The following is a 51868-nucleotide window of genomic DNA, read 5'->3' on the forward strand; positions in this document are numbered from 1 at the left end:
GACGCCGCCCCCTGGGGCGGGCCCCCCGTACACGGGCGCCGGGGGGTGGGCCCGGGGGCGCGCGGGGGGGCGCCCCCGGGACCGCCGTGCGCACCCCCGACCCATCCAGGACCGAGACGAGGACGCGGACCTGCCATGACATCGACGACCGCCCCGACCGGGCAGCCGATCCTGCAACTGGACGGCATCAACAAGAGTTTCGGTGCCGTGCAGGTGCTGCACGACGTCGATCTCACCCTGCAACCGGGGCAGGTGACCGCGCTGGTCGGCGACAACGGCGCCGGCAAGTCGACCCTGGTCAAGTGCATCGCCGGGATCCACGGCATCGACAGCGGTGAGTACCGCTTCGAGGGCCGGGAGGTGACGGTGTCCAGCCCTCGCGACGCAGCTGCGCTGGGCATCGAGATCGTCTACCAGGACCTGGCGCTGTGCGACAACCTGGACATCGTCCAGAACATGTTCCTCGGCCGGGAGCCCAGGTCGGGCCTGGTGCTCGACGAGGGCACCATGGAGATCAAGGCCCGGGACACCCTGGCCTCCCTGTCGGTCCGCACGATCGCGTCGGTCCGGCAACTCGTCTCGAGTCTGTCCGGCGGGCAACGGCAGACCGTGGCCATCGCCAAGGCGGTGCTGTGGAACTCCAAGGTGGTGCTGCTCGACGAGCCCACCGCGGCGCTCGGCGTGGCCCAGACCCGTCAGGTCCTCGACCTGGTCCGGCGGCTGGCCGATGCCGGACTGGCCGTGCTGCTGATCAGTCACAACATGAACGACGTGCTCGAGGTCAGCGACCGCATCACGCCGCTGTACCTCGGCCGCGTCGCCGCCGACGTGGCGGCCAAGGACGTCACCGGCCGGGAGATCGTCGAACTCATCACCACGGGCCGCTCCGGCGACATCGGACTGGCCCCCGCGCTCGCCAGGGAGTCGTCATGAGCAGCGACACGTCGTCCAAGACGGTCGGCGGCAAGCCGCTGATCGGTGAACCGGTCGACGACCTCGAGGCCCGGGCCCGGTTCGCGGCCGACGCCGCGGGACCGGTGTCACTCGGCACCTACGTCAAGGGCTACCGCGACAAGGTCCGCGGGGGTGATGTGGGGTCACTGCCCGCGGTCCTGGGCTTGCTCGTCCTCGTCGTGATCTTCACGATCGCGCGGCCGTCGACGTTCCCCACGGCGTTGAACTTCGCCAACCTGATGACCCAGGCCGGCTCCATCTGCGTGCTGGCCATGGGCATCGGCTTCGTCCTGCTGCTGGGACACATCGACCTGTCCGCCGGCGTCGTCGGCGGGGTCGGCGCCGGCGTGATGGGCCAGCTGATGCTGCAGGCTCAGTGGCCGTGGTGGATCGCGGTCCTGGCCGCCCTGGCCGCCGGGGTGGTCATGGGACTGCTGACCGGCTGGCTGGTCTCGGTCGTCGGCATCCCCAGCTTCGTGGTGACCCTGGCCTTCTTCCTGGCCTGGCAGGGCGTCCTGCTGTTCCTCATCGGCACGGGCGGCACGGTCGCGGTGAGCGACCCGGTCATCGTGGGCATCGCGAACAACAACGTCCCGGTGGTGTGGGGCTGGATCCTGGTGGTGGTCTCGATCGCGGTGTACGCGGGCGTGAACCTCGTGGTGTACCAGCGCCGGCGTGCCCGCGCCCTGGTCACCGCGCCGCTGTCCGTGGTGCTGGCCCGGGTCGCGGTGATCGCGGTCCTCCTGCTGCTGGCCACGTACTTCTTGTCGCTGAACCGGGCCCGCGTGGCCACCGTCCAGCTCGAAGGCATCCCGTGGGTGGTGCCGCTGGTCGCCGTGCTGTTGATCGTCTGGACGCTGGTGCAGAACCGCACCGCCTTCGGCCGCTACGTCTACGCCGTCGGCGGCAACGCGGAGGCGGCCCGGCGGGCCGGCATCCGGGTGGGCCGGATCACGATCGCCTGCTTCGTGATCAGCTCGGCCATGGCGGTGGTGTCGGGCATCATCGCGGCCTCGCGGCTCAACTCGGTGACGCCGGACGCCGGCGCCGGGAACACCCTGCTGTACGCGGTCGCGGCGGCGGTCATCGGTGGCACGTCGCTGTTCGGTGGCAAGGGTCGGGCCCGCGACGCGATCATCGGCGGCCTGGTCATCGCGGTGATCAACAACGGACTCGGACTGCTCGGTCTCACGGCCGAGATCAATTTCCTGATCACAGGTTTCGTGCTGTTGCTGGCCGCCAGTGTCGACGCCGTGAGCCGGCGTCGACGCTCGGGGAGCGGCCGCTAAGCTGATGCGCGCGGCCGAGGCAGTGTGCCGCACCACCAGGACCGGACGGTCGTCCCGTCGCCCCGGCGACCCCGGAGGACCTCGGGAGCGCCGGCCGTTCCCGACCGGAGGGAGGCTGCGCGGTGTCGATCACGGCTGCGTCGGCTGCCGCCGGTGCCCCCGCCGACCAGGCGACGGTGCGGCGGCTCAATCTCGCCCTGCTCCTGCGCAGCCTGGCCGAGGGAGGCTCCCGGTCCCGGGCCAGGCTGGCCGCGGACACCGGGTTGACGAAGGCCACCGTCTCGACCCTGGTCAGCGATCTACAGGCACGACAGCTGGTCGTCGAAGGCGACGCGGAGCGCACCGGGCTCGGTCGGCCGGGCCGGGTCCTGCACCTGAACACCGAGTCGGTGCGCTGCCTCGGACTCGAGATCAACGTGGACTACATCTGCGGCGTGGCCATGGACCTGTCCGGGCAGGTCCGGGCACGCGCCCGCTGGGCGCTGCCGATGCAGTCGCTGGGGCCGGCCCGGGGGCTCGGCGTGGCGGCCGACCTGGCGCGGCAGTTGCTGCTCGACTGCGGCGCCGGCGCGCAGCAGGTCAGGTCGGTGCAGTTGTCCATGCCGGGCATGGTCGACGTCGATTCCGGGATCCTGGTCAACGCGCCGAACCTGCGGTGGCGAGACGTGGACGTGGTGCACAGTCTGCTCGGGCGACTGGACTGGCGATGGGCCTCGTTCACGGTCGACAACGACGCGAACCTGGGGGCGATGGCGCACTACGCCGCCGCGCCGGCCGGGCTCCGGCACCTGCTCTACCTCTCCGGTGAGATCGGTGTCGGCGGCGGCACCGTCATCGACGGGTCCATCGTCCGTGGCGCCAACGGGTGGGCCGGAGAGGTCGGCCACATGCCGCTCGGCCCGGGGGACCGGGTGTGCGGGTGCGGCCGGTCCGGGTGCTGGGAGACGGTGGTCGGACTGGGGGCGGTGCTCGACGCGATCGCGGATCCCGGAGATGCGCTGCACGACGAGACCATCGACATGGCCGAGCGTCTCGACCTGGTCTGCGCCCGGGCCGCAGCCGGGGACGAGCGGACCCTGGCCGGCCTGCGTCGGCAGGGACACTGGCTCGGGATGGGACTGTCCATCCTGCTGAACGTCCAGGACCCCGGCTTGATCGTGCTGGGTGGGTACTTCCCGGTGATCCAGGAATGGATCGCCGAGCCGATGATGGCCGAGATCCGTCGTCGCGCCATCGCGCTTCCGGACATCGAACCCCGGGTCGAGTTCTCGTCCCTCGGCATCGAGGCATCGTGCCTCGGTGCGGCGCACGCCGGGGTCGAGGCGCTCATCGCCGACCCAGCCTCGGCGCCGATCGCTGCCGGCTGACGACTGCTCCCGCGTCCGTCTCCCGGGCAGCTCCTCCAGCGTCGGCGGATCCGCTGGTGGTCGTCCGACATCACTGCATCTCGAACAGCTCTCGCATCGCGACGCTTGACGGGACCGATCGTTCCGGCTAGAAAGTTCAGTATCCGAACGAACTGGACGAAGGAGTCCCCGTGCCCGATCAGCTGCCTGTCCCGACACCCGCCGACCGCTTCTCCTTCGGACTCTGGACCGTGGGCTGGCGGGGGCAGGATCCGTTCGGCGACGCCACCCGGCCGCCGCTGGACCCGGTCGAGTCGGTGGAACGGCTCGCCGAGGTCGGGGCGTGGGGGATCACCTTCCACGACGACGATCTCATCCCGTTCGGCGCCGACGCGGCCACCCGCGACACGCTCGTCGCCCGGCTCACCGAGGCCACCGCCCGCACCGGGCTGGTCGTCGAGATGGTGACCACCAATCTGTTCACCCATCCCGCGTTCAAGGACGGGGGCCTGACCTCCAACGATCGTTCCGTCCGTCGCTTCGCGCTGCGGAAGGTGCTGGCGGCAACGGATCTCGCCGCCGAACTCGGAGCCACCACGTTCGTGATGTGGGGCGGCCGGGAGGGCAGCGAGTACGACGGGGCCAAGGACCTGGCCGCCGCCTTCGACCGGTACCGCGAGGGCGTCGACACGGTGGCCGGGTACATCAAGGACCGCGGGTACGACCTGCGGATCGCGCTGGAGCCCAAGCCCAACGAGCCGCGGGGCGACATCCTCCTGCCCACGGTCGGGCACGCGCTGGCCTTCATCGCCACGCTGGAGCACGGCGACATCGTGGGGGTGAACCCGGAGACCGGGCACGAACAGATGGCCGGCCTGAACTACACCCACGGTCTGGCGCAGGCGCTGTGGGCCGGCAAGCTGTTCCACATCGACCTGAACGGACAGCGGTCCATCAAGTACGACCAGGACCTGGCCTTCGGGCACGGCGACCTGACGTCCGCGTTCTTCACCGTGGACCTGCTGGAGAACGGGTTCCCCGGCGGCGGACCCCGCTACGACGGACCCCGCCACTTCGACTACAAGCCGTCCCGCACCGACGGCTCCGACGGCGTCTGGGCGTCCGCCCGGGCCAACATGGAGACCTACCTGCTGCTCAAGGAACGCGCGCTGGCCTTCCGGGCTGATCCGGCGGTGCAGGAGGCGATGGCTGTCTCCGGGATCGGGGAGCTGGCCGAGCCGACGCTGGCCGCGGGGGAGCGGGCGGCCGACCTGGTCGCCGACCCGTCCGCCGGCCCGGACTTCGACGCCGACGCGGCGGGCGAGCGGTCGTACGCGTTCGTGCACCTGAACCAGCTGGCGTTGCGCCACCTGATGGGGGCGCGCTGAGCGCAGACGCCGAACGGTTCCGAGTCGGCCGGGTCAGGCCTGACCGGGGAACGGCACCGTGGCCGGCGTGACGCCGGCGGCCAGCTTGCGCTGGGCCAACCGCACCGCGGCGTCCGACAGACCGGCCAGGGCGAACCCGCGCAGTTCGGTGTCGTCGGTCGACCCGATGACCGCGCGCCAGCCACCGGCGCAGTCGATCTCCAGGTCCTGGGCGAACAGCCCGGCGGTGGCGGGGTCGGTGACCGGCGTGGCCGGCTGGTACGCCGGCGCCGCCAGGTCGGGTGTGGCGCCCCCGGCGTCCAGGCGTTCGGCGGTGGCCTCGCGGCGCTGCAGGTGACTGCGGCTCAGCGCGATCGCCGCCGGTCGGGCGTCCTCCGCCAGCCAGGGGGCGAGCAGTTCATACCCCCAGACGGCCGCCGACTCCGCGGCCAGCGCCTGCTGCAGTGCGGTGATCTCCGCCTCGGCCAGCGGACCGGCGGTGTCGGTGGACGTCGCCGGCCCGGTCGTGGTCGCGGCGCCGGTCCCGTCCGTGGGCTGGGTGGCATCCGTGGTGGGCTGAGTGGTCGGATCGGTCGGCGTGCTCATGCCAGCACCGCCCGGTGGCTGGCCAGACAGGCGACGATCGACCCGAGCAGCGCGGCCCGGTACGGGCCGACCGCGGACATCGCGTCGGTGAACTGCACCTGGGCGGTGGCCGCGTCGCCGCGGACGGTGGAGATGATCGCGGCCGGGTCCTCGGGCAGGCGCAGGTCGGCCGGCGCCGGGTCGGCCGTCGGGCCGGTCGACGTCGGCGGGGTGACCCGGTCCCGCTCGGCGATCAGCGCGTCGAGGTGCGCCTGCCGATCGGCTCGCAACGGCGTCAACCGGGCGGCGTCCGCGGGATCGGCCGTGATGGCCGCGTCCAGTCGCAGCAGGTGCAGGCGGGTGGTGGCGATCAACCCGGTCAGCGGGTCGGGGGCGGCCGGTGCCGTCGAGGTGGCGGCCGGCTCGTCGCTCGAAGTGCAACCGCTCACCCCGCCCAGCAGCAGCGCCCCGACCGTGCCGCCGGCGCCGGCGAACAGGGCGCGGCGGCCGATCGACCGGGCGGCGCGATCGGCGGACGAGGGGACTGGCACGCCGGACATTCTGACAGCATCGCCCGCCCCGGACGGCCCAGGCCGGGCCGGACGCGCGGCCGGGCCGCCGGCGCGCCCCGCGCTGACCGGAGCCGACTAGGCTGCCCGGACGGCACGGTGTCCGCGCCCCGCCCGGCCGCCGGCCGGCGGGGCTGCTGTGTGTCCGGCCGGTGATCACCGGCGCGGACGGCAGGCCGGCGCTGGACGACAGCGCCCGGGCGCGGTGCGATCGGACGGTTGGACCAGCAGCCGGGTCGGACTGCTGGAGCACGTGGGCGAGAGGAACGAGTGATGTCGCAACGAGGGCCCGCGGGGAACTCGTCCGGCCGGGAGGGAGCCGGGACACCAGGCGGCACGTCCGGCCCTGGCCGCCGGGACGCCGAGCTGTGGTCGCTGGCCGAGCGGGTCGCGGCCGAGCGCGGGTTCGACCTGGAGGACGTCACCGTGGTGGCCGCCGGGCGCCGGCGGCTCGTGCGCCTGGTCATCGACCGGGACGGCGGCGTCGAGCTGGACGCAGCCGCCGAGGTGAGCCGGGCGCTGAGCGCGGCGCTGGACGAGGCCGAGCAGTCGGGTACGGACCCGATGGGCGGTGCGCCCTACACACTGGAGGTCACCAGCCCGGGGATCGGCCGGCCGCTCACGCTGCCGCGGCACTTCCGGCGGGCCCGCGGCCGGATGGTCGCCTTCCGCCGGGTGGACGGCACCACGCTGACCGCCCGTGTCGCCGGCGCGGACGACGAGCACGTCCAGGTGCTCACCGGGTGCGACGGCCTGCAGCCGGACACGGTCGCCCTGGCCGACATCGAACGCGCGGTCGTCGAGGTCGAGTTCTCGCCGGTCCCGGCCGCGGTGGCGCAGGCCCTGGGGCTGACCCCCGCGTCCGAGCCGGTGGACCTGGACGACACCGAGCTCGACGACACCGAGGTCGACGACACCGATCACGACTCCGCGGATCTCGGCGAGGACAGCGACGTGTCGGGTTCCGACCCGGCCGCGCCGACCGGCCCGGCCGATCGATCCGGCGGGTCCGCCACTGGGGGTACCCGATGAACGTGGACATCAGCGCCCTGCGCGCCGTGGAGCGGGAGAAGGGCATCGCCCTGGACTCCCTGTTGGAGACGCTGGAGAACGCGCTGCTGTCGGCCTACCGGCACACCGACGGTCACGCAGCCTTCGCCCGGGTGGACATCGACCGGCGCTCCGGTGAGATCCGGGTGATGGCCAGGGAGACCGCCGAGCCGATCGACCCGGCCGACCCCGCCCAGCGTGACCTGGAGTGGGACGACACTCCCAGCGACTTCGGCCGGATCGCCGCCACGACGGCGAGACAGGTCATCCTGCAACGCCTCCGTGACGTCGAGCACGAGCGCACCTTCGGCGACTTCGCCGGGCGCGAGCACGACCTGATCACCGGCACCGTCACCGCCGATGCCCGGGTCAACGCCCGTGGCGTCGTGGTGGTCAGCCTGGGCGACGTCGAGGGCGTCATCCCGGCCGCCGAGCAGGTGCCGGGCGAGCAGTACGTGCACGGGCAGCGGCTGCGCTGCTACGTGGTCGCGGTGACCCGCGGGCCGCGCGGGCCGCAGATCACCCTGTCCCGCACCCATCCCAACCTGGTGCGCAAGCTCTTCGCCCTCGAAGTGCCGGAGATCGCCGACGGCACGGTCGAGATCACCGCAGTGGCCCGCGAGGCGGGACACCGCAGCAAGATCGCCGTGCGGCCCACGGTGCCGGGCGTCAACGCCAAGGGCGCCTGCATCGGCCCGATGGGCCAGCGGGTCCGCGCCGTGATGAGCGAGCTGGGCGGCGAGAAGATCGACATCATCGACTGGGACGACGATCCGGCCACCTTCGTCGGCAACGCGCTGTCCCCGGCGCGGGCGATGTCGGTCACCGTGGTCGACCAGGCCACCAAGGCGGCCCGGGTGGTGGTGCCGGACTTCCAGCTCTCCCTGGCCATCGGCAAGGAGGGACAGAACGCTCGACTGGCCGCGCGGCTCACCGGCTGGCGCATCGACATCCGCAGCGACGCCGATCCGCGACCGACGGCCGAGCCGGCGGGGTGAGCGTGCTGGGCGCCGACCGACCCGCGGCCGGGACCGGATCGGGAACAGCCGCGTCCGCCGGCGACATGGTGGCGGCCAGGTCCGGCACGACACCCCGGGGTCGATCATCGGCGCGCGGCGTCGCCGGGTCCGGGAACGAGCTAGACTCGATGCTGTCTCGTTCCCGGGTTCCCCGCCCAGCTGTTCCCCCCGCTCCTGCCGGTGCCGCCCCCGCGGTCCCGTCCGGACCGGTGCGGACGTGCATCGGGTGCCGCGCCCGGGAGCAGGCAGACCGACTGCTCCGCGTCGTCGTCGCCTCGGGAACCCTGGTTCCCGATCCGCGGCGCCGCCTCCCCGGCCGGGGAGCGTGGCTGCACCCCGTCATCGGGTGCCTGGACGCCGCGGAGCGTCGTCGTGCGTTCGGCCGAGCGCTCCGGTCCGCCGGGACGCTCGACTCCGGTCGGGTCCGGGAGTTCGTCCAGTCGGGCGGCACTCCCGAGTCCGGGACGCCCCCGCAGCCCGCGGGCGGCGCCGAAGGATCCAGGAAGCAGGTCGGCCCATCGTGAGCACCCCGTGAAGTCTCAGCAATGAGCATCCGGTCCGTCTAACGAGGTCGCGCGGGTTCTGCCGCTCGGCCTCATCGTGAGGAGAGCAGTGGCAGGCAAGGCCCGAGTACATGAGCTCGCGAAGGAGCTCGGCAAGACCAGCAAGGAAGTCATGGCGAAGCTCGCCGATCTCGGCGAGTTCGTGAAGTCCCCGTCCTCGACCATCGAGGCACCCGTCGTCCGCAAGCTCAAGGACGCCTTCCCGCAGGGTGGCTCCGGCTCCGGCGGCGGCAACGGGACCCCGCGTCCGGGTGGACCGCGCACCGGTGCACCGACCCCCGGGCGGCCGTCGCCGCGTCCGGCCGCTCCGGCGGTCCCTGCTCCGGCGGCCCCGGGCCGTCCGGCGGCTCCCGCTCCGGCTCCGGCGACCGCCGGTTCCCCGGCGGCACCCCGTCCGGCCGCGCCGCGACCGGCCGCCCCGGTGCAGGCCCCGGCCGCGCAGGCGGCTCCGGCACCGGCGGCTCCGGCGGCGCCTGCGCAGTCCCGTCCGGCCGCGGGCTCGCCCACGCCGGGCGCGCCGCGGGTCCGTCCCGAGCAGCCAGCCGCGCAGGCTCCGGCCGCACCGGCGGCGTCCGCCACGCCGGTCGCGCCGAGCCGGGCTCCCGGTCAGGCGCCGCGTCCGTCCGCGGGCGCTCCCCGTCCGCAGGGCGGTGCGCCGCGTCCCGACGCCGGTGCGCGTCCGCCACGTCCGCAGGGTGGGGTGCCCGGTGCTCCCCGCCCGCCGCGGATGGGCAACAACCCGTTCAGCACGGCCGGTGGCCGTCCGGCCGCCCCGCGTCCCGGTGGCGTGCCCGGCGCCCCGCGCCCGCCGGCAGGTGCCGGTGGTCCCCGTCCGGGTGGCCCCGGTGGTCCGGGTGCCGGCGGACCCCGTCCCGGCGGCCCGGGTGCCCGTCCGGGTGCGCCCGGCGGTCGTCCGGGTGCGCCCGGCGGTGGACCGCGTCCGGGTGCGCCCGGTGGTCGTCCGGGCACGCCCGGCGCCGGCACGTACCGGCCGACCGGTCCCGGTGGTGGTGGCGGTGGCGGTGGCTACCGCGGCGGCCCCGGTGGTGGCGGCGGCGGTGGCCCCCGTCCCGGTGGCGGCGGCCGTGGTCGCGGCGGTGCCGCGGGTGCCTTCGGGCGTCAGGGCGGCCCGGCGCGCAAGGGCCGCAAATCCAAGAAGCAGCGCCGTCAGGAATTCGACAACATGCAGGCGCCGTCGATCGGCGGCGCGATCCTGCCCCGTGGCAACGGCTCGGTCGTGCGCCTGGCCCGCGGGTCGTCGTTGTCGGACTTCGCGGACAAGATCGATGCCAACCCGGCGTCGATGGTGCAGGCGCTGTTCCACTTGGGCGAGATGGTCACGGCGACCCAGTCGGTGTCGGACGACATCCTCGAGCTGCTCGGCTCGGAGATGGGTTACGACGTGCAGATCGTGTCCCCGGAGGACGAGGACCGCGAGCTGCTGTCGTCGTTCGACCTCTCCTTCGGTGAGAACGAGGGCGGCGAGGAGGACCTGGTGGCCCGGCCGCCGGTCGTCACCGTCATGGGTCACGTCGACCACGGCAAGACCCGGCTGCTCGACGCGATCCGCAGCACCAACGTGGTCGACCGTGAGGCCGGCGGCATCACCCAGCACATCGGCGCCTACCAGGTCACGACGCACCTGGGCGACGACGAGCGGCTGATCACCTTCATCGACACCCCGGGTCACGAGGCGTTCACCGCCATGCGTGCCCGTGGTTCGCAGTCCACGGACATCGTGGTGCTGGTGGTCGCGGCCGACGACGGTGTGATGCCGCAGACGGTCGAGGCGATCAACCACGCCAAGGCGGCGGACGTGCCGATCGTGGTGGCGGTCAACAAGATCGACAAGGAGGGTGCGAACCCTCAGAAGATCCGCCAGCAGCTCACCGAGTACGGGCTGGTCGCCGAGGAGTACGGCGGCGACACGATGTTCGTGGACATCTCGGCGCGCAACAACACCAACATCGACGGGCTGCTCGAGTCGATCCTGCTCACCGCGGACGCGGCGCTGGATCTGCGCGCCAACCCGGACATGGAGGCCGAGGGTGTGGCCATCGAGGCGCACCTGGACCGCGGTCGCGGTCCGGTCGCCACGGTGCTGGTCCAGCGCGGCACGCTGCGGGTCGGCGACTCGATCGTCGCCGGCAACGCCTACGGGCGCGTCCGGGCCATGCTCGGCGACAACGGCGAGAACGTCGCCGAGGCGCTGCCGTCGCGTCCGGTCCAGGTGCTCGGGTTCACCTCGGTGCCCGGCGCCGGCGACACGATCATGGTCGTCGAGGAGGACCGGGTCGCCCGTCAGGTCGCGCAGAGCCGGCAGGCCCGGTCCCGCAAGGCCCAGATCGGCAACCGTCGTCGCATCTCCCTGGAGACCCTGGGCGAGGCGCTGGCCGAGAACAAGGTCGAGCAGCTCACCCTGATCATCAAGGGTGACAACTCCGGCACCGTCGAGGCGCTGGAGGACTCGCTGTTGAAGCTGGACGTGGGCGAGGAGGTCAACCTGCGCGTGGTGCACCGCGGTGTCGGCGGCATCACCCAGGACGACCTGAACCTCGCGATGATCACCGAGGCGATCATCGTGGGCTTCAACGTCAAGCCGGTGCGTGGGGTGGCCGAACTGGCCGACCGCGAGGGCGTGGACATCCGGTACTACACGGTGATCTACCAGGCCATCGACGAGATCGAGGCCGCCCTCAAGGGACTCCTCAAGCCGGAGTACGAAGAGGTCGCCATGGGGTCGGCGGAGATCCGCGAGGTCTTCCGCAGCTCCAAGTTCGGCAACATCGCGGGCTGCATCGTCCGGTCCGGTGAGATCCGCCGGAACGCCAAGGCGCGGCTGTTGCGCAACGGCGTGGTCATCAACGACAACCTGGCGATCGATTCGCTGCGCCGGTTCAAGGACGATGCCGTTGAGGTCCGCGAGGGCTTCGAGTGCGGTATCGGCCTGGGGTCCTGGAACAACATCGAGGTCGAGGACGAGATCCAGACCTACGAGATCCGGGAGAAGCCCCGCAGCTGATCCGACCCGCGCGGCCGGATCCGATCACCCACCAGCGCGGCCGCGGCCCGGGACCTCCCGGGCCGCGGCTGTCGGTGCACGCTCGCGGGTTCCACTCGTCCGGGGAGGTGTGGGTCGTGTTCGTCGGGGTACTGGAATGTGACGTGCTGCTGGAACCGGCGAGTCCGGTGCAGTCGCTGAAGCACAAGCGGGCCGTGCTGCGGCCGGTCCTGGCCCGGCTGCGCCGGCTGGAGGTCGCGGTGGCCGAGGCCGACCAGGCCGGCGTGCACCGTCGCGCCACCATCGGCATCGCCACCGTCTCGGGTGACGCCGCGCTCGTGCACCGCGTGCTCGACCGCTGCGAGGAACAGGTGGCCGCCGAGCTGGAGGTGCACCTGCTGTCCACCCGTCGTCGGCTCATCGGTCAACACGACGAGGAGTGACCGCACGACGAGGGACCGCTGCCGGCCGGGCGGCCGGTGGCGCAGTCCATGATCGGGGTCGGCGGGCCCCGCGGCGACGGACCGCCGAGCGAGACCACAACGAGGCAGGAGTGCAGTCATGGCGGATCCCACGCGGGCCCGACGGCTGGCCAAGCGCATCACGGCAATCGTGGCCACCGAGCTGGAGCACCAGGTCAAGGACCCGCGGCTGGCCATGGTGACCATCACGGCCGCGACCGTCACCCCCGACCTGCGCGACGCGGTCGTCTACTACACGGTGTACGGCGACCAGGACCAGGTCGACGACTCGGCCAAGGCCCTGGCCAGCGCGAGCGGCGTGCTGCGCAGCGCGGTCGGCCGGCAGACCGGCATCAAGTTCACCCCGACGCTCACCTTCAAGCCGGACACCGTCCCGGAGAACGCCCATCGCATCGACGAGCTGCTCGAGCGGGCCCGGATGGCCGATGCCGCGGTGGCCGAGCAGGCCGCGTCGGCCCGGTACGCCGGCGAGGCGGATCCGTACCGGGCGCCGCGCGAGCGCGGCGAGGACGAGCTTGACGGGGACGAGCTCGAGGGCGGACCGGACGACGGACTCGACGGATCCGGGGCCACCGGATCCGCGGAGACGTCGCCCCGACCCTCCGCGGTGCAGCCGAACTGAGCCCTGATCGTGACCCGACCGTGGTGTTCGTCCGCGAGCCGTGAGAGGCTCGGAGCTCTCCGCGCCAGCGTGTGCACCCGCGTGGTCCCCGGTCCTCCGGCCGACCGCCCGGCGCCCGCGCGGCGCAGCCCTGGCGACGTGCGTGCTGGAGGACCGGTGACCCGAGCGAGGCGGTGGGGACCGTCGTGACCGACCTGCACTCCCCGGCCTCCCGACGGCGGGTCGGGACCGCTCGGCGGGCCACTGGTGCTGCGACCCGGTCCCCGGCCGCCGTTCCCGGCGGGCTCACCGCTGCTCACCGGCGCGCCCGGGACCTGTTGGCCCGGGGCCGGTCGGTCGTCGTGGTGGGCCACGTCCATCCGGACGCGGACGCCCTCGGCAGCGCACTTGCGCTCGGGATGGCGTTGCGGGCCCGCGGCGTCCGCGTCCAGGTCGCGTTCGCCGAACCGGCCACCGTGCCGGAATCACTGCGCGAACTGCCCGGTCTCGAGCTGGTCGTCCCGGTGACGGCCGTCGACCACCGCCCCGAGCTGCTGGTCACCGTGGACGTCGGCTCGGCCGAGCGGCTCGGCTCGCTGCGGACGCTGCTCGACACCGCCCGGCAGAGCCTGGTCATCGATCACCACGCGTCGAACACCCGGTTCGGTGACCACCACCTGGTCGACCCGGCGGCCGAGGCGACCGTGGTGCTCATCGCCCGGCTGATCGACGACCTCGACGTGCCGTTGGACGCCGCCATCGCGGCCAACCTGTACGCCGGTCTGGCCACCGATACCGTTGCGTTCCGCTACGCCGAGGCCCGGACCCACCAGCTCGCGGCGAGACTGGTGGCCGCCGGGGCTCGCCCGGCCGAGGTGCTGCGCCCGATCCTGGACACCCATCCGTTCGGCTGGTTGGACATGCTGTCCCGGGTGCTCGGCAACGCTGTGCTCGACCCGGGCGTCGGGCACGGCGTCGGGCTGGTCTACGCGACCATCGACCAGGTGACCAGCGCCGGCCTGCGTCAGGAGGAGCTCGACTCGGTGATCGACCTGCTGCGGACCGCGGCCGAGGCCCAGGTCGCCGCGGTGCTGAAGCAGACCGGACCACAGACCTGGCAGGTCTCGCTCCGCGCCCGGGAGGTCCGCGGGAACGGGGTGGACGTGGCCGCGGTGGCCGGCGCCCTCGGCGGCGGCGGGCACGTCCGCGCCGCCGGCTTCACCCACACCGGCAGTCCGGGCCGCGCGGTCGAGCTGATCGTGGCCGAGCTCGACCGGACCACCGCCTCAGGCTGAGCCGGTCGTCGGCACCGGTGCTCCAGATGTGAGATCGGTGACGGCGGCACCCGATCGAGCCCTCGTGGGCGTCTGCTGGAGGACGGCCCGCCCGCTGCCCCGAGCACGGGTGGCCCCGGCGAGCGTGGATGCCGCCGGCGTCGCCGCCGCAGTGCCCGCCCGACCAGCAGTCCGTGCCGCTCCGGCGGCGCCGAGAGGAACCCGTGACCCCGCCCGCCCAGCCGGCCGCCCCCCGTCCGTCCGAGCCGTCCCGCGACCCGGTCGCAGGCCCCGGCGACGCCGGGGGCACCCGCTGGTGGTCGCGACCGCCGGTCATCCTGTCCATCGCCGCCGGCGTCTACTTCTTCGCCGTCTTCCACCGGACCAGCCTGGGGGTGGCCGGACCGCAGGCCACCGAACGGCTGTCGCTGTCGGCGACCCAGCTGAGCTCGTTCATCGTCCTGCAGTTGGCGGTCTACGCGACCATGCAGATCCCGACCGGGCTGTTGGTGGACCGGTTCGGGCCGCGCCGCATGCTGCTGGCCGCCACGCTCGTCATGGGCACCGCCCAGGTCACCTTCTCGCTGGTCGACGACTACGCGCCCGCGCTGCTGGCTCGAGGTCTGCTCGGCGTGGGTGACGCCATGACCTACGTGTCCGTGCTGCGGCTGGCCGCGGCGTGGTTCTCGCCGCGGCGGTACCCGATCATCGCCAGCCTGGCCGGTGTGGTCGGCATGGCCGGCAACCTGATGGCGACCGTGCCGCTCACCGCGCTGCTGGCCGACGTGGGCTGGACGACCACCTTCGCCGTGGCCGGGGGCCTGTCCCTGGTCTACGCGCTGGTGCTGGTTCGCCCGGCCGGGCGGGCGCCGTTCGCCGAACCGCCCGCCCCACCGGGTCCGGCCGACCCTGCCCGTCCGTCGGTGGTCCGCCGGGTCCGGCAGGACGTCGCCGACGCCTGGCGAGTCCCCGGCGACCGGCTCGGGTTCTGGGTGCACCTGACCTGCATGACCGGCCCGGTGACCTTCAGCGTGCTGTGGGGCTTCCCGTACCTGACCCAGGGTCTGGGCCTGGCCGCGACCACGGCGTCGACGCTGCTGCTCGTGTTCGTGGTGGGCGGCGTGGTCGGCGGCCTGGTCATCGCGCCGGTGGTGGCCCGCCGCCCGGTGATCCGGGCGCCGTTGGCCATGGCCGTCTGCATCGGCGGGCTGCTGGGGTGGGTGGTGCTGCTCGGTTGGCCGGGTGGCACGCCGCCGATGGCCGTCCTGCTGCCGGTCATCGCGATCTGGTCGGTGGGCGGCCCGGCGTCGTCGGTGGCGTTCCTGCTGGCCCGCGACTACAACCCGCGGCGGCGCATCTCGACGGCCACCGGGATGGTCAACGTCGGTGGCTTCCTGGGCACCGTGGTGTCGATCCTGCTGGTCGGCTTCCTGCTCGACCTGGTCGACCCGGCGTCGGCGACGGCGTCCGGTGCGGCGGCCACGCACAGCCTGACCGCCTTCCGCATCGCCTTCCTGGCGCCGGTGCTGGTCACCGTGTTCGGGCTGGGGCGGATGACCGTCTGGTTCCGCCGCACCCGGGCGACCGTGCTGCTGGCCGACGCCCGGGGCGAGCAGGTGCCGGTCCATTTGGTCGTGCACCGCTGGGAACTCGTCGACACCGACGACCTGCGTCGGGAGGCCTCGCTGCGGCAGACCATCCCGCCGCCGCCGGGCGTGCGCGCCGCCCGCGCCTGGGTGCCCACCGCCCGGGCCGCCGTGGCTCTGGCGTCCGTCGGGTCCGCCGCCGGACCGGCGAGGTCCGGCGCCGAAGGGCCCGGCCGGTGACGGCGACCGGACGTCCCGCGCCGGCCGATCGACCGCGGACACCACGTCCGCCGGCGCCCGCCCGGCCGCCACAGGGCGGACTGCTGCTGGTCGACAAGCCCGCCGGCCGCACCTCGCACGACGTGGTCGGACGGGTCCGCTGGCTGCTCGGCACCCGGCGGGTCGGGCACGCCGGCACGCTGGACCCGATGGCCACCGGGCTACTGCTGGTCGCCGTGGACCGGGCCACCCGGCTGCTGGGTCACCTCGCCCTGACCGACAAGCAGTACCTGGCCACCGTGCGCCTCGGCCGGGCCACCGACACCGACGACGCGGACGGCACGGTGCTGCCGCCGGACGACCCGGCCGCCGTCGCGGCCGCGCTGCGGGTGGTGACCGACGCGCAGTTGACCGCCGGGACCGCCGCGCTGACCGGGGCCCTGCTGCAGGTGCCCAGCTCGGTGTCCGCGATCAAGGTCGCCGGCCGCCGTGCGTACGACCGGGTGCGCGCGGGGGAGACGGTCGAGCTGGCCGCCCGGCCGGTGACGGTGCACCGGTTCCAGATCGTCGCGCCGCCGCGCCGCCTGACGCTGCCCGCCGCCGGGGTCTCGGCGACCGGCGGGACCGAGCCGGTCGAGGTGATCGACCTGGACGTGGTCGTGGACTGCACCACCGGCACCTATGTGCGCGCCCTGGCCCGGGACCTGGGGAGGGCGCTCGGGGTCGGTGGACACCTGACCGCACTGCGGCGGACCCGGGTCGGGCCGTTCACTCTCGACGGCGCCGCGTCGGTGTTCGACCCGGCCGTTCCCGGTCCCGACGATCCGGACGTGGCCGACGGCAGTCTGGGTCGGGCCCTGGTGGCCTCGATGCTCACACCCGAGCAGGTCGCCCGGACGACCTTCCCGGTCCGCGTCCTCACCGCCCACGAGGCCGCCGGTCTGCGGCACGGGCGACCGGTCACTCCGACCGGACGCGCGGGGACCGTGGCGGCCCTGCTGCCCACCACGCCGGACGGGTCGTCGCCGACCCGGGGGAGCGGCACCGCACAGGCGGGCGAGCAGCTCATCGCGTTGCTCGCCGACTCCGATGGTGCGGCCCGGTCCGTGCTGGGCTGGGCGGCCGGCTGACCGCACCGGCCGACCGCACCGGCCGTTCCTGCCGACCGACGCCACGGGTGCGCCCCGACCTGGGTGCGGGCGAGCCGCGCTCAACGGCTCCCGGTGGACGTGGCAGGCTCGTCGCGGCACCGCCGGTCGGTCGTCGTCCCGGTTCCCCGGGGCGAGCGGTGCCCGGACGGGTGCCGCCGGGGCCTGCCCGCTGTGACGCCGATCAGACCCGACGAGGAGGACACGGGTGGAACGCTGGCGCGGCTTGGACGCCATCCCCGCGGACTGGGGACGGTGCGTCCTGACCATGGGCACCTTCGACGGCGTGCACCGCGGGCACCAGAAGCTCATCACGCGGGCCGTCGAGGCGGCCCGGGCGCTCGGGGTGCCGGCGGTGCTGATGACGTTCGACCCGCACCCGGCCGAGGTGATCCACCCGGGCAGCCATCCTGCCCTGCTGACCACGCTGCGCCGCCGGGCCGAGCTGGTCGCCGAGCTGGGCATCGACGCGTTCCTGGTGGTGCCGTTCACGGCTGCGCTGGCCGCGACGTCGCCCGAGGAGTTCGTGCACGACATCGTGGTCGACCGGTTGCATGCCGCCGAGGTGGTGGTGGGGGACAACTTCCGGTTCGGGGACGACAACACCGGCAGCGTGCAGTCGCTGAGCGAGCTGGGTCGCCGCTCCGGGTTCCGCACCACCGGGGTCAGCCTGCTGGCCGACACCGACAACACCGGTCTGCTCATCTCCTCGACGTCGGTGCGGGCCATGGTGGCGGCCGGATCGGTGTCCGACGCGGCGGTGGCCCTGGGCCGGCCGCACCGGCTGGAGGGCTTCGTGGTGCACGGCGAAGGTCGCGGCGGCAGCCAGCTCGGCTACCCGACGGCCAATCTCGACGTCGAGCCGCACTCGGCGGTCCCGGCCGACGGCATCTACGCGGGCTGGTTCCTGATGGGGTCGCGCCGGTCACCCACGGCCATCTCGATCGGCACCAATCCGACCTTCTCCGGGCAGGTCCGCACGGTCGAGGCGTTCGTGATGGACGAGGGCGGCAACTTCTACGGCCGGCGGGTGGCGCTGGACTTCGTCGAACGGCTGCGCAGCACCGAGCGGTTCGACTCGGTCGAGGCGCTCGTCGCCCAGATCGACCGGGACGTCGCCCGCACCCGCGAGGTGCTGCAGGTCTCCTGAATCATCCGGGCCGGCGACCCCGTGGTTGCCGCCCGGCCGGACAGGCCTGCGCTGGTAGCATGTGCGGTTGGGTTCGGCTGCAGTCCGTGGCGGCCGCGACCGTCATCCCCCCGGCACAGGTCCGGAGCGGGCAGCTCACGGCACAGCACATCGCAAGGAGCAGTCCACGTGGCGTTGACCGCCGACCAGAAGAAGACCATCCTCGCCGAGTACGGCCTGCACGACTCGGACACCGGCTCGGCCGAGGCCCAGGTCGCCATGCTGACGAAGCGGATCTCGGATCTCACCGAGCACCTCAAGCAGCACAAGCACGATCACCACTCGCGTCGCGGGCTGATGGCCCTGGTGGGCCGCCGTCGCCGGCTGCTGCGCTACCTGCAGACCGTCGACATCACCCGCTACCGATCGCTCATCGAGCGGCTCGGTCTGCGTCGGTGAGGTTTCCGTCAGGGGAGGACCGGGTGACCGGCCTCCCCTGACGGCTTCCCGGGCGGGTCGCCCGACGTGGCGTCTCCCGTGCGGTACAACCGAACGGACTCGCCCCGGGCCCCCTCACGGGCCGATCCCGGTCCGGGCCAACTGAACAGCGATCCACTCCCACCTGACGTCGCAGCACCGCCGGCACTCCTCGGCCGGTCCTCGGTAGTGGCCTCCGGACGCTCGTGCGCGAGCCCGCCGGGGGCTTCGATCGATGGCCGGCACCGTTCCCGGCCGGTGCGCTGCGCACCGCCGGTTCCCGGCGCGGCAGTCCAGCCTGCTCATCCGCAGGCACGCAGCGAGCGCTGCGTCCCGTCGCCGCCCGCCGGAAGCACCACGAGCACGCCTCGTGCCGTGTCGTCCGCTGCGCCGTCAGGACACCCTGAACAAGGAGACTCATGTCCGACCCCACCGCCGCGAGCGCGACCGTCGTCCTGGACAACGGCGCCTTCGGCACCCGCACCATCCGCTTCGAGTCCGGTCGGCTGGCCCAGCAGGCCGCCGGCAGCGTCGTCGCCTACCTCGACGAGGACACCATGCTGCTCTCGGCGACCACCGCGTCGAAGCACCCCAAGGAGCACTTCGACTTCTTCCCGCTCACCATCGACGTCGAGGAGCGGATGTACGCCGCAGGGCGCATCCCCGGCTCGTTCTTCCGACGCGAGGGCCGTCCCTCCGAGGACGCCATCCTGACCTGCCGGCTGATCGACCGACCGCTGCGCCCGACGTTCGTCGACGGGCTGCGCAACGAGGTCCAGGTCGTCGTCACCGTCATGGCCCTGAACCCCGACGTGCTGTACGACGTGCTGGCCATCAACGCCGCATCCGCCTCGACCCAGCTGTCCGGGTTGCCGTTCTCCGGCCCGGTGGCCGGCGTCCGCGTCGCCCTCATCGCCCCCGAGACCGGTGGCGATGCGCAGTGGGTCGCGTTCCCGCGGCACTCCGAGCTGCAGCGCGCCGTGTTCGACATGGTGGTGGCCGGCCGGGTCACCGAGACCGGTGACGTGGCCATCATGATGGTCGAGGCCGAGGCCACCGAGCAGACCATCGAGCTCATCACCGGCGGCGTCACCGCGCCGACCGAGGAGGTCGTCGCGGCCGGTCTGGAGGCGGCGAAGCCGTTCCTGGCCCAGCTCGTCGCCGCGCAGTCCGAGCTGGCTGACGCCGCAGCCAAGGAGACCGTCGAGTTCCGGACCTTCCCGGCGTACCAGGGCGACGCGTATGAAGAGGTGGCCGCGGTCGCTTCTGGGCCGCTGACCCAGGCCCTGACCATCGCCGGCAAGCAGGAGCGCGAGACGGCGACCGACGCGGTCAAGGCCACCGTGCTGACCGAGCTGAGCGAGCGGTTCGCCGGCCGGGAGGGTGAGCTGGGCGCGGCCTTCCGTTCGCTGACCAAGAAGCTGGTCCGTCAGCGAGTCCTCAAGGACAAGGTCCGCATCGACGGCCGCGGCCTGACCGACATCCGCACCCTGGGTGCCGAGGTCGGCTACGTCCCGCGCGTGCACGGTTCCGCGCTGTTCGAGCGCGGCGAGACCCAGATCCTGGGCGTCACCACGCTGAACATGCTGCGCATGGAGCAGCAGCTGGACACGCTCAGCCCCGAGACGCGCAAGCGCTACATGCACAACTACAACTTCCCGCCGTACTCCACCGGTGAGACCGGTCGGGTCGGTTCGCCCAAGCGCCGCGAGATCGGCCACGGTGCGCTGGCCGAGCGCGCGCTGGTGCCCGTGCTGCCGTCCAAGGAGGAGTTCCCCTACGCCATCCGGCAGGTCTCCGAGGCGCTGGGCTCCAACGGCTCCACCTCGATGGGCTCGGTCTGTGCGTCGACCATGTCGCTGCTGAACGCCGGTGTGCCGCTCAAGGCCCCCGTGGCCGGCATCGCCATGGGCCTGGTCAGCGACACCGTCGTCGGCGACGACGGCACCGAGCAGACGCACTACGTCGCGCTCACCGACATCCTGGGCGCCGAGGACGCGTTCGGCGACATGGATTTCAAGGTCGCCGGCACCAAGCAGTTCGTCACGGCGCTGCAGCTGGACACCAAGCTCGACGGCATCCCGTCCGATGTCCTGCGGGCTGCTCTGCTCCAGGCCCGCGACGCCCGGCTGACCATCCTCGAGGTGATCAACGAGGCGATCGACGCGCCGGACCCGATGAGCCAGTTCGCGCCGCGGATCACCACGGTCAAGGTGCCGGTCGACAAGATCGGTGAGGTGATCGGGCCCAAGGGCAAGATGATCAACTCGATCACCGAGGAGACCGGTGCGGAGATCGCGATCGAGGACGACGGCACCATCTACGTGTCCGCCGCCGACGGGGAGGCCGCCGAGGCGGCCATCGCCCGGATCAACGCGATCGCCAACCCGCAGCTGCCGAAGGTGGGCGAGCGGTTCCTGGGCACCGTGGTCAAGACGACCGCGTTCGGCGCGTTCGTCTCGCTGCTGCCCGGTCGTGACGGCCTGGTGCACATCTCCAAGCTGGGCCAGGGCAAGCGCGTGGCCAAGGTCGAGGACGTCGTGAACGTCGGCGACAAGCTGCAGGTGGAGATCACCGAGATCGACGCCCGCGGCAAGATCAGCCTGGTGCCGGTGGCGCAGGACGCCCCGGCCGCGCCTGCAGCCGAGACCGTCGACGCCTGAGGTGACGGCCCGTTCGATCCGTTCGACCCGCGTCCTGGAGCGCGGGTCGGACGGCTCCACGGTGCGGATGTCGGTGCTGTCCAACGGGCTGCGGGTCGCCACGGAGACCGTGCCGGGCGCCCGCAGCGTGTCGGTCGGCGTCTGGGTCGGGGTCGGTTCGGTCGACGAGACCCCGAACCTGGCCGGCGCGTCGCACTACCTGGAGCACGTGCTGTTCAAGGGCACCCGGTCGCGGACCGGGGCACAGATCTCCGAGGCGATCGACGCGGTCGGCGGGGAGCTGAACGCGTTCACCGCGCACGAGTACACCTGCTACTACGCGCGGGTGCTCGCGGCCGAGGCGGCGCTGGCTGTCGACATCGTCTGCGACGTGGTGCTCGACGCCGTCGTCGCCGCCCAGGACGTCGACCTGGAGCGCTCGGTGATCCTCGAGGAGATCGCCATGCGCGACGACGACCCCGAGGACACCCTCGGCGACGCGTTCGCCGCCGCCGTGTTCCCCGGCCATCCGGTCGGTGACCCGGTGATCGGCTCGGTGGCGTCCATCTCCGGCATGTCCCGGGGCCAGGTGGCCGGCTGGTACCGGCGGCGGTACCAGCCCGAGCGGATGGTCGTCGCGGTGGCCGGCGGGGTCGAGCACGGCGACGTGGTCCGCTGGGTGCGGGCCGCGTTCGCCGGCCGGGGTGACCTCGCCGACAGCGGCGTGGCCCGCTTCCCGGCGCTGGCCCGCACCGGTCCCGCCCGCACCCGGCGGCGGACGGGGACGGCCGGCGCGCCGGCCGGTGGGCTGTCGGTGGTGCACCGCGACATCGAGCAGGCGCATCTGTGTCTGGGCGTGCGGGCGCTGCCGCGCACCCATCCGGACCGGGCCGCGCTCGAGGTGCTGGCCACTGCGGTCGGCGGCGGGATGAGTTCCCGGCTGTTCCGCAGGGTGCGCGAAGAGCGCGGGCTCGCCTACTCGTGCTACGCCGGCACGTCCTCCTACGCCGACGTCGGATCCTTCTCGGTGTACGCCGGGTGCAGCCCGGACAACCTCGCCGAGGTGAGCACGGTGATCGGCGCCGAGCTCGCCGATGTCGTCGCCGGCGGCCTGACCGACGACGAGATCCGCCGTGCCAAGGGGCAACTCACCGGGTCCATCATCCTCGGTCTGGAGGACCCGGAGTCCCGGATGTCGCGGATCGGCCGGACCCTGCTGGTCCGCCCCGACTACCGGACGCTGGACACCCAGCTGGCCGACATCGACGCGGTGACGGCGCAGCAGGTGGCTGCGGTGGCGGGGACGCTGCTCGGCGGCCCGCTGGCCGCGACGGTGGTCGGCCCGTACCGCGACGCCCGGCGGCTGCCGGCCGGGCTGACCCGGCTGGTGGGTTGATCACCATCGGCACGTCCCACCAGACCCGGACCCCAGGAAGGCGAACGGTGTCATGACCACACCCGCAGTTGCTCCGCGGATCGACGGTGGCGCCCTGCGCGTCGGCGTCGTCGGCGCGGCCGGTCGGATGGGTGTGCAGACCTGCGCGGCCGTCGAGACCGCTGCCGACCTGGAGCTGGTGGCCCGGGTGGGCCGCGGCGACGACCTCGCCGCCCTCACCGCCGCCGGCGCGCAGGTGGTCGTCGACTTCACCCGCCCGGAGATCGTCGTCGACACGGTGCGCTGGTGCCTGCAGCACGGCATCGACGTGGTCACCGGGACCTCGGGCCTGGTCGGCGCGGCGCTGGACCCCATCCGGGCCGAGCTTGCCGCGAACCCGGACCGTGGGGTCGTGGTGGCCGCCAACTTCGCCATCGGCGCGGTGCTGACCGCACGCTTCGCCCGGCAGGCGGCCCGGTGGTTCGACTCGGTGGAGATCATCGAGCTGCACCACGCCGGCAAGATCGATGCGCCGTCGTTCACCGCCACGCTCACCGCGCAGGGTGTCGCCGCGGCGCGGGCCGAGGCCGGGCTCGGCGAGGTCCCGGACGCGACCACCGTCGACCCGGACGGCGCCCGCGGCGCCGTGGTCGACGGGGTGCACGTGCACGCGGTCCGGCTGCCCGGCCTGGTGGCGCACCAGGAGGTGCTGCTCGGCTCGACCGGGGAACGGCTGACCATCCGGCACGACTCGGTGGACCGCACGTCCTTCATGCCCGGAGTGCTCACCGCGGTCCGCGCGGTCCGATCCCGCCCGGGCCTGACCGTCGGGCTCGACGACCTGCTCGGGGAGTGGTGATCGCGATGTCCCGCGCGAAGATCGTGGTGATCGTCCTGGCGGCGGTCCTGTGCGTGTACTTCTGGCTGGTCGGACGGGCCGCCTGGACGATGATGACCTCGGGCGAGCCCGTCGCCATCGGTCTCGGGATCGGCATCTTCCTGCTCCCGCTGATCGGGGCGCTGCTGATGGTGCAGGAACTCCGGTTCGGGGCCCGCACCGAGACCCTCGGCCGTCGGCTGGACGCCGAGGGCGGGCTGCCGTCGCTGGACGAGTTGCCCCGCCGGGCGTCCGGCCGGGTGCAGCGGGACGCCGCGGACGCGTACTTCGAGACGGTCAAGCAGGAGGTCGAGGCCGCCCCGGAGGACTGGCGCGGCTGGTACCGGCTGAGCCGTGCCTACGAGCTGGCCGGTGACCGCAAGCGGGCCCGTGAAGCGATGCGACGGTCCATCGACCTGTCCCGCACCAGCGCCTGACCCGCCCCGGGCCGGGTCAGCGCCCGCCGGCCAGTTCGGCCAGCGCCTCGATGAGCCGCGCCACCGACCCGCCGAGGCCGTGGAGTTCGGCCAGCTCCTGCAGCGCGGCCGGGTCGGCCGGCCTGGCCGGCAGGGTGCCGTCGCCGTCCGGGGCCAGGGAGACCGGCGCATCGGTGCGGACGGCGACGACCTGCGGCGCCACGGCCAGGTAGTCCGCCGCCGCGCTCAGTTTCGACCGCGGCCCGGCGCCCAGCCCCGATCGCGGGTCATCGACCGCGGTCAGGATGCCGGCCATGTCGCCGTAGCTGCGCACCAGCGAGGCCGCGGTCTTGTCGCCGATGCCGGCCACACCGGGCAACCCGTCGGACGGGTCGCCGCGCAGCGCGGCGAAATCGGCGTAGTGACCGGCCGGGATGCCGTACCGCTCGGCGATCGACGCGGGGGTGTACACCTGCGCCTTGCTCATCCCGGCCCCCACGTACCGGACGACCACCGGGGTCGGGACGTCCCGCGCGCACTGGAACAGGTCCCGGTCGCCGGTGACGATCTCCACCGGGTCGCGGCGTTCGGCCCCGGCCAGGGTGCCGATCACGTCATCGGCCTCGCAGTCGGGGGCGCCGGCCACGGTGAGGCCGAACGCGGCCAGCACGTCCAGCAGCACCGGCACCTGGGGGGACAACTCGTCGGGGACCACCTCGACCACGGTGCCCGCATGCGCGGACCCCACCGTGAGCGACTGGATCTCGGTCGGCCGGGGGTCCTCCGCGACCCGGTGCGCCTTGTAGCTGGGCAGCAGGTCGACCCGCCACTGCGGCCGCCAGTCCAGGTCCAGGCAGGCCGCCATCCGGGTGGGCCGGGCGTCCAGCAGTACCCGTCGCACGATGTCCAGGCTGCCCCGGACGGCGTTGACCGGACGCCCGTCCGGCGCGGTGATCGACGTCGGCGTGGCGTGGAACGCGCGGAAGTAGATGCCGGCCAGGTCCAGCAGCTGCAGCATGACCGGGGACGCTACCGGCGCCGCCCGGCGCGTCACACTGCGCCCGGTGATCGGATCGACGGCGTCCCGCCGTGCCGATGCGTGATCCGACGGCCCGGCCGGGGCCGATACGCTCCGACGATGACCGAATCGGGTTCCGGAATGTCCTCCGCCCAGCCGACCGGATCCGCTCCCGCGGCGGACGACCTGGCCGGGGTGCTGGCCGACCGCCTGGCCCGGCTGGCCGCCGAGGCCGAGCTGGCCGGGGCGGACGTCGTCCTGGTCGGACCGGGAGCCGATCTGCACTACTTCCTGGGCCATTCGGTGGGTTCCCACGAGCGGCTGACCTGTCTGGTGCTGCCGGCCGGTGACGGCGGGGCGCAGCTGCTGGTGCCGGCGCTGGAGCGCCCGGGCTGGGCCGGGTCGCCGGTCGAGCAGCTCGGCCTGCCCGTCATCACCTGGGCGGACGGACAGGACCCCTATCGCGCGCTGGCCGACCTGCTGCCGCCGGCCGCGCGGGTGCTGGCCGTCGACGACCACCTGCCGGCCGTGCACGCTCTGGGGGCCGGGGGCGCGGTGCCCGGCTCGGAGCTGACCCTGGCCGGCGCGGCCATCGCCGAGCTGCGGATGCGCAAGACGGCGGTCGAGATCGACGCCTTGGCGGCGGCAGGGGCGGCCATCGACCGGGTGCAGCGGTCGATCGGTCGCTGGCTGCGGGCGGGCCGGACCGAACACGAGGTGGCGGCCGACATCGCCACGGCGATCGTGGCCGAGGGTCACACCCGCCCGGACTTCGTCATCGTCGGCTCCGGGCCGAACGGGGCCAGCCCGCACCACGAGGCCTCCGACCGGGTGATCCGGCCCGGCGACATGGTCGTCATCGACATCGGCGGGCCGATGCCGTCCGGCTACTTCTCCGACTGCACCCGGACCTACCAGGTCGCCGGGGACGGCACCGCGGAGCCGGATCCGCTCGCCGCCGAGGTCTACGAGATCGTGCGGCGCGCCCAGCAGGCCGGGGTGGCGGCCGTGGCACCGGGTGTCCCGGCGCAGGAGATCGATGCGGCCGCCCGGCGGATCATCACCGACGCCGGGTACGGCGAGCACTTCATCACCCGCACCGGTCACGGGATCGGGCTCGAGGTGCACGAGCACCCGTACATCGTGACCGGCAACGAGCTGCCCCTGGAGCCGGGCATGGCGTTCTCGGTCGAGCCGGGGATCTACCTGCCCGGGCGGTTCGGGGTGCGCATCGAGGACGTGGTGGTGGTGGGGGCCGACGGACCGTTGCTGATGAACCGGGCTCCCACCGAGCTCGTGGTGCTGGACTGAACCTCCCGCGGACGCAGACGACCGCGGGCCGGGACGAAGCGGGACGAGAGGGAGGTCCGGGTGCTCGAGGACGTCGACGCCAGGATCGTGGCGGCGCTGGCCGAGGACGGTCGCTGCAGTTTCACCGAGCTCGCGGAGCGGATCGGGCTGAGCGTCTCGGCCGTGCACCAGCGGGTACGGCGGCTGGAGCGGCGCGGGGTCATCACCGGGTACGCGGCCCTGGTGGCGACCGAGCAGATCGGGCTGCCGCTCACCGCGTTCGTGTCGCTGACGCCGGTGGATCCATCCGTCCCGGGGGACCACCCGGCGGTGCTCGCCCGGTTCCGGGAGATCGAGGCCTGCTGGGCGGTGGCCGGTCTCGAGTCGTACATCGTCAAGGTGCGGGTGGCTTCGCCGTCCGCGCTGGAGCAGCTGCTCGGTCGGATCCGGGCGGCCGTGGCGGTGTCGACCCGGACCACCGTGGTGCTGTCCACCGCCTTCGAGCACCGTCAGGTGGTGCCCGTCCCCGATGCGCCGGGCCCCCAGGTCGCCCTCGACGGCGCGGCCGTCGACGGGGCCCCACTCGACGGATCGACGGCCCGGTGACGTCCGCGATCGACCCACCGCGGACGCCCACCTGGACCACCCCGCCGCCGGCGGACCGGGTGGAGCTGGTCGAGGACCTGCACGGCCACCCGGTCGCCGACCCGTACCGCTGGTTGGAGGACCCGGACGACCCGCGGACGCAGGCGTTCGTCGCCACGCAGGCGGCCGCCGCGGAGCGCTACCTGGCCGATCTGCCCGACCGCGCGCACTTCCTGGCCTCGGTGACGGCGCTGCTCACCGCACCCCGCGCCGGGACGCCGCTGGAACGCGGTGGCCGCTGGTTCCGCACGGCCAACCCGGGCGGCGCCGACCAGGACCGGCTGGTGGTCACCGAGCGTCCGGACGACCCGCCGGAGGCGGGCCGGGTGCTGATCGATCCGGTGGACTGGTCCGCCGACGGCACCGCCGCGCTGACCGGGACGGCGGTGTCACCGAGCGGCCGGCTGGTCGCCTGGGCCCGGTCGGACGCCGGGTCGGACTGGCGCACCATCGGGGTGCGCCGGGTCCCGGCGCCCGGCGACCGGGCTCCGGTGGAGGACCTCGACGATCGTCTGATCTGGACGAAATGGGTCGATCCGACGTGGCTGCCCGATGAGTCGGCGCTCCTCTACTGGCGGTACCCGGCGCCGGCCGGCTCCGGCGGGAACGGCGTCGGTCCCGACGACACCGCCGACGTGGGCAGTTCCGCGCTCACCGACGAGCAGGGCGCCGGCGTGCTGGCCGTGCACCGGCTCGGCCGCGACCAGACCGACGACCAGGATCTGTGGATCCCGCCGGACCGCGACTGGATGGTGGACCCGTTCGTCGACCCGGCCGGCCGGTGGCTGCTGCTGACCGCCAGTCCGGGCACGGACTCCCGCACCACCGTCCAGGCCCACCGGCTGCCGGTGCCGGACGACGGCCTGCTCACCGACCCGGTTCCGGTGGTCACCGACCTCACCGACGCCCACACGGTCGTCGCCGTCGACGGTGACACCCTGGTGCTGCGCACCGAAGCCGGCGCCGAGCGGGGGCGGCTCGTCGCCGTGGACCTGACCGCGCCCGGCGCGCCGTGGGCGGAACTGGTGGCCGAGCACCCGACCGACGTCCTGGTGTCCGCCGACCCGGCCCGGGACGCCTTCGTGCTGGTGTGGTCCACCGACGCCGCCCACCGCGTGGAGCTCGTCGACCGCGCTGGCCGGCACCTGGCCCACCTGACGGTGCCGGTGGACGGGCCGGTGTCGGTGACGACGGTGCAGGCCCGCCCGGCCGGCGTCCAGGTGTTCGTCGGCGTCACCTCCTTCACCGCCGACATCAGCAGCTGGGAGTTCGACCTCGACTCGGTGTCGCGACCGCCCCGGCGGGTGCCGGTCGCCGCCGGCGGCCCGGCCGGGGCAGGACGCGGGACGACGCTGCCGTCCACGGTGGCCACCCGTACGTCGGCGACCTCGGCCGACGGCACGGCGGTGCCGCTGACCGTGCTGTCGTCGGCGGGCGCGGATGACGGGCCGCGGCCCACGCTGCTGTACGGCTACGGCGGGTTCGACGTGCCCGTGCTGCCGTCGTTCTCCGTCCTGTTCGCCGCCTGGGTGGCGGCCGGCGGGGTGCTGGCCGTGGCCAACCTCCGGGGCGGCGGCGAGTTCGGCGCCGCCTGGCACCGGGCCGGGATGCTGCATGCCAAACAGCGGGTCTTCGACGACTTCATCGCCTGCGCCGAGCATCTGGTGACCACCGGGGTCACCGACGCCGGCCGGCTCGCGCTGCACGGGCGGTCCAACGGAGGCCTGCTGGTCGGCGCCGTGATGACCCAGCGACCGGAGCTGTGCGCGGCCGCGTTGCCCACCGTCGGGGTGCTCGACATGCTGCGGTTCCACCGGTTCACCATCGGCTGGGCGTGGACCACCGAGTACGGCGACCCGGACGACGCCACCGACCTGCCGGTGCTGCTGGCGTACTCGCCGTTGCACCGCCTGCGGCCCGGCACGGACTATCCGGCCACCCTGGTCAGCACCGGTGACCATGACGACCGGGTGGTGCCGGCCCACTCGTACAAGTTCGCCGCGGAGCTGCAGCACTGCGCGACCGGACCTGCGCCGGTGGTGCTGCGCGTCGACACCCGGGCCGGTCACGGCGTGGGAAAGCCGGTGCACGCCCGGGCCGTCGAGTACGCCGATCAGTTGGCGTTCGCCGGTACGCACACGGGGCTGCGGCCGCCGGTGCGGCCCGGTCCCGGTGTGGCAGGCTGACGGAACGCCGTGGACCCGCCCGGGCGGGCCGACGGCCAGGTTCCGGCTGTTGAAGGACCAGCGGTCGGAACCGTTCCGACGCGTTGCTGCGAGGAGCGTGCATGCACCGAGACGTCGTCGTGATGGGCGCATCGGCGGGTGGCGTGGAGGCGCTCCGCACCCTCATCTCCCGGTTGCCCGCGGATCTTCCGGCGACCGTGCTGGTGGTGCTGCACATCCCGTCCTACGGAGGCAGTGTGCTGCCCTCCATCCTGGCCCGCTCCGGGGTGCTGCCGGCCCGGCACGCGGTGTCCGGGGAACGTCTGGAGCCGGGGCAGATCCTGGTCGCGCCGCCGGACCACCATCTGGTCGTCGACCGCGATCGGGTGTTGCTCAGCCGCGGGCCGCGGGAGAATGGGCACCGTCCGGCGGTCGACGTGCTGTTCCGCACGGCCGCCCGGAGCCGGGGCAACCGGGTCGTCGCGGTGGTGCTGTCCGGCGCGCTCGACGACGGAGCAGCAGGAGTCCGTGCCGTGCAGGCACGGGCCGGGGCGGTGGTCATCCAGGACCCGGACGACGCGTTGTACCCGAACATGCCCCGGCACGCGCTCGAGCAGGCTCTGCCGGACGCGGTCGGCCCGGCCGCCGAGCTCGCCGCGGTGGTGGACCGACTGGTCCGGGAGCCGCTCACGGGCCAGGCGCCGGACAGCTCCGAGCTGATGGACATCGAATCGGACATGGCGGTGATGGACGAGGTGACGATGGACGATCCCGATCGACCCGGCGTCCCCGCCGGATTCTCCTGCCCGGACTGCGGCGGCACCCTGTTCGAACTGCACGACGGGATGCTGCGGTACCGCTGCCGGGTGGGGCACGCCTGGTCCCCGGAGTCCCTGCTCGGCGAGCAGGGCATCCAGCTGGACAACGCGCTGTGGATGGCCCTGCGCTCGCTGGAGGAGAAGGCCGCTCTGGCCCGGCAACTCGCGACCGCGGCGGAGGTGCGCGGCAACCGGCTCACCGCCGCGCGGTTCGCCGACCAGGCGCGTGAGTCGGCGCACGCCGCCGGGCTGATCCGAACCATGCTCGAGCAGCCGGCGGGCGGTACGGAGGACGACGACAGGAGCGCGGTGTCATGACCGGCCCGGACGGCGAGCACCCCACTCCGGCCGACGACGTCACCGTGACCGACCCGTTCCAGGACCGGGACGGGGCGGCCGGTGCGAGCACCGACGGCGCGGTCCACCCGGACGACAGCACTCACGGGGATCCGGTCGGCGGCACCGCCGGGGGGCCGGACGGTGATGACGACCTGGATGCCGGCGACGCGGCCGACTGGACCCTGTCCGAGCGGTCGTCGTCACCGCGCCGCGTCCGGACCCAGCCGGCCCCGCTGGACCCGGCGTTCGAACGGCTCGTGGTCTACCTCAAGGAGGTCCGCGGCTTCGATTTCACCGGGTACAAGCGGCCCAGCCTGATGCGTCGGGTGACGCACCAGATGCACCAGGTCGGCATCACCGGGTACGAGGAGTACTACGACTACCTGCAGGTCCACCCGGACGAGTTCACCGCACTGTTCAACACCATCCTGATCAACGTGACCGCGTTCTTCCGGGACGTCGACGCCTGGGAGGCGATGCGGACGGAGGTGCTGCCGGAGCTGATCGACCGCGAGGCGACCCGTCCCATCCGGGTGTGGAGCGCCGCCTGCGCGTCCGGCCAGGAGGCCTACAGCCTGGCCATCGTGCTGGCCGAGTACCTGGGCATGGAGCAGTTCCGGTCGCGGGTCAAGATCTACGCCACCGATGTGGACGAGGGCGCGCTGTCGCTGGCCCGGCACGCGGTGTACGGCGAGCGCGACCTGGGCGGCGTCCCGGAGGACCTGCTGGCCAAGTACTTCGAGCGGTCCGGCAGCCGGTGGGCGTTCCGCAAGGACCTGCGGCGCAACGTCATCTTCGGCCGCAACGACCTGGTCCAGGACGCGCCGATCTCGCGCATCGACCTGCTCGCCTGTCGCAACGCGTTGATGTACTTCAACGCGGAGACCCAGTCCCGCATCGTGTCCCGGCTGGCGTTCGCCCTGAACCCGCGCGGCGTGCTGTTCCTGGGCAAGGCCGAGATGCTGCTCAACCATGCGGACGCCTTCGAGCCGATCGACCTCAAGCGCCGGTTCTTCCGGCGCCAGGCCACCCTGACCCGCCGCGAGACCCCGCCGGAGGCGGCCACCCCGCAGCCGCAGCGGGCGGTGACCCCGTTGCACGACATCGACCTGTTGCGGTCGCAGGCGTTCCAGACCAGCCCGGTGGCCCAGCTGGTGCTCGGACCGCACGACCAGGTCGAGCTGGTCAACTACCGCGCGGCCGGTCTGCTCGGCGTCAGCGAGCGTGACGTCGGACGACCGTTCCAGGACCTCGACGTGTCGTTCCGGCCGGCGGAGCTGCGGTCGCACCTGGCCGAGGTGCGCCAGACCCGTCGGGTCACCTGGCTGCGCGAGGTCGAGTGGCACCGCAGCCCGGGGGAGCGGGTGTTCCTGGACATCCAGCTGGTGCCGCTGACCGACCTGCGCGGGCGCTGGCTCGGGGTGTCGTTGCTGTTCAACGACGTGTCGCGGTTCCGGCAGCTGCAGCTCGAGCTGGAGTCCTCGAACCGGGCGCTGGAGACGGCGTACGAGGAACTGCAGTCGACCAACGAGGAGCTGGAGACGACCAACGAGGAGCTCCAGTCGACGGTCGAGGAACTGGAGACGACCAACGAGGAGCTCCAGTCGACCAACGAGGAACTGGAGACGATGAACGAGGAGCTCCAGTCCATGAATGACGAGCTCCAGGCGACCAACGAGCAGCTGCGCGACCGGACGGGCGAGATCACCAGCCTGAACGACTTCATGGAGTCGGTCCTGGGCAGCCTGGGCGCCGGCGTGGTCGTCGTCGACCGTGACCTGCTGGTGCAGGTGTGGAACGGGCAGACCGAGGAACTCTGGGGGCTGCGCGAGGACGAGACCGTCGGTCAGCACCTGCTGAACCTGGACAGCGGGCTGCCGGTCGACCGGATCAAGCCCCTCATCCGTGCGGTGACCAGCGAGGGCGCCGCCCGTCGCGACGAGTTGATGCACGCCGTCAATCGGCGGGGTCGCTCCGTCACGCTGCGGGTGCAGGTCATGCCGCTGCTGGCCGGGGACGAGCCGCAGGGCGCCCTCATCCTGATGTCGCCGGAGGAGCCGGAGGAAGCCCGGGAGCCGCAGGACCTGCGCTGAGCCGCTGCGCGGATCGCTGCGTGCGGCCTGGTCAGCCGCAGGTCGGCGGGACCGTCCGGGTCATCGTCGCAGGCCTTGGTCGTCCCGGACGCGCGGTCCGACGAGTGGTTCACCGACGACCGACTCGGCCCCGGAGCGCCGCGGACCCGCTGCTACGACCGCCACCGCCGCTGGCGGTCGTCCGGACGACGGTGGGCACCCGGGCGCACGGGGGCTCGTTCCCGGACGCCATCACCCGATGCGCCGAGCTGCTGGAGGGCGACCTGGAACGGATCGAGGGCGACGCGGCGGTCGGAGCGCCGGTGCGGCACGCCCGTGATCGGGATCGCACCGACGACGGCGGGTGCGGCGGCCTAGAGTGACCAGGTCGTGAGCCGAGCGAACGAAATCGGTTTCCCGGCGCTGGATCCGCGACCTGCCTGGAGATCGTCTCGATGACCGCAACACCCGCGTCCCCGTCCGCCGGCAGTGCCTCGCCCGCGAGCGGCGGCACCCCGGGAGCCGGATCCGGGGTGGGCTTCCGGTCCGAACGCGGACCGATCCTGATCTCGCTGATGCTGTCGTCGTCGCTCATCGCGCTCGACTCGACCATCCTGGCCACCGTCGTCCCGTCGGTGGTGGCCGACCTGGGCGGCTTCTCCCAGTTCCCCTGGCTGTTCTCGGTCTACCTGCTGGCCCAGGCGGTGTCGACGCCGATCTACGGCAAGCTCGCCGACGTGGTCGGCCGCAAGCCGATCATGCTGCTCGGCATCGGGCTGTTCCTGTTGGGCTCGATCCTGTGCGGGTTCGCCTGGAACATGCCGGCCCTCATCGTCTTCCGGGCCATCCAGGGCCTGGGGGCGGGCGCGGTGATGCCGATGGGCATCACCATCGCCGGCGACATCTACACGTTGCGGGAGCGGGCCAAGGCCCAGGGCTACCTGGCGTCGGTGTGGGGGATCTCCAGCGTGGTGGGTCCGCTGGTCGGCGGCGTCTTCGCCGAGTACGTGAGCTGGCGGTGGGTCTTCTTCATCAACATCCCGCTGTGCCTGCTGGCCGCCTGGATGCTGGTGCGCAACTTCCACGAGCAGCGGGTCGGGCAGCGGCGCCACGTCGACATCCCCGGCGCAGTGCTCCTCACCGCGGGCTGCGGGCTGTTGATCCTCGGCCTGCTCGAGGGCGGCAACGCCTGGGCCTGGATCTCGCCGGCCGGGATCGGGGTGCTGGCGGCCGGCGTGCTGCTGCTGGTGGTGTTCGTGCTCGTCGAGCGGAGGGTGGCTGAGCCGATCCTGCCGCTGCGACTGCTGCGCCGCCGGCTGCTGGTGACCACCAGTCTGGTCTCGCTGCTCGTCGGTGCGCTCGTCCTCGGCCTGACCGGCTACGTGCCGACGTACGCGCAGGGTGTGCTCGGCTACGGACCGCTGGTCGCCGGTTTCGCCCTCGCGCCGATGCTGCTGGGCTGGCCGCTGGCCGCCTCCCAGGCCGGCCGGCTGTACCTGCGGGTGGGGTTCAGGACCACCGCCTCGATCGGCATGGTGTCGGCGCTGGCCGGGGCGGTGCTCATCGGTCTGCTGGGGGCGGACTCGTCCTTCTGGCAGGTGGCGGTGGGCTCGTTCCTGGTCGGGCTGGGGATGGGCCTGACCGCCGTCCCCACCCTGATCGCGGCCCAGACCAGCGTCGGCTACGAGGAGCGCGGCGTCGTCACCGGGACCAACATGTTCGCCCGATCCATCGGCAGCTCCGTCGGCGTCGCCATCTTCGGGGCCATCGCCAACGCGACGCTCAGCGGCTCCGCCGCCGCTGAGGGCGACCCGGATCCGGCCCTGCTGGCCGAGGCGTCCAGCCACGTCTTCCTGGCCGTGCCGGTCGTCGCGGTGCTGCTCGCCATCGCGATCCGGCTCATGCCGCGGGACCGCCCGAACCGCAGGGCACAGCACGACGAGCCGGTCGCCGGACAGCCCGCCGGCTGACGGGCACCCCGCGACGCCGGATCAGCGGCCGCCGGCCTGCCGCATCCCCGGCGACAGCCGGTAGATGAGCTCGACCGCGGCGGCGCCGCACGCCCCGACCAGCAGCGACTGCCACAGCAGGTCGGTGGGCGTGCTGAACTCGAAGAACGTCTGAGCGATGGGCAGCACGAACGCCAGCACGGCCAGGCCGATCATCGCGCCGACCAGCACCGCCTTCCACATCCGGAACGGCCGGGCCAGCACGATGAGGATCCAGAACGCGGTGACCAGCAGCGAGATCGTCGCGGCGGTGGACGGCTGCCAGCACACCGGGTTCTCGCTCGTCGCCGCGCCGGCGCCCGGGGCGCACCCGGGGATGCCGCCGTGGCTGCTGCGGGCCCACAGGTAGGACGCGAACACCACCAGCCCGGCGACCGCGCCAGCCGGCACCGCGAACCGCAGCACGCGGGCCAGGAAGCCGGGCAGGTACCGCCGCTTGTTCGGCCCCAGGGCCAGGAAGAAGGCCGGAATGCCGATGGTGACCGCGGACACCAGCGTCAGATGGCGGGGCAGGAACGGGAAGGGGGTGGCGAACAGCGCCGCCGACACGATCGCGATCAGGCTCATCACGTTCTTGGCCACGAACAGGTTGGCCACCCGTTCGACGTTGCCGATCACCCGGCGGCCCTCGGCCAGCACCGACGGCAGGTGCGAGAACTTCCCGTCCAGCAGCACCAGCTGGGCCACCGCCTTGGTCGCCTGCGCGCCGTTTCCCATGGCGACCCCGATGTCGGCGTCCTTGAGCGCCAGCGCGTCGTTCACCCCGTCCCCGGTCATCGCGGCGACGTGCCCGTTGCGCTGCAGCGCGTTGACCAGGGCCCGCTTCTGCTCGGGGGAGACCCGACCGAACACGGTGGTCCGTTCGACCAGCGGGCGCAGCTGCTCGATGTCCTCGCCGATGGTCCGGGCGTCGACCACCGCGTCGTCGGGCACGTCCAGACCGACCCGGCGGGCGATCGCGGCCACCGTGGTCGGGTTGTCCCCGGAGATGATCTTGATGGCCACGCCCTGCTCGGCGAAGTAGCGCAGCGTCTCCTCGGCGTCGGGCCGGACCTGCTCGGTGAGCACGACCAGACCGCGGTGCACCAGCGCGCCGGGCAGTTCCTGGCCGTGCAGCAGCTCGTCGGTGTGCGACAGCAGCAGCACCCGGCGGCCGGTGCCGGCCAGCTCGTGCACCCGGTCCCGGATCGGACTGTCCGCGGTGAGCAGCACGTCCGGTGCGCCCAGCACCCAGGTGCCCCGGCCGGTGAACGTGGCCGCGCTCCACTTGCGGGCCGAGTTGAACGCGATGTTGTCCCGCCGCACCCAGTCGGCCGGCGGCCGGGCGGCCGCGGCGCAGGCCAGCAGCGTGCCGTTGGCGTTCGGGTCGTCGGCCATCGCGCCCAGCGCGGCCCGCAGGTCGTCCAGATCGTAGGCGTCCAGCGGCAGCAGGTCCTCGAAGACGATGTCCCCGACGGTCAACGTGCCCGTCTTGTCCAGGCACACCACGTCGACGCGGGCCAGGCCCTCGACCGCCGGCAGCTCCTGGACCAGCACCTGCTGCCGGGTCAGCTGCACCGCGGCCAGCAGGAACGCCACCGAAGTGAGCAGCACCAGGCCCTCGGGGACCAGGCCGACCAGGCCGCCGGTGGACCGGATGACGACCTCGCGCCAGCCCTCGTCGCCGATGGCCCGGGTCTGCGACCAGATCTGCAGCGGCAGCGCGACCACGATGACCCAGGTGATGTACTTCAGCAGCTTGTTGACCGACGACTGGATCTCGGAGTGGGTCCTGGTGAACTTCTTGGCCTCGGCGGCGATCCGGTTGGCGTAGGCGTCGTCGCCGACCGCGACGGCGGTGAACCGCCCGCTGCCGGCCACCACCACGGTGCCGGACAGCACCTGGTCGCCGACCTGCTTGGGCACGGCGTCGGACTCGCCGGTCAGGTTCGACTCGTTGATCTCCAGCCCGGCGACCTGACCCAGCGCGCCGTCGGCGGGGACCTGGTCACCGGTGCGCAGCTCGATGAGGTCGTCCTGGACCACCTCGGCCGTCGCGATCTCGGCGATGCGTCCGTCGCGCACCACCCGGGTGGTCGGCGCGTTCAGCAGGGCGAGTCGGTCCAGCTTCCGCTTGGCCAGGTACTCCTGGACGATCCCGATGAGCGAGTTGACCACCAGCACCACGCCGAACAGCCCGTCGGCCAGCGATCCGGTGATCAGGATGAGCACGAACAGGCAGCCGAGGATGGCGTTGAACCGGGTGAAGACGTTGGTCCGGACGATGGTCCACAGCGGCCGGGAGGACGCGGCGTCGGTGACGTTGACCCGTCCCTGGGCGACGCGCTCGGCCACCTGCGCGGAGGTGAGCCCGCCGGCCGGAGCAGGCGCGCCGTCGGTCAGCGGCTCAGGACGGGTGCCGTCCGGGGCGGGTCGGGTGTCGACCGTGGCCGGTCCGGAGCGGGCGGGACGCTCGGTCCCGGGGTCAACGGAGTCGGGACTGCCCGGCTGGTTCGACACGGGAACCACTCTCTCAAACACCGGGCCTCAGGTCGTCGCTCCTTCCGGGGTGATTCGGAACGGCACGGCCCACCGCGATCAACCGGACGGGCGCGTGGGGTTGACTGAGCGTCATGAGCACTGTGCTGTTCCGTGGCGGACGGGTCCACACGCCGGACGACCCGGCGGCGACCGCCCTGGCCGTCACCGACGGGATCATCAGCTGGATCGGCGGCGAGCACTCGATCACCGCGGCCGGCCACGTCGACACCACCGTCGACCTGGACGGCGCCCTGGTCGTGCCGGGCTTCGTGGACGCCCACGTGCACAGCACCGACGCCGGCCTGCCGCTGACCGGCATCGACCTGACCGCCGCCACCGGGCGGCAGCACGCCCTGGCGCTGCTCGCCGCGGCCGCACGCGACCAGCCGGACGGGCTGCTCTGGGCCCACGGCTGGGACGACACCCGGTGGCCGGCCGCCGGGGCGGAGGCCGGGCCCCCGACCGGCGCCGAGATCGACGCCGTGGTCGGCGACCGGCCCGCCTACGTGGCTCGGATCGACCTGCACTCCGCCGTGGTCAGCCGGACCCTGCTCGTCAGCGCCGGGATCGCCGAGGGTGACCACGCCGACGGCCGGGTGGTCGCGGACGTGCACCAGCGGGTCCGCGCCACGGCCAAGGGGCTGCTGGGCGCGGACCGGCGGGCCCGGGCACAGCAGGCCTTCCTGCGGCACGCCGCGGCGGCCGGGATCGTCGAGGTGCACGAGGCCGCCATCGGCGACCCGGCCGGCGAAGCCGACCTGGCCGCGCTGCTGACGACGCGGGACCGGCCGGGCGCTGTCCGGGTCCGGGGATACCTGGCCGCGCTGGTCGGCGACGAGGACGAGGCGCGCGCGGTGCTGGCCCGCACCGGTGCGGACGCGCTCGGGGGCGATCTCGCGGTCGACGGCAGTCTCGGCTCGCACACCGCGGCGCTGCGCGAGCCGTACCGGGACGCGTCGACGTCCGGCCGCCGGTACCTCACCGATGAGCAGATCGTCGCGCACCTGGAGGCCTGCACCCGGGCGGGCATCCAGGCCGGCTTCCACGCCATCGGCGACGCGGCGGTCGGCGCGGTGGTCGACGGGCTGCGGCGGGCTGCGGAACGGCTGGCCGGGTCGGGTCCGGCGTGGCGGCCGCGGCTGGCCGGCCTGGCCCATCGGATCGAGCACGCCGAGATGGTCGGCCGGGCGGAATTCACGGCCCTGGGTGAGTTCGGGCTGGTGGCCAGCGTGCAGCCCCGGTTCGACGAGGCGTGGGGCGGCCCCGACGGCATGTACGCCCGCCGGCTCGGCGCCGCACGGGCCGGCGCCATGAATTCCTTCGCCGACCTGGCCGCGGCCGGGGTGGCGTTGGCGTTCGGCTCCGACGCCCCGGTGACCCCGGTCGGCCCGTGGAAGGCGATGCGGGCTGCCGTGCATCCACGCACCGACGGACACGGCGTCTCCCCTCGGGCGGCGCTCACCGCCCACACCCGCGGCGGTCACCGGGCGGCCGGACGCCGCTCCGGTGGTCAGCTGACCGCCGGAGCGCCGGCCGACCTGGTGGTGGCGGACTCGCCCGCGCTGGTGCGGCCGGCCGCCGACCCGACCGTGGCGCGCTGGTCGACCGATCCCCGCTCCGGCGTGCCGTTGCTGCCCGACCTGGCGCCCGGCGCGCGGTTGCCGCGGACCGTCGCCACCCTGGTCGACGGGGCGCTGGCCCACTCCGACGGCTCGCTGGCCGGGCTGGAGGAGGCGCCGCTGCGCGGCCGGTGAGGCGGGCACCGGCGGCAGTACCCTCGTGCCGGTGCGCGCCTCGACCGAACCCGATCCGCCGGGGTCGGCCGACCCGGCGAACGAGCCGGAGGACGGGACCCCGGCCAGGGCGACGCCACGCCCGCCGCGGTCGGTCCGCAGCGCCGCGCACTGGTCGACTCGGCGTCGCGCCCTGCGCGGCGCCGGCGGCCTGCGCATCCTGGCGGCTGCGCTCGGCGGGCTGGCCCTGTACGCGGCGTACGCCCCGTCCACCCGATGGTGGGCGGCGATCGTCGGTCTGGGCCTGCTCGGCGTCGCCGTGCACGGCCGCCGCTGGCGCCCGGCCCTGGGCCTGGGCCTGGTCTTCGGGCTGGCCTTCTACCTGCCGTTGCTGAGCTGGACCTCGGTGTACGTCGGGGTCGTGGCGGTCACCCTGTCCGTGGCCGAGGCCCTGCTCACCGCGCTGGTCGGCCCGGCGATCTCGGTGGCCTCCCGGGTGGGCCGCCGCAGCGTGCCGCCGGGACAGGCCCGGCCGGCCCGCGACTGGATCTGGCCGCTGCTGTCTGCTACGATCTGGGTGGCCGGCGAGGCGCTGCGCGCACGGTTCCCGTTCGGCGGGTTCCCGTGGGGTGGGATCGGCTTCTCCCAGCCGGACGGCCCGCTGCTGCCGGTCGCCGCCGTGCTGGGCGCGGCCGGCCTGACGTTCGGCACCGCGCTGGCCGGCTTCGGGCTGTCCGCCGTGGCCGTCGCGGTCCGGCGATGGCGGGCCGGGGGAGCGCAGCCGGGACACCGCGGCGTTCTCGCGCTGCTCGTCGCCACGGCGGTCACGGCGGTGCCGCTGCTCGGCGGGCTGGCGTCCCGGCCCGCGGTGCTGACCGAGGAGCGGCTGGCGGACACGCCGCGCAGCACCATCGCGGTCATCCAGGGCAACGTCCCGCAGGCCGGGTTGGAGTTCAACGCGCAACGGCGCGCGGTGACCCGGCTGCACGCCGAGCAGACCCACGCCCTGGCCGCGGCCGTGCGGGCCGGCACCGCCGCCGCCCCGCGACTGGTCGTGTGGCCGGAGAACGCCTCCGACATCGACCCGTACCTGGACCCGGTGGCGGCGGAGATGATCAGCTCCGCCGCCCGCGACATCGGCGTGCCGGTCCTGGTCGGTGCCGTGGTCGACGCGCCCGACGACGCCCCCGGACAGCATGAGACGGCGCGCGGCACCTACAACATGGGCATCGTGTGGGATCCGGTCACCGGACCGGGCGACACCTACACCAAGCGGCATCCGGTGCCGTTCGCGGAGTACATGCCGTACCGGTCGTTCTTCCGGATCTTCTCCTCCTGGGTGGACCGGGCCGGCTACTTCCTGCCCGGCGACGCCCCCGGCAACCTCGAGGTGGCTGGGGTCCACATCGGCGACGTCATCTGCTTCGAGGTCGTCTACGAGCACCTGGTCCGCGACGTGGTGGACGGCGGCGCGCAGGTGCTCGTCGTGCAGACCAACAACGCGACCTTCGGCTGGACCGACGAGACCTACCAGCAGCAGGCGATGAGCCGTGTCCGGGCCGTCGAGCACGGTCGCGAGGTGCTCATCGCGGCGACCAGCGGGGTGTCGGCGGTCATCCGCCCGGACGGCTCGGTGGAGTCGACCGTGCCGTTGTTCACGCCCGGGTTCATGACCCCGAGTGTCCCGCTCATCTCGCAGCGCACGCTCGGTAGTGTGCTCGGCGCCCCGGTGGAGTGGGCGATCACGGCGCTGGCCGTGGTCGTGCTCGGCGGGGCCGCCATCGGGGGCGTGGTGAGGAGGACCCGGGAACGCACCCGGTCCTCCTGACGTCCTGATCAACGGTCCACCCGCTGCGAGTCGGGCGGCCCGCACGACCGACCCGCAGCGATCCGTCACTGCTGCCGTGAAAGGCCTTCCGTGACCGACCCGTCCACCGATCAGGTGCTCGTCATCATCCCGACCTACCAGGAGCGGGAGAACCTGCCACGCATCCTCGACCGGTTGCTGACCGCGAACCCGCAGGTGCATGTCCTGGTCGTGGACGACGGCAGCCCCGACGGGACCGGGCAGGTCGCCGATGACCGCGCCGCGGCCGACGACCGGGTGCATGTGCTGCACCGGTCGGGCAAGCAAGGTCTGGGAGCGGCCTACATCGCCGGGTTCCGCTGGGGACTCGAGCGCGGGTACGACGTGCTCGTGGAGATGGACGCCGACGGATCCCACGCGCCCGAGCAACTGCCCCGGCTGCTCGCCCGGATCAGCCCGGCCGGGGGGGCCGACGCGGTGATCGGGTCGCGGTACGTGCCCGGCGGCCGAGTGGTCAACTGGCCCCGGCACCGGGAACTGCTGTCCCGCGGCGGCAACGTCTACTCGCGGCTGGCGCTGGGGGTGAAGGTCAACGACATCACCGGCGGGTACCGGGCCTACCGCAGTGCGGTGCTCCGGACGCTGCCCCTGGACGAGATCGAGTCCCACGGGTACTGCTTCCAGGTGGACCTGAGCTGGCGGACCATCCGGGCCGGGTTCGAGCTGGCCGAGGTGCCGATCACCTTCACCGAGCGGGAGATCGGCGACTCCAAGATGAGCGGCTCGATCGTGCGCGAGGCGTTGTGGAAGGTCACGTTGTGGGGGAGCCGCCGCCGCTGGGAGCAGCTGCGCGCCGCGCTGCGCTCCCGACGGTCCTGACCGCTCCGCACCGACCACAGCGCCGACCACGGCACCGACCACGGCACCGACGAACAACGCCGCCCGGCGGATCGGGCGGCGCTGTGGTCGGTGCTGTGGTCGGTGTGGCCTGACGCCGGCGTCCGCCGGGCGCCCATCAGGACGCGGTGCGGCGGCTCCGCAGCTCGGACAGCCGCTCGTTGAGGATCTCTTCGAGCTCCTCGATGGAGCGTCGCTCGAGCAGCATGTCCCAGTGGGTGCGCGGCGGCTTGACCGCCTTGCTCTCCGGTACCGAGCCATCGATCAGGGTGGAGGACTGGCCATGCATGCGGCAGTCCCAGGTCGCCGGCACCTCGGCGTCGTCCGCCATCGGCACGGTGAACTCATGGTCGCGCGGGCACCGGTACGTGGCCGTCCGGCGCGGCGCCAGGTCGTGGTTGCGGTCGGCCTCGTAACTGGTCGACCCGAGGCGACTGCCCCGCAGGACGCGGTCCGCCATGATGTTCCTTCCTCACTGATCCACTGGTACTGCCGTGTCCGCCGAACGCCCGAAGGCTCGAGCCGGACGGGGACGGGGAGCATCCGCACTGCGCCGGTCGCGGGTGTCCCGGATGTTCCGGTGACGCTACCGACGGGTAACAACAACCTGGACGTCTGAATCGTTCCCGGTTCCGGGTCGGCCGAACCGGCCGGTCGACCATCGACATCTCGCCCAGGAGTTCGGGAACTGCTCCGGCGTCGGATGCACCCTCCGCGTGTCCCGAACGATCGGTGACGAAGCCATCACGCAAGGTGACGCTAGCGGAGCGAGCCGCGGAAGGATAGCGGCAACGCGGCGGCTCGAGCCAATCCGTCTCTCGACCGGTGAGTCGGTCGGTGACCGTGATCACGCTCCGTCAGGACGTGGGGACGACCGTTGCCGCAGCACCTGACGGAGCACGTCGGGACGGTCCGTCATCAGACCATCGACGCCCAGGTCGAGCAGGCGGTGCATCTCGCGGGGATCGTCCACCGTCCAGACGTGCACCTCGAGTCCAGCCCGGTGCGCGGTCCGGACCGACGACCGGGTCACCACCGGCACCCGCCGGAAGCGCACCGGGATCTGCGCGGCGACGACCCGTCCGGTGGTCGGTGGTCGGAACGGACGACGGGCGACCGACGCGCGGACCAACGCGAACACCTCGCCGGGTCCCAGGGAGCGGGCGGTGGACGACGGGGCGCCCGCGGCCAACCGGGCCAGTCGCTGGTCGGAGAACGCCCCCAGGCAGACGCGGTCCCAGGCCTGTGCCTGCTCCAGCACCCGCAGGAGCGGGTCCACCGCGGCGTCGGACTTGGCGTCGAGGTTGAAGCGGATGTCGGGGAACTCGGCCAGCACGTCGGCCAGCCGGGGGACCGGCTCGCGACCGCCGACCCGGGCCCGGGTCACGTCCCGCCACGACAGGGCGGCGATCTCGCCCGTGCGGTCCGTGACCCGGTCCAGCACCGGGTCGTGGAACACCACCAGCTCGCCGTCGGCGGTGCACCGGACGTCGGTCTCCAGGTATCCGTACCCACGGGTGACGGCGGCCCGGAATGCCGCCATCGTGTTCTCCACGCCGATCTCGTCACCGAGGTGCCACCCCCGATGAGCGAAGGCCCGGGGCCGCGGCGGGTCCAGGAAGGCGGTCACCGGCCGCAGTGTGTCACGCCGGGTGTGACGGGCCGCGGGCATAGCCTGGGCCCGTGCCGGAATCCGTCGCCGACCGTGTCGTGCCCGCGGCTGCCGGGTGGTCGAGCCGCCGGACCCCGGAGCGCTGCGCCTGGTGCGGGCGGGAGCTCGTGGTGTCCGCCGGCGTCGGCCGCCGCCGGCGGTACTGCGCCCAGGCCTGCCGGCAACGTGCCTACGAGCACCGGCACGCGTTGGAACGCGGCCAGTTGCCGCCCGACGCCTGGGTGCTGTCCGGCGCGGAACGGGACGATCTGGCCGACCGACTGTTCGCGGTCCGGTGCGCGGCCGAGGACGTGGCCACCGCCGTGGCCGAAGGGGCCGACGCCGAGGAACTCCAGGCGTTGAGCGACCGGGTGGTCGAGGCCGCCCGCACCGCCGAGCGGCTGCGCTGACGCTCGGCGGCCGTCCGGGACCCGATGACCCGACAGTGCTCTCGCGGACAGCGCCGGTGCCCGGGTGCTTCGGCTCTTGTCGGAGATGTTCACCGGCCGTTACGATTGATCACGGCCGTGCGTGTCACGACCGCTCCCGCGCAACGACGAAGGCGCCCGGTCCCTGGGTGGTGTCCGTGCCGAACCCCGGTCGGGTCGTCGTCGCGGCAATCCCGAGGAGGGTTGTTTGAGCGTCGATCATCTCCCCGTCGCCGGATCGGTGCAGGTCACCTACCACGCCGTCGCCCAAGGCGCGCAGTCGTCCGGGATGGACTGGATCAGTTCCAGCGATCTGGGGTCCGCCTCCGACAGCGGCGGAGCCGACGGCTTCGCCGGCTCCGTGTTCGTCATCGACGACGACGGACGGCAGGTCGCCACCGCAGCCTGGACCGCTCCCAGTGACGCCGCCGCCGACGCGGCCCTGGCCTCCCTGGGCTGGTGCCGGGACGGCGGCTGGGGCGTCGACCGCTTCGGTCGACGCAGCGCCCCGGTCACCCCGCTGCCGGGCCCGAGTGGGACGTCCGTCCCCGAACTGCCCGGGCAGCGCCGGCCGGATCACCTCCCGGTCGAACCGGGCGCACCGTTCTGGTGGTGAGCGGCGCCAGCCGCGGCGACGTTCCCGCGCCGCGGCCCGCCGGGCCGCCGGTCGTCAGCTGATCGGCCGCGGCTGCCGGCACAGCAGGTGCGCCACCACCGCGGTCCACCCGGTCTGGTGGGTGGCGCCCAGACCCTCACCGGTGTCGCCGTGGAAGTACTCGCTGAACGTGACGTGCTCCCGCCACAGCGGGTCGTCGCTGGCCTCGATGCGCTGCCCGTCACTGGGCCTGACCCCGTCGGTTCCCGGCCGGAACAGGTCGATGAGCCGGCGTTCGATCTCGTCGGCCGCGTCCCGCAGCGCGCCGGTGCGTCCGGAACCGGTCGGCAGCTCGACCGTGACGGAGCCGCCGGTGACCCGGTCGTGCTCCCGCAGCGCGTCGGCCAGCAGCACGTTCACCGGGAACCACACCGGCCCCCGCCAGTTCGAGTTGCCGCCGAACAGTCCGGTGGTGGACTCACCCGGTTCGTAGTCGATGCCGACGGTGCGGCCGCCGACGACCATGCTGAAGCCGTCCCGGTAGGCCGCCGACAGCGACCGGATCCCATACGGCGACAGGAACTCCCGCTCGTCGAAGAGCCGGGACAGCAGGGCCGGCAGGCGGTCCGGACCGACCAGCGCGAGCGCGACCCGCCGGTCGTCCCCGGCCGAACTGCGGATCAGACCGCGACACTCCTGAGGGCGACGCCGCAGCAGCCAGGCCAGCCGGGCCTGGAAGTCCGGCAGCCGAGTGGCCAGGTCCCGGGGGCCGACCGCCACCGCCAGCAGCGGGAGCAGCCCGACCATCGATCGCACCGGCAGCCGCTCACCGGTGCCGTCCGGATGCACCAGCACGTCGCAGAAGAACTGCTGCCCCTCGTCCCACAGGCAGATCCCGTGGCTGCCGAACTCGTCCATGGCCGCGGCGATGGACAGGAAGTGCTCCAGGAACGTGGTGGCCAGGTCGTCCCAGGCCCTGGCCGTGGTCTCGGGATGCTCGGCCAGTTCGACCGCGATCTTGAACATGTGCAGGCAGAAGAAGCCCATCCAACTGGTGGCGTCGGACTGCTCCAGCCGGGTGCCGGGCGGCAACCCCTTGGACCGGTCGAACAGCCCGATGTTGTCCATGCCGAGGAAGCCGCCCTCGAACAGGTCGGAGCCGTCCGGGTCCTTGCGGTTCAGCCACCAGGAGAAGTTCAGCAGCAGCTTGCTCAGGATGCGGGCCAGGAACTCCGGATCCCGGCTGCCGTCGATGCGGTAGACGTGCCAGGCGGCCCAGGCGTGGACCGGCGGGTTGACGTCCGAGAACTCCCACTCGTAGGCGGGCAGCTGACCGTTCGGGTGCATCGCCCACTCGCGGCACAGCAGCACCAGTTGCGCCTTGGCGAACGAGGGGTCGACGTGGGCCAGCGCCACGCAGTGGAAGGCCAGGTCCCATGAGGCGAACCACGGGTACTCCCACTCGTCGGGCATCGAGATCACGTCGGCGAGAGCGAGTTTCGTCCAGTCGTCGTTGCGCGCACCCTCCCGACGGCGCTGCTCGGGCGCCGGTGGACCGGCCGGATCGCCGTCCAGCCACTCCTGCACCCCGTACCGGTACAGTTGCTTGCCCCACAACAGGCCGGCGAAGGCGCGCCGGGCCACGGTCCGGTCGGTGGCATTGAGGTGGGCCGGGATGACGGCGTCGTAGAACTCGTCGGCCTCGGCCTTCCGGTCGGCCACCACCGCGTCGAAGTCGGTGCCGAAGGTCCACTCTCCGGGGTCACCCGTGCACAACCGCAGCCGGACGGTGACCGTGGCGCCGGGTGCCACCGCGTCGAACCGGTACCAGAAGCCGACCTTGGTGCCGCTGACCGGTTCGCCGTCCGGACTGCCGAGCAGCGAGTCGTCCGCCACCACCACCGCGTCCGGATCGCCGTGCACGACGTGCCGGCCGATGCCGTCCTTGACGGTCGGCGTCCGGTTGGCCGCCGCGCCCCACAGGCCGACGGCGTCGGTCTCGTTGTGGCAGAACAGCACTCGCGGGGTGCCGCCGGCAGCAGCGGTGGTGTGCTCGGCGATGAGGCGGTAGCCGCCGACCAGTTCGTGCTCGACCTGGACGGTGCTGGTGGCGACCGCGTCCACGTTCCGGCGCGGTCGGTGCACGATGCGGGCCGGCCGATGGTCCCGGCCCCAGCTCCAGGTGTTGCGCAGCCACAGCTGGGGGATGAGGTGCAGCGGATGGACCTCGGGTCCGTGGTTGGTCGCGGTGATGGTGATGGTCAGGTCGTCCGGTCCGGCCTTGGCGTAGGTCATGGTGATGTCGAAGAACCGGCTCCCGTCGAGGATCCCGGTGTCAGCCAGCTCGTACTCGCGCTCGGTGCGGGACCGGTTCCGGTTGACCTCGCGCAACTGCTCGTACGGGTACGCCGCCTGCGGGTAGCGGTAGCGCCACTGCATCCAGGAGTGGGTGGGGGTGCCGTCCAGCGCCCACCAGTACTCCTTGACGTCCTCGCCGTGGTTGCCCTCGGCGTTGGTCAGCCCGAACAACCGCTCCTTGAGGATCGGGTCGTTGCCGTTCCAGGTGGCCAGGGCGAAGTTCAGGAAGCCGTACCGGTCGCTGACGCCACCCAACCCGTCCTCGCCCCAGCGGTAGGCACGGGCGTGGGCCTGGTCGAACGGGAAGGCGTTCCACGCGTCCCCGTCGGGCGAGTAGTCCTCCCGGACGGTGCCCCACTGCCGGCCGGCCAGGTACGGCCCCCACCGCCGCCACGGCGCATCGCTCTCGGCGGATTCGGCCAGCCGACGGTGCTCGGCCGTGGCCGGCACCGGAGCGGAACCGGCGTCGGCCTCGGCGTCGCGGTCGGCGGGTGGGACGGCGGCGGCCGGATGCTCGATCGGCTGGGCGGGTCCGGACGGCACGGACTGCGTCGGCATGGCGGTCAGCTTCGCATGACGATCACTCATTGTCACCGGTGACCACACTCCGCCGTCAGCGGTCGGAGCGAGTCGGCGCGGCGCGTACTGTGGTCCACGGGTCGGGCGCCGGCATGTCCCCGGGCCTCACAACACAATTGCCGTTGAGGAACACCGCGGTCCATCGACCGGCTGGAGCCTCCTCGGACCGTCGCCCCGAGGCGACTCGGCGCTCGGCTCATCACCTCTCGCAGCCCTCCGACCTCCGCCTGCACCGTCGGGCGGAGCAGGCGACCGTGACCAAATGTGATCATGGTCACCGACACACTACGCTGCGCACATGGATGGGCACTCTCAGGCAACGTCATACGGCGGGCTGGGTGTCGTCGAGCAGGGCGGCATCGGTGTCTTCGCCTGGGACGCGGCCACGGCCCAGTTGTCCTGGGACGACCAACTGGCTTGCATGTTCGGCGTCGAGGGCCAAGACGCGTCGCCCACCGAGACCTGGTTCCGGGTGGTGCACCCCGACGACCAGGCCAAGGCGGCCCACACCCTGTACCAGGCCGATGATCCGCTGGCCGTGGTCGACGTCTTCCGGTTGCTGCTCGATGACGGCACGGTCCGGCACGTCCGCAGCCGGATCACCGAGGTCCTGCGGGACGAGGCCGGCGCCGTGAGCGGCATGGTCGGCGTCATGGCCGACGTCACGGGCGCGCACGAGGCCGAGGGACGCCTGGAGGCGATGCTGCACTCGGTGAGCGACGGCTTCGTCCTGCTCGACCACGACTTCCGGTACCTGTTCGTCAACCGCGCGGCGGAGCGCATTCTCGGTCGCTCAGCCACCGATCTGCTCGGCCGGGTAGTCTGGGAGCGCTTCCCGCACGCGGTCGGCACCGTCTTCGAGACGATGTTCCGTCGGGTGATGACCGAGCGGGTGGGCCAACGGTTCGTGGATCACTACCCGGATCCGCTCAACATCTGGCTGGACGTCCGGGCCGAGCCATCGCGGGAGGGGCTGGTCCTGTACTTCCAGGACGTCACCGCCGAACGGGCTCGTCAGGAGCAGGTCCAGCTCCTGCTGGACGGGGAGCGGCGGGCGCGCCGTGAGGCCGATGAGGCCCGTGCCTCCGCCGAGTCGGCTCACCGCCAGCTGGCGCACCAGGCCACCCACGACGCGCTCACCGGTCTGGTGAACCGCTGGGAGTTCGACCGGCTGACCACGGCCGCCCTGGCCGAGACCATGGCGGACACCCAGCGATCGGTCACCGTGCTGTTCCTCGACCTCGACCGGTTCAAATTGGTCAACGACTCGCTCGGGCACGCCGCCGGCGACGCCCTGCTGGTGACGGTCGGCCGGTTGCTGGCCCAGGAGGTCCGCGCCGGTGATGTGCTGGCCCGCCAGGGCGGCGACGAGTTCGTCGTGCTGCTGCGCGACACCCCACCGGAGGCCGCCCAGCGGATCGCCGAGCGGATCCGCTCCGCCCTGCGCCGACCCGTGCTCATCGCCGGGCACTCGCTCACCACCACGGTGAGCATCGGGCTGGCCACGTCCGGGCCCGGGACCACGGTCGAGATTCTCATGCGGGACGCTGATGTCGCGCTGTACCGGGCCAAGGACGCCGGTCGCAACAGCATCTCGTGGTTCGACGCAGCCAGCCACCGTGCGCTGCTGGAACGGGTCGACCTGGAGTCGGCGCTGCGGGACCAGTTGCAGCGCCGCGGTCTGGACGTGCACTACCAGCCCGTCCTCGACCTGCGGAACGACCGGCTGGCCGGGGTCGAGGCCCTGGCCCGATGGACGCACCCGGAGCGCGGGAACATCCCGCCGGGCATCTTCGTCCCGCTGGCCGAGGACGCCGGCCTCATCCGGGAACTGGGCGTCTCAGTGTTCGGCACCGCGTGTCGGGACGCCGCCCGGTGGGCCGCGCTGCCCGACTTCACGGTGTGGGTGAACGTCTCCGGTCGGGAGATCGCCTCCGGGTACGCCGCCCGTTTCCTGGCCGGCCTGGCCCGTGGCGAGCTGCGGCGCTGCCGGGTCGGGATCGAGGTCACGGAGTCGGTGCTGGCTGACGAGGACGTGGCCCTGCGTGAGCTGACCACGCTGCACACGGCCGGGGTCCCGATCGCCATCGACGACTTCGGGACCGGGTACAGCTCGCTGGCCCGCTTGGCGACCCTGCCCATCTCGGTGCTGAAGATCGACCGGAGCTTCGTGCAGCAGATCGGCACGCGGCTCGGCCGGGCGTCCATCGACGTGGTGGTGCACCTGGCCGGGGTGCTCGGCGTGCGGACCGTCGCCGAGGGGGTGGAGACACCGGCCCAGCTCGAGGCGCTCCGGCAGGCCGGGGTCGACTCAGCGGCCGGGTACCTGCTCGGCGAGCCACGTCCGGCGGACCGGCTCGCCCTGACTCCGGTGACCGGCCGGGGTCGCGACGCCGGTCTCGCGTCCTGACCGACGTCCGGCCCCGCTGGTGTCAGGCGGTCTCGTCAGGCCGGTGTCGTCACCGCGGCGCGGTTCGACCGCGACACCGCCCCGTCCGGCTCCGGCGGCGCGGCAGGGGAGCGCAGGGCCACTGCCGGTCCGGCCACCCGCTGGGCCAGGTCGCTGGCGTCGTCCAGGTAGAGGCTGATCCAGGCCAGCCGCAGCGCCCGCGTCGTGACCCCCGCGCCCGGCTCCGCACCGGCGTCCACGGCGGCGTCCGATGTCGCCTCCACGGCCGAACGGCGGATCAGCGCCACCACGGCGATCTCGGTGTCCGCCGACGGTGCCGGGGGCAGGTCCGTGCGGCGCCGGACGATCACGTCAGCCAGCGCGGTGAACCACGCGTCCAACCGCACGGCGCGCTCGTCCAGCACCCGTTCCGCCTCGCCGGAGCGGAGCGCCGCCGCCTGGCCGCCGTCCGCCTGCGGATTTGCGAAGACCTCGGCCAGACTGTCCGCCGCCAGCCGCAGCCGATTGACCCCACCGGCGACCGTGGTGACCAACTCCAGCCGCTCGGGACGGATGGACCGCTCGGCCACGAACTGCCGCACGGCCGCGTCCAGCCGCAGCGCTGCCGCGGCCCCGACGCTGCCGTCCGGCGCCGCCCGTGCCGTCCCGGCCGGTCCCCAGCCGTCGACCACCGACCGGACGGTGCCGGCGAACAGCCCGGACGCGGCTCGGTAGGCGTCGGCCAGCGCGCGCCGCACCTGGGCGGCCGCGCCGCCCGGCCAGCAGATGATGCCCACGACCAGCGCGGCTGCTCCGCCCAGGGCGACGTCCTCGATGCGGACCAGCCCGACCCGCCAGCCCACCGGTTGGAGCAGGTTGAACAGGACGACCACGGCCACGGTGAACGCGGCCTGACCAGCGGCGAACGACACCGTCTGCGGCGCGAACCCGGCGATCAGGATGCAGAGCGGCAGCAACACCCACAGCGCGGCTGGACCGGTGCCGACCAGAACCATCAACCCGCCGCCGATCAGGAACCCGACCGTGGTGCCCACGATGGCGCGGAAGACAGTGGACGTGGTCAGCACGGCCGACGTCCGCAGCACCGACATCGCACCGAGCCCGACCCAGAAGCCGTGCTGCACGTGACTGAGTTGCGCGACGGCCACCGCCGCGGCCAGACCACCGCCGACGCGGATGCTGTGCTGCAGCCAGACGGAGTTGCGGTGCGCCTGTTCGATGGCCAGGTCGCGGATGTCCAGCATCGGCGGCACCTCGACGGCGCCGGAGCCCCGGCCGAACAGGCGGGCCAGCAGCGGGCGGGTGTCGGCCTCCGCGGCCGCGGCCACCGTGCGACCGACCACCGCGACGACATGGGCCCAGGCGTGCACCCGGTGGATGCGGTGGCCGGCCACCGGGTCGGACGGTTCCACCGGGTCGGGCCTCTGCGCGGTGCGTCCGGCCCCCGACCCGGTGCCGGTGAGCGCCGCGCCGAGGCGGCGGGCGGCGTCGGCCCGCTCCCGGGTCAGCACTTCGAGGGCGTCGCGCAGCTCGGCCCGCAACCCGGCGGACAGGCGTCCCTGTTCTCGACCGAGCGCCGCGGCGCACAGATCCAACACCCGCGCGGCCGCCGCGATCACCGGCTGGGTCCACGCCGGCCAGTCCCGTTCCGGCTCGCGGCTCGGATCGGTGACCTGGGCGACCCAGTCGAGTTCGTCGGTGGCCCGCAGCACCAGCCGGCTGCCGGTGGTCAGGCTCACCGGACGGTAGGCGGTGTTCCGGCGGGCCTGCCCCATCGCGGCGAGGGCGGTGCGGATGTCGGTCTCGGCCGTCGGCCGCCCGGCGTCCGGCCGGCCCGGGGTGAAGCGAGCGGCCAGCGTCCGGCAGGACGCCGCGGCGGTCGCACGCAGCCGGTCGTGGTGGCGCGGCGGCCACAGGAACAGTGCGGCGGGCACGCTCAGCGCCGCGGCCAGGGTCCAGCCACCGAGTCGGGGCAGCAGGTCGGACAGCGAGCCCGGGACCAGCACCGGGAGGATGAACGCCAGCAGCGCGGCGCGGCCGGCGGCGGCCAGCGCGGCCGACAGCGCACCGACGTACCAGATCAGGAAGCCGAAGACGGCCATGCCGAGCGTGGCCTGCCACCACACCTGGCTCAGCGCAGTGCCGATGACGATGAGCAGGCACCCGACGAACCAGAGCATCGCGTAGGAACCGGCCCGGGCACTGCGGTTGCCGGGGAAGTCGGCGAACAGCAGCAGCGCGAAGGTGCCGAAGACGCCGAAGGTGACGACCAGGGTGTTCCCGATGAGCCGCTGGGCGATGACCAGCACGATCACGGCGACGATGGTCAACCGGACCGCGCGGTGGAGCGCGTAGCGCTCCGGGTCGTGCCGCTCGAACCAGCGGCCGATCGCTCCTGCGTGCATGGGAGTTGATTACCAGGGCGGGGCTGAAGCGGCCACGGCGACCGGCCGGAGCCACTTGGTCACGGTGAGCAACCACCCGGTCCGGGGGGGCCCGGGGGGGGGGGGCCCCGCGGCCCCCCCCCCCCCCGGGCCCCCCCGCCCCCCCCCCCCCCGCGGGCCG

At 73.3% G+C, this 51868-nt stretch carries 40 protein-coding genes; 32 read left to right on the plus strand and 8 right to left on the minus strand.

Going from position 1 to position 51868, the window contains the following annotated elements; all coding sequences use genetic code 11:
• Positions 1 to 135: 135 nt before the first annotated feature.
• The 4 genes from JL106_RS01075 (at position 136) to xylA (ending at position 4977) form a co-directional block, all read left to right on the plus strand.
• Entirely contained in the window at positions 136 to 933 is a 798-nt protein-coding gene (locus JL106_RS01075) for an ATP-binding cassette domain-containing protein (protein WP_205258828.1), read from the plus strand.
• Positions 930 to 2243 (plus strand): sugar ABC transporter permease, encoded by a 1314-nt coding sequence (locus tag JL106_RS01080; RefSeq protein WP_205258829.1) that lies wholly within the window; start codon positions 930 to 932, stop codon positions 2241 to 2243. Before JL106_RS01075 ends, JL106_RS01080 begins: the two co-directional genes overlap by 4 nt.
• A 122-nt stretch (positions 2244 to 2365) precedes the next feature.
• Entirely contained in the window at positions 2366 to 3610 is a 1245-nt protein-coding gene (locus tag JL106_RS01085) for an ROK family protein (RefSeq protein ID WP_205258830.1), read from the plus strand.
• Between the two features lie 182 nt (positions 3611 to 3792).
• On the plus strand, positions 3793 to 4977 hold the full coding sequence (xylA, locus tag JL106_RS01090; RefSeq protein ID WP_205258862.1) for a xylose isomerase: 1185 nt from the start codon (positions 3793 to 3795) through the stop codon (positions 4975 to 4977).
• A 33-nt stretch (positions 4978 to 5010) separates the two neighbouring features.
• Here xylA and JL106_RS01095 read toward each other — a convergent pair whose 3' ends face one another.
• Together JL106_RS01095 and JL106_RS01100 are read right to left on the minus strand one after the other, a co-directional pair.
• Complete coding sequence (locus JL106_RS01095; RefSeq protein ID WP_205258831.1) at positions 5011 to 5562, minus strand: ferritin-like domain-containing protein; 552 nt, start codon at positions 5560 to 5562, stop codon at positions 5011 to 5013.
• The gene (locus JL106_RS01100; protein ID WP_205258832.1) at positions 5559 to 6092 is read right to left on the minus strand and encodes a hypothetical protein; all 534 of its coding nucleotides are present in this window, start codon (positions 6090 to 6092) and stop codon (positions 5559 to 5561) included. The genes JL106_RS01095 and JL106_RS01100 overlap by 4 nt, the downstream gene beginning before the upstream one ends.
• A gap of 291 nt (positions 6093 to 6383) precedes the next feature.
• Here JL106_RS01100 and rimP point away from each other — a divergent pair, with 291 nt between their 5' ends.
• From rimP to JL106_RS01175, 15 genes are all read left to right on the plus strand, one after another.
• Positions 6384 to 7142 carry a ribosome maturation factor RimP gene (gene rimP / locus JL106_RS01105; protein WP_205258833.1) on the plus strand — a complete coding sequence of 253 codons (759 nt, stop codon included), beginning with the start codon at positions 6384 to 6386 and terminating at the stop codon, positions 7140 to 7142.
• Entirely contained in the window at positions 7139 to 8158 is a 1020-nt protein-coding gene (gene nusA, locus JL106_RS01110) for a transcription termination factor NusA (protein WP_205258834.1), read from the plus strand. Before rimP ends, nusA begins: the two co-directional genes overlap by 4 nt.
• A gap of 149 nt (positions 8159 to 8307) precedes the next feature.
• The gene (locus JL106_RS22315) at positions 8308 to 8703 is read left to right on the plus strand and encodes a YlxR family protein (protein ID WP_205258835.1); all 396 of its coding nucleotides are present in this window, start codon (positions 8308 to 8310) and stop codon (positions 8701 to 8703) included.
• Positions 8704 to 8791: 88 nt separating this feature from the next.
• Positions 8792 to 11764 (plus strand): translation initiation factor IF-2, encoded by a 2973-nt coding sequence (infB, locus tag JL106_RS22320; protein ID WP_407940063.1) that lies wholly within the window; start codon positions 8792 to 8794, stop codon positions 11762 to 11764.
• Positions 11765 to 11880: 116 nt separating this feature from the next.
• Complete coding sequence (locus JL106_RS01125; RefSeq protein ID WP_205258836.1) at positions 11881 to 12186, plus strand: DUF503 domain-containing protein; 306 nt, start codon at positions 11881 to 11883, stop codon at positions 12184 to 12186.
• Between the two features lie 118 nt (positions 12187 to 12304).
• Positions 12305 to 12847, plus strand: coding sequence for a 30S ribosome-binding factor RbfA (gene rbfA / locus JL106_RS01130; RefSeq protein WP_205258837.1), 543 nt, complete (start codon positions 12305 to 12307; stop codon positions 12845 to 12847).
• Between the two features lie 185 nt (positions 12848 to 13032).
• Complete coding sequence (locus JL106_RS01135; RefSeq protein ID WP_328840930.1) at positions 13033 to 14121, plus strand: DHH family phosphoesterase; 1089 nt, start codon at positions 13033 to 13035, stop codon at positions 14119 to 14121.
• A gap of 203 nt (positions 14122 to 14324) precedes the next feature.
• A complete protein-coding gene (locus tag JL106_RS01140; RefSeq protein WP_205258838.1) occupies positions 14325 to 15926 on the plus strand; it encodes an MFS transporter in 1602 nt (533 codons plus the stop codon).
• Positions 15923 to 17035, plus strand: coding sequence for a tRNA pseudouridine(55) synthase TruB (truB, locus tag JL106_RS01145; RefSeq protein ID WP_205258839.1), 1113 nt, complete (start codon positions 15923 to 15925; stop codon positions 17033 to 17035). The genes JL106_RS01140 and truB overlap by 4 nt, the downstream gene beginning before the upstream one ends.
• 226 nt (positions 17036 to 17261) lie before the next feature.
• Positions 17262 to 18203, plus strand: coding sequence for a bifunctional riboflavin kinase/FAD synthetase (locus JL106_RS01150; protein ID WP_205258840.1), 942 nt, complete (start codon positions 17262 to 17264; stop codon positions 18201 to 18203).
• A 168-nt stretch (positions 18204 to 18371) separates the two neighbouring features.
• On the plus strand, positions 18372 to 18641 hold the full coding sequence (rpsO, locus tag JL106_RS01155; protein ID WP_205258841.1) for a 30S ribosomal protein S15: 270 nt from the start codon (positions 18372 to 18374) through the stop codon (positions 18639 to 18641).
• A 437-nt stretch (positions 18642 to 19078) separates the two neighbouring features.
• Entirely contained in the window at positions 19079 to 21322 is a 2244-nt protein-coding gene (locus JL106_RS01160; protein WP_205258842.1) for a polyribonucleotide nucleotidyltransferase, read from the plus strand.
• Positions 21323 to 21389: 67 nt separating this feature from the next.
• Positions 21390 to 22697 (plus strand): M16 family metallopeptidase, encoded by a 1308-nt coding sequence (locus JL106_RS01165; protein WP_205258843.1) that lies wholly within the window; start codon positions 21390 to 21392, stop codon positions 22695 to 22697.
• Between the two features lie 52 nt (positions 22698 to 22749).
• Positions 22750 to 23535: a 4-hydroxy-tetrahydrodipicolinate reductase gene (dapB, locus tag JL106_RS01170; protein WP_205258844.1), complete on the plus strand. Its 786-nt coding sequence runs from the start codon at positions 22750 to 22752 to the stop codon at positions 23533 to 23535.
• A gap of 5 nt (positions 23536 to 23540) precedes the next feature.
• The gene (locus tag JL106_RS01175) at positions 23541 to 23990 is read left to right on the plus strand and encodes a tetratricopeptide repeat protein (RefSeq protein WP_205258845.1); all 450 of its coding nucleotides are present in this window, start codon (positions 23541 to 23543) and stop codon (positions 23988 to 23990) included.
• A gap of 16 nt (positions 23991 to 24006) precedes the next feature.
• Here the strand turns inward: JL106_RS01175 and JL106_RS01180 are convergent, their stop codons facing one another.
• Positions 24007 to 24987, minus strand: coding sequence for a 5'-3' exonuclease (locus JL106_RS01180; protein WP_205258846.1), 981 nt, complete (start codon positions 24985 to 24987; stop codon positions 24007 to 24009).
• A 141-nt stretch (positions 24988 to 25128) separates the two neighbouring features.
• Between JL106_RS01180 and JL106_RS01185 the strand changes: the two genes are divergently transcribed.
• The 7 genes from JL106_RS01185 (at position 25129) to JL106_RS01215 (ending at position 34286) form a co-directional block, all read left to right on the plus strand.
• A complete protein-coding gene (locus JL106_RS01185; protein WP_205258864.1) occupies positions 25129 to 26298 on the plus strand; it encodes a M24 family metallopeptidase in 1170 nt (389 codons plus the stop codon).
• A gap of 60 nt (positions 26299 to 26358) precedes the next feature.
• Positions 26359 to 26883, plus strand: coding sequence for an Lrp/AsnC family transcriptional regulator (locus tag JL106_RS21835; protein WP_205258847.1), 525 nt, complete (start codon positions 26359 to 26361; stop codon positions 26881 to 26883).
• Positions 26880 to 29108 (plus strand): prolyl oligopeptidase family serine peptidase, encoded by a 2229-nt coding sequence (locus JL106_RS21840; protein ID WP_205258848.1) that lies wholly within the window; start codon positions 26880 to 26882, stop codon positions 29106 to 29108. Before JL106_RS21835 ends, JL106_RS21840 begins: the two co-directional genes overlap by 4 nt.
• 101 nt (positions 29109 to 29209) lie before the next feature.
• Positions 29210 to 30223 carry a chemotaxis protein CheB gene (locus JL106_RS01200; RefSeq protein WP_205258849.1) on the plus strand — a complete coding sequence of 338 codons (1014 nt, stop codon included), beginning with the start codon at positions 29210 to 29212 and terminating at the stop codon, positions 30221 to 30223.
• Positions 30220 to 32337 carry a CheR family methyltransferase gene (locus JL106_RS01205; protein WP_205258850.1) on the plus strand — a complete coding sequence of 706 codons (2118 nt, stop codon included), beginning with the start codon at positions 30220 to 30222 and terminating at the stop codon, positions 32335 to 32337. Before JL106_RS01200 ends, JL106_RS01205 begins: the two co-directional genes overlap by 4 nt.
• Positions 32338 to 32528: 191 nt before the next feature.
• Positions 32529 to 32699, plus strand: a complete 171-nt coding sequence (locus JL106_RS01210; RefSeq protein ID WP_205258851.1) for a hypothetical protein — start codon at positions 32529 to 32531, stop codon at positions 32697 to 32699.
• 192 nt (positions 32700 to 32891) lie between these two features.
• Positions 32892 to 34286 carry an MDR family MFS transporter gene (locus JL106_RS01215; protein WP_456238371.1) on the plus strand — a complete coding sequence of 465 codons (1395 nt, stop codon included), beginning with the start codon at positions 32892 to 32894 and terminating at the stop codon, positions 34284 to 34286.
• Between the two features lie 21 nt (positions 34287 to 34307).
• On the opposite strand, the gene JL106_RS01220 is transcribed toward JL106_RS01215, so the two are convergent.
• On the minus strand, positions 34308 to 36824 hold the full coding sequence (locus JL106_RS01220) for an HAD-IC family P-type ATPase (protein WP_328840936.1): 2517 nt from the start codon (positions 36822 to 36824) through the stop codon (positions 34308 to 34310).
• A 113-nt stretch (positions 36825 to 36937) separates the two neighbouring features.
• Here JL106_RS01220 and JL106_RS01225 point away from each other — a divergent pair, with 113 nt between their 5' ends.
• The 3 genes from JL106_RS01225 to JL106_RS01235 all read left to right on the plus strand — a co-directional run bounded on the left by JL106_RS01225 (position 36938) and on the right by JL106_RS01235 (position 41264).
• Positions 36938 to 38599, plus strand: coding sequence for an amidohydrolase (locus JL106_RS01225; RefSeq protein ID WP_205258853.1), 1662 nt, complete (start codon positions 36938 to 36940; stop codon positions 38597 to 38599).
• Positions 38600 to 38630: 31 nt separating this feature from the next.
• A complete protein-coding gene (gene lnt, locus JL106_RS01230; protein ID WP_205258854.1) occupies positions 38631 to 40406 on the plus strand; it encodes an apolipoprotein N-acyltransferase in 1776 nt (591 codons plus the stop codon).
• Between the two features lie 90 nt (positions 40407 to 40496).
• On the plus strand, positions 40497 to 41264 hold the full coding sequence (locus tag JL106_RS01235) for a polyprenol monophosphomannose synthase (protein WP_205258855.1): 768 nt from the start codon (positions 40497 to 40499) through the stop codon (positions 41262 to 41264).
• 136 nt (positions 41265 to 41400) lie between these two features.
• On the opposite strand, the gene JL106_RS01240 is transcribed toward JL106_RS01235, so the two are convergent.
• Together JL106_RS01240 and JL106_RS01245 are read right to left on the minus strand one after the other, a co-directional pair.
• On the minus strand, positions 41401 to 41742 hold the full coding sequence (locus JL106_RS01240; RefSeq protein ID WP_205258856.1) for an RNA polymerase-binding protein RbpA: 342 nt from the start codon (positions 41740 to 41742) through the stop codon (positions 41401 to 41403).
• A 387-nt stretch (positions 41743 to 42129) separates the two neighbouring features.
• Positions 42130 to 42912 carry a glycerophosphodiester phosphodiesterase gene (locus JL106_RS01245; RefSeq protein ID WP_205258857.1) on the minus strand — a complete coding sequence of 261 codons (783 nt, stop codon included), beginning with the start codon at positions 42910 to 42912 and terminating at the stop codon, positions 42130 to 42132.
• A 53-nt stretch (positions 42913 to 42965) separates the two neighbouring features.
• Between JL106_RS01245 and JL106_RS01250 the strand changes: the two genes are divergently transcribed.
• Positions 42966 to 43343: a hypothetical protein gene (locus tag JL106_RS01250; protein WP_205258858.1), complete on the plus strand. Its 378-nt coding sequence runs from the start codon at positions 42966 to 42968 to the stop codon at positions 43341 to 43343.
• A 226-nt stretch (positions 43344 to 43569) separates the two neighbouring features.
• Positions 43570 to 43977, plus strand: coding sequence for a hypothetical protein (locus tag JL106_RS01255; RefSeq protein ID WP_205258859.1), 408 nt, complete (start codon positions 43570 to 43572; stop codon positions 43975 to 43977).
• 54 nt (positions 43978 to 44031) lie between these two features.
• On the opposite strand, the gene JL106_RS01260 is transcribed toward JL106_RS01255, so the two are convergent.
• Positions 44032 to 46872 carry an MGH1-like glycoside hydrolase domain-containing protein gene (locus JL106_RS01260; protein ID WP_236006479.1) on the minus strand — a complete coding sequence of 947 codons (2841 nt, stop codon included), beginning with the start codon at positions 46870 to 46872 and terminating at the stop codon, positions 44032 to 44034.
• A gap of 319 nt (positions 46873 to 47191) precedes the next feature.
• On the opposite strand from JL106_RS01260, the gene JL106_RS01265 reads away from it, so the two are divergent.
• Positions 47192 to 49303 (plus strand): putative bifunctional diguanylate cyclase/phosphodiesterase, encoded by a 2112-nt coding sequence (locus tag JL106_RS01265; RefSeq protein ID WP_205258860.1) that lies wholly within the window; start codon positions 47192 to 47194, stop codon positions 49301 to 49303.
• Positions 49304 to 49338: 35 nt separating this feature from the next.
• Here JL106_RS01265 and JL106_RS01270 read toward each other — a convergent pair whose 3' ends face one another.
• Positions 49339 to 51708: an FUSC family protein gene (locus tag JL106_RS01270; protein WP_205258861.1), complete on the minus strand. Its 2370-nt coding sequence runs from the start codon at positions 51706 to 51708 to the stop codon at positions 49339 to 49341.
• Between the last annotated feature and the right edge of the window lie 160 nt (positions 51709 to 51868).

Source organism: Nakamurella leprariae, from assembly GCF_016918035.1.
Classification (GTDB): Bacteria; Actinomycetota; Actinomycetes; order Mycobacteriales; family Nakamurellaceae; genus Nakamurella; species Nakamurella leprariae.

Excerpts from the sequence above, each read along its gene's own strand:
- JL106_RS01215 (WP_456238371.1), top strand. The coding sequence starts at position 32,892 with ATGCTGTCGTCGTCGCTCATCGCGCTCGACTCGACCATCCTGGCCACC.
- JL106_RS01075 (WP_205258828.1), top strand. The coding sequence starts at position 136 with ATGACATCGACGACCGCCCCGACCGGGCAGCCGATCCTGCAACTGGAC.
- JL106_RS01165 (WP_205258843.1), top strand. The coding sequence starts at position 21,390 with ATGTCGGTGCTGTCCAACGGGCTGCGGGTCGCCACGGAGACCGTGCCG.
- JL106_RS01180 (WP_205258846.1), bottom strand. The coding sequence starts at position 24,987 with ATGCTGCAGCTGCTGGACCTGGCCGGCATCTACTTCCGCGCGTTCCAC.
- nusA (WP_205258834.1), top strand. The coding sequence starts at position 7,139 with ATGAACGTGGACATCAGCGCCCTGCGCGCCGTGGAGCGGGAGAAGGGC.
- JL106_RS01205 (WP_205258850.1), top strand. The coding sequence starts at position 30,220 with ATGACCGGCCCGGACGGCGAGCACCCCACTCCGGCCGACGACGTCACC.
- JL106_RS01240 (WP_205258856.1), bottom strand. The coding sequence starts at position 41,742 with ATGGCGGACCGCGTCCTGCGGGGCAGTCGCCTCGGGTCGACCAGTTAC.
- JL106_RS01260 (WP_236006479.1), bottom strand. The coding sequence starts at position 46,872 with ATGCCGACGCAGTCCGTGCCGTCCGGACCCGCCCAGCCGATCGAGCAT.
- JL106_RS01265 (WP_205258860.1), top strand. The coding sequence starts at position 47,192 with ATGGATGGGCACTCTCAGGCAACGTCATACGGCGGGCTGGGTGTCGTC.
- JL106_RS01080 (WP_205258829.1), top strand. The coding sequence starts at position 930 with ATGAGCAGCGACACGTCGTCCAAGACGGTCGGCGGCAAGCCGCTGATC.
- JL106_RS01095 (WP_205258831.1), bottom strand. The coding sequence starts at position 5,562 with ATGAGCACGCCGACCGATCCGACCACTCAGCCCACCACGGATGCCACC.
- JL106_RS01200 (WP_205258849.1), top strand. The coding sequence starts at position 29,210 with ATGCACCGAGACGTCGTCGTGATGGGCGCATCGGCGGGTGGCGTGGAG.
- rbfA (WP_205258837.1), top strand. The coding sequence starts at position 12,305 with ATGGCGGATCCCACGCGGGCCCGACGGCTGGCCAAGCGCATCACGGCA.
- JL106_RS01160 (WP_205258842.1), top strand. The coding sequence starts at position 19,079 with ATGTCCGACCCCACCGCCGCGAGCGCGACCGTCGTCCTGGACAACGGC.
- rimP (WP_205258833.1), top strand. The coding sequence starts at position 6,384 with ATGTCGCAACGAGGGCCCGCGGGGAACTCGTCCGGCCGGGAGGGAGCC.
- JL106_RS01185 (WP_205258864.1), top strand. The coding sequence starts at position 25,129 with ATGTCCTCCGCCCAGCCGACCGGATCCGCTCCCGCGGCGGACGACCTG.
- JL106_RS22315 (WP_205258835.1), top strand. The coding sequence starts at position 8,308 with ATGCTGTCTCGTTCCCGGGTTCCCCGCCCAGCTGTTCCCCCCGCTCCT.
- dapB (WP_205258844.1), top strand. The coding sequence starts at position 22,750 with ATGACCACACCCGCAGTTGCTCCGCGGATCGACGGTGGCGCCCTGCGC.
- JL106_RS01175 (WP_205258845.1), top strand. The coding sequence starts at position 23,541 with ATGTCCCGCGCGAAGATCGTGGTGATCGTCCTGGCGGCGGTCCTGTGC.
- JL106_RS01270 (WP_205258861.1), bottom strand. The coding sequence starts at position 51,708 with ATGCACGCAGGAGCGATCGGCCGCTGGTTCGAGCGGCACGACCCGGAG.
- JL106_RS01225 (WP_205258853.1), top strand. The coding sequence starts at position 36,938 with ATGAGCACTGTGCTGTTCCGTGGCGGACGGGTCCACACGCCGGACGAC.